The sequence below is a fragment of the Autumnicola aciditolerans genome (assembly GCF_041679265.1).
Classification (GTDB): Bacteria; Bacteroidota; Bacteroidia; order Flavobacteriales; family Flavobacteriaceae; genus Autumnicola.
Genome location: NZ_JBGFSM010000008.1, coordinates 188,977 through 246,647, shown reverse-complemented (window position 1 = coordinate 246,647; position 57,671 = coordinate 188,977). Strand labels below are relative to the sequence as shown.

Here is a 57,671-nt window from a genome sequence, read left to right as displayed (position 1 = left end):
AGGCTGCGCCCAAAAAATTATACTTCTAACGCAGATATTTTTCCACAGGATTAATGGGCAAATCGCGGTACCGCACCCCTGTGGCATCAAAAACCGCGTTGGCAACTGCAGCGGCAGTGGGGCCCTGTGCGGCTTCCCCGGCTCCCAAAGGTTTTTCGTTAACCCGGTCTATCACCTCCACTTCCACTTCAGGAATTTCTTCAAACCTGAAGATAGGATATTTATGCCAGTCCACACTGGTAATATGTTTTTTATCAAACCGCACTTCCTCACGCAAAGCCCAGCTGGCAGCCTGTACCATTCCACCCTCGGTCTGGTTCTTTAGCCCATCGGGATTTATGGTTTCCCCGGAATCAATTACTCCCCACATCTTTTTTACGCGAACAATCCCCTTCTCATTTACTTTTACATGGGCGGCAACGGCAAAATAGGAAGCCGAATTCTTATAACGTGAAAAGGCATATCCCAATCCTTCATCTTCTCCTGTGACCACATCCTGTGTATGTTCTTTTATTTTCCTGAGACAGGTAATTGCGCGCTCATCATCAAGATGATTTATACGAAATGCCACGGGATCTTTGCCGGCCTTATGGGCCAGCTCGTCCATAAAGGATTCTATGCCAAATATATTACCATAAGCGCCCAGGCCTCTTAAAGCCGATTTTCTTAGCGGACCCTGGAAAATATGGGATTGGGTTTGTAAAGCACCTATAGAGTAATAGGGCGTGGAATTTCGTACTGCGCCACCTTTGAAACCTACTCCGGGGACGCCGTGGCCTTTATCCAGAAAGCGGGCGGGCAACAAGGTTTCCGGCTGTCCATTGGGGCGCGTACTGTGCCCGTCTGACCAGAAATCGTATTTCCAGCCCTGAATTTTCCCGCCGGAATCCAGCCCGGCCTGTAGTTCCATGATCATAGCTGTTCCATAGGGTTCCCAGCAATGTTCATCGTTACGCATCCACTGCAGCCTTACATGCCGCCCGGGAAAGTTTACTGCCATAAGCGCGGCTTCAGCAGCAACATCATCTGCACCGTTATGACCATAACAGCCGGAACCCGGAACTCCTTTAACATGAATGGATTCTGCGGGCATCCCCAAAAGGGACGCCAAAGTCTCCCGAAGCGGATACACGCCCTGGCTATGCGTCCAGACACTGAGTTTATCATTATCAAAAAAAGCCACCGCGCAGGAAGGCCCGTTGGCGGCATGCATAATATATGGCTTATAATACGAGGCGCTATGCTGAATGGGCGCTTCTTTTATGGCATTTTCCCAGTCCCCTTTTTCTTCTTCAACCTCTACATCTGCATCCAGGGTTTTAAGGTATTCTTTTAAAGGTACATCGGCAGGCAGTAATTCATCATCGTCCCATTTCGCACGGTTATTCAGCTCCCAGCTTACTTTTATCGCCTGAAATTCTTCTTCCGCAATAACCCCAACAAAACTCCCAATACGAACCATTTTTAAAAATCCGGGGAAATCTTCCAGGCCTTCTTTATCTAAAGCGGCCAGTTTGGAAGTGTAAGAACCTGGCCTTATAATTCGCGCATGTACCATATTGGGAAACTCAAGATCCTGCACGTACTCATGCTGCGCCCTAACCATTGCGGAAATATCTTTTCTCAATACCGGCTGGCCTACATATTTTCGCCTGGTTTTTCCATAAATTTCTGAAGGATCGCCTATTTCTTCATTTATTTGTTTTCCTTCAAGCAAGTCATAAAGTGTCATTTTATTGTTGCCGGCAGTAATTTTCCCATCTTCCAGGCTTATTTCAGAAACAGGCAGCTCCCATTTTTCTGAAGCCATTTTAATTAGTTTTTCCCTTGCTGCTGCAGCCGCTCTCCTGATAGCCATCGCACTGGTTTCTATGGAATGGCTGCCCGCGGTGTAGCCTTCATTGGCTGTAACTCCGGTTTCAGCTAAATTTACCTGCACCAGGTCAGGATGCGTATTTAATTCTTCTGCAGCCATTTGCGCCACGGCAATTCTTATTCCCTGCCCAAGTTCCATTTTCCCGGTAAGCACCATTACACTCCCGTCCTCCAACACCCGCAACCAGGCATTTATCCTGTCTGGCTGCCCGGAATTCTCTGTCGCCGATTCACTGCCAGCCGCATTACCACCTCCTTCACCACTTTCTTCTTTAGGGTTCATACAGGATGTGCCTAATATGCTAAAGCCAATACTTACATAGCCTAATTGTTTTATAAATTCCCTACGATTAGTTCCCATAATTCCTTTTTATGAAGTTGAAGCTTTTTTCACCGCCCTTATTACCCGGGGATGAACCCCGCAGCGGCAAATATTCCTATATAACGCAGCCTGTATTTCTTCATCTGAAGGATTGGAGTTTTCCTGAAGAAGCCCTACTGAGGCCATTACCAGTCCATTTAGACAATAACCACATTGCGCGGCCTGTTCTTCTACAAATGCCTGCTGTACTTTATGCAGGTTGCCATTATCATCTGCCAGGCCTTCCAGGGTGGTAATTTCCATATCGGTAGCATTTTCTACGGCTTTTAGGCAGGAGGGGTTTGCTTTGCCGTCATAAAGTACCATACAGGCGCCACACTGCGATAATCCGCAGCCAAATTTAGGGCCTTTTAATCCCAGGTTATTTCTTAGCACGTAAAGTAAAGGAGTGGCCGGGTCTACATTAACCTCATGCTCTTTGCCGTTTACTTTTAAAATGATTTTCTTTTTCATAAAATTAGATTTGTTCTGCTTCGGCGGTATTTAATCCCATTGCTTTATCCAGGGTAATGGGCAGTTCCCGTACACGCCTTCCGGTGGCGTGATAAACCGCGTTTGCTATGGCAGCGGCCACTCCCACAAGTCCTATTTCACCTATTCCCTTTGCACCAACCGAACTTACAATATGATCTTCTTCTTCAACAAAAATAATATCGATATCGGGCATATCTGCGTTTACGGCAATATGGTATTCTGCCAGGTCATGATTTATAAAACGTCCAAAATTATGATCCATAAAACTATCTTCTTCCAGGGCCATAGAGATTCCCCAAACCACTCCGCCCAGAATTTGGCTATGCGCGGTTTTATGATTAAGGATTTTCCCACCATCTATTGCACTTACTATTTTTGTTACTTTTACCGTACCTAAATCTTCGTCTACCTTAACTTCAGCAAAAACAGCAGAGTGCGTATTGCGCCCGTACCTGCTTTGTTTTAACATATTGGGGATAAGCGCATACTTTTTCTTGATCTCATCCAGTTGCCTTTTTTTCATCACTTCGGAAATTTCGATATAAATTGAAGCATCTTTCCTGCTGGAAATTTTTCCGTCTGCAAACAGGACGTCTTCAATTTTGGCATCTTTAAAGGGGGAATTTTTAATTTTTCCGGCCTCTTTTAATAGTTTTTTAGCGACTTTCAGACATACCGATTTTACTGCTGATCCTACCGAAGCTGCCGTGGCAGATCCTCCTTCTATTAAGGCGAATGGCAGGGAGGAATCTCCAAGTTTAGCCGTTACATCTTCAAAGGGCAAGCCTAAAGTTTCGGCCGCAATCTGGGCCATAATCGTATAAGTCCCGGTTCCAATATCAGCCGTAGCGCTGCTTACCTCCAGTTTCCCGTCTGCGGTGAGAATTGCTTTTGCCCGGGCAGGCATTTGCAGCGCGTCCCAGATTCCCGTTGCCATTCCCCAGCCAACGAGCTGATGGCCCTCTTTCATAGATCCCGGTTCAGGATTGCGTTTTTCCCATCCAAATTTTTCTGCGCCCTGCTGGTAACATTCCCTAAGGGTTTTACTCGAAAAAGGCTTTCCCTTGCTCTTATCTTCTTCAGTATAATTTTTTAGCCGAAGTTCCAGCGGGTCCATTTTAAGCTTATAAGCCAGTTCATCCATGGCCGATTCCAACGCATAAACTCCGGTAGCCCCACCCGGAGCACGCATGTCCAGGGGTGTATACATATCCAGCGGCACCACGCGGTATTTCTCTTCAACATTTTCACATTTATATAATTTTGCCGACCAGTTTACCACATTCTCGATATATTTCTCGAACTGCGAAGTTTCTGAAAAAGCCGAATGATGTATGGCCTTTAAAGTGCCATCTGCCGAAGCGCCAATTTTCAGGTTCTGAATAGTAATAGGACGGTGGCCGAAAGAAAACATCTGGGGCCTCGTAAGTTCTACTTTTACTGATTTTTTTAGCTGGGTGGCCGCCAAAGTAGCCATAAACAACTGGTACTGCGGGCGCAATGCCGAGCCAAACGCACCTCCCACATAAGGTGAAAGTACCCTGATCTTCTTTTTTGAAATTCCAAAAACCATGGAGACATAATGCCTGCTGTTCAGGACCCCCTGGGTTTTATCATAAATGGTCAAATTACCGTCTTCCCCATAAATTACCGTGGAAGCGTGCATTTCCATAGGATTATGATGCTCGGCACCATGAAAATATTCCAGGTCTATTTTAACTTCGGCTTTTTCAAAAGCATCTTCAAAGTCCCCAACAGAGGTGGGATTTTCAAACCCAGCCCTAAGGCCTTTTCCTTTTTCGCTTTGGTCAAGGCTGTCAACAAGTTTGGTATTATGGCCATCTACATCGTAGCCTATGTCAATAAGATGGGACGCGTATTTTGCCAATTCAAGGGTTTCAGCAACTACCAGCGCCACAGGCTGCATGTTAAACTGGATTTTATCACTATGCAGCGGCCGGAAAGGATCTCCGGGAGGCGCATCCATATCTTTGTAGCTTAAGTCCATCCACGCAAGGCTGGGAGTGTTTTCGTGGGTAAATACTTCCACCACGCCATCAAGTTCCAGGGCTTTAGAGGCATCTATAACTTTAATTCTGCCTTTTGCTATCGCGCTGGAAACCACCACTCCATGCAATAAACCGGGTTCATGAAATTCCGCGGCATATTTGGCCTTTCCCGCTACTTTATCCCTTCCATCTACCCGGTTCTTTGGTTTTCCTATATAATCTGTTGCCATATTAGTCTATTTTAGCAGCCTGCATCAATGCCCGAACAATGGATCTTTTGGCCAGTTCAATTTTAAATTTGTTATACGTGTAGCCTTTAGCTTCTTTCAGGATTTCATCTGCTACTTTCTGAAAGTTCTCCATTGTTGCCGCTTTATTCTGAAGTAGCGCCTCGGCTTTTTTATCTCTCCAGGGTTTGTGTGCCACTCCTCCCAATGCGATCCTTGCTTCTTCAATTTTTTCATTATTCATCTGAAGCCCAACAGCTACTGAGACTAGAGCAAAAGCATAAGAAGCACGGTCGCGATTTTTGAGATAAGCAAAATTTTCAGCAAAACCTTCCGGCGGCAAGTCTATGGAAGTAATGATTTCGTCTGCCAACAAATTGGTGTCCTTTTCCGGTTCATCACCCGGCAGCCGGTGAAAATTGTCAAAAGGAATTGCTCTTTTGGCTTCCGGCCCTTCTACCTGTACTACAGCCCCCAGGGCGGCAAGCGCCACACACATATCTGAAGGATGCACGGCAATACATTTTTCACTTGCCCCTAAAATAGCATGCATGCGATTGTAGCCGTTTATTGCAGAACAGCCGCTTCCCGGTTCCCGCTTATTACACGGGGTGGTGGTATCGTAAAAATAGTAGCAGCGGGTGCGTTGTAATAAATTCCCACCATCTGTGGCTTTGTTCCTAAGCTGGGGGGAAGCCCCGGCCAGGATGGCGTGGGAAAGTATTGGATATTTTTTATGCACTTCTTCGTGATACGCAGTATCTGCATTGGTTACCAAAGCTCCCAGGCGCAGGCCTCCCTCCCCGGTTTCTTCAATTTTATTTAATCCCAGGCCGGTAATATCAATAATATTTCTGGGTTGCATCACATCAATTTTCATTAAATCCAGCAGATTAGTGCCGCCGGCAATGAATTTAGCCTGCTCATTTGTGGAAATGTCACTTACTGCCGAGTCTACATCTTCAGCTTTTATAAATTTGAATGGTCTCATTTGTTGTTCCTTTCCAGTGCTTCCTGCACCACTTTCGTTATGTTATTATAGGCCCCGCAACGGCAAATATTGCCACTCATTAAATCCCTTATTTCATCCAGCGTGCTGGCTTTACCCTCATTAATCAACCCAATGGCAGAGCAAATCTGGCCAGGCGTGCAATACCCGCACTGGAACGCGTCATGTTCCATAAAAGCCTCCTGCACAGGATGAAGCTGGTCTCCTTTGGCTATACCTTCAATAGTAGTGATTTCAGCACCATCATGCATTACTGCCAGGCTCAGGCAGGAATTGATTCTGGTGCCGTTCAGTAAGATCGTGCAGGCACCGCACTGGCCATGATCGCAGCCTTTTTTGGTGCCGGTAAGATGTAAATGTTCCCGCAGAAGATCTAAAATTGAAGTCCAGGCTTCAACTTCTAATTCCTGCTCCACACCATTGATGTTAAGCGAGATCTTTTTCTTTTCTATAGATAAAGGACCGTGCTGCCCCGGGCTGAAATTTTCTTTCATAATACTGCTTTTTAGGATTTTAAGTTCTTTCAGATCTAATTTCCATCTTCCCCGTAGAAGCCTGTCTATAAAAACCGACTGAAAGGCAATGCTTTAAAATTTACATTAAATAAGAACAACATGAAGAAGCACGGCCAAGTTTTAAAATATATTTAACAGGCAAAACAGCTTCGGCCGGTTCAGCTTAAAAAGCATGATATTGTTTCCTAATCATTCTTTTTGAAGTTTATTATCTCTAATTTTATCCGAAATTTTAAATTTTCACCTAATTGAAACCTGCTCCTTTGAAGTTATTTCCGGCTATAGTTTTAAAAAAAGTTATGTTAGCCTTTCTCATAGGATTCTTCTTCAGCTGTAACATAGAAAACAAAGCTGAATTGAGAATTGCCACCGCGGCCAATATGCAATTTGCCATGAAAGACCTGGTACAGGAGTTTATGCAAAAAACAGGTGTTCCCTGTGAAATAATAGTGAGTTCTTCTGGTAAATTAACGGCCCAGATAAAAGCAGGCGCACCTTATAATATTTTTGTGGCCGCTAATATGAAGTATCCAAACGATCTTTATAATTCCGGAATCGCAAAGCAAAAACCTGAAATTTATGCTTTTGGAAGCCTCGTTCTATGGACTTTGAAAGACAGTTTAACCCCTTCAGTAGAAATATTGCAGGACCAGAGGCTTAAACATATTGCGGTGGCGAATCCCAAAACAGCTCCATACGGTACAGCGGCGATTGCTTTTTTAAAAAACAAAGGCCTTTATAAAGAGGTGAAGCCAAAACTGGTATTTGGAGAAAGTATTTCTTCAGTAAACCAGTTTATATTTTCTGAATCTGCTGATATTGGTTTTACCGCACAATCTGTGGTTTTATCCCCAAAAATGAAAGGAAAAGGTGCGTGGATTAAGCTGGACCCAAAAAGTTATCCTTCAATTGAACAGGGAGTGGTACTACTTCCGCAGAAAGATGAAAAAAAAGCTAAAAATGCTGCGGAATTTTATAAATTCCTTTTTTCCCCTGAAGCGCAACAAATTCTTCAGGATTATGGTTACCAACCCGTAAAATGAACAAATTAAAAGGCGAAATATCGGCTATTGAAAGCAGCGGCAGTTTATCTATGCTGGACATTTTAGTAAAAGGAATACATTTAAAAGTGATTGTAGTGGAAACTCCTGAAACCGCTTCTTACCTGAAGACGGGAAAAAAGATGAACCTGCTTTTTAAAGAAACAGAGGTGGTTTTGTCTAAAAACCCGGCTCTTTCCATAAGCATAGAAAATAGTATAAAAGGTACTGTAACCGCAATTACAAAAGAAAAACTTTTAAGCAAGGTTGAATTAGCGAGCCCTCAGGGAAATATTTCAGCTGTTGTTTCTACAGAAAAGTTGGTGGAAATGCAGTTAAAGGAAAACGCTGAAGTTTTGGTAATGCTAAAGTCTAACGAAATAATGCTTTCAGAATAATGGAATGGGGCCCGCTACTTCTTACCTTAAAACTTGCGATTTTAAGCACCTTTTTTCTGGTTATCCTGGGAATTCCTTTAGCTTACTGGCTGGCTTATACCAAAACCAAAATAAAACCGGTGGCCGAAGCGGTGATAAGCATGCCGCTTATTCTACCGCCTACCGTACTGGGGTTTTACCTTCTTCTGGCTTTTGGAAATTCCGGTTTTTTAGGAAACTGGTTAAATGAGGTATTAGGTATACAACTCGCATTTTCTTTTACCGGGCTGGTGGTGGCTTCCGTAATTTACAGTCTGCCCTTTATGGTACAGCCCATACAGTCTGGATTTTCCAACCTGCCTGATAATTTAAGGGAAGCTTCCTACAGCCTGGGTAAATCCAAATTCACGACTTTTTCTAAAGTACTTTTACCCAATATTAAAACCTCTTTGCTTACCGGGATGGTGCTTACTTTTGCCCATACCATAGGGGAATTTGGTGTTGTTTTAATGATTGGCGGGAATATTCCCGGGGAAACCCGTGTGGCTTCCATAGCCATTTATGATGAAGTAGAAGCGCTAAATTATGCTTCCGCTAACCGGCTTTCACTGGTTCTTTTTGTTCTTTGTTTTGCAATTTTACTGCTTGTGTACCTCATCAATAACGGAAAAAGATTTTGGAGATGATTTTGTGTAAATTTCAGAAAAAACTAAAGGGTGCATCAGGAGAAATGCTGCTGGACGTGAAATTCAGTCTAAAGAAAGGCTCTTTTACCGTTATATACGGCGAATCCGGGGCGGGAAAAACAACTTTGTTACGAATGATGGCAGGATTAATTTCCCCTGATAAAGGAAACATGAAAGTTGATGAAAAGGTATGGCTGGATACTCCTCGTAAATTTGAACTGGAACCGCAAAAGCGGAATACAGGAATGGTTTTTCAGGACTACGCGTTGTTTCCCAATATGACGGTGGAAGAAAACCTGAAATTTGCATCGGGCAGTAAAAATAACAAATCCCACCTGGAAGAACTCATTTCCATAACCCAACTTAATGCCTTAAGAAACAGGAAGCCTTCTACCCTTTCCGGGGGACAGCAGCAACGGGTGGCGCTGGCAAGGGCGCTGGTAAGAAAACCTGGGATTCTTCTTTTGGACGAACCGCTTTCTGCCCTGGACCATAGCATTCGTGGGAAACTGCAGGATTACATTCTAAGAGTCCACAAAAAATTTAACCTTACTACCGTGCTCGTTAGCCATGAGCCGGGAGAGATTATTAAAATGGCAGATCATGTGTTGGTTCTTGAAAATGGTACGATTACCAAAGAAGATAAACCTACGGCTATTTTTACAAAAAACAAACTCAGCGGGAAATTCCAGTTTACCGGTGAAGTTCTGGAAGTAAAACCCGAAGGTGTGGTTACCATTTTGAGCATCCTGATAGGCAGAAATGTGATAAAAGTGATTTGTATGGAAGAGGAAGTAAAAACTATTAAGGCAGGCGACCAGGTATTAGTGGCCTCAAAGGCATTTAACCCCGTGGTGCAGAAAATCTGATGCATGTAGAATTCTCTGTTGTATGGTGAACTTTTTGTATATTTACGAAAATAGCTGCGGTATGAAAACGGTAAAACTTCAGGTACCGGACCATCTGGATTTAGAAGAATATGAATTCTTAATGATCCTGGCCTCAAAACTTTATGAAGATTCAAAACTTAGCCTTGGAGAAGCGGCTACAATGGTAGGAGTTTCTAAACCTACTTTTATTGAACTCCTGAATAAATATAAAATCTCTCTTTTCAGCAGGGCTATAGAAGATTTACATTCTGACATTTCTAATGCATAGAATTGTAATCCCTGATACCAGTACACTTATTGTTTTTTCCAAAATCGGCCGTTTAGAATTATTAAATTCTATTTATGGCAAACTTACCACCACGCCTCAAATTGCCGAAGAATTTAAAGAACCCCTACCAGAATGGATACTTATTCAAGAAGTTACAGATAAGAAAAATCTGGAAATTCTTCTAACCCAAATAGATCCTGGTGAAGCCAGCGCAATAGCCCTGGCAAAAGAAAGCAGCGATGTCCTTTTATTAATGGATGATTTAAAAGCAAGAAAACTGGCCAGGCAATTAAATTTAAAAATAACCGGCGCATTAGGTATTATCTATAAGGCAAAACAGCTTCAAAAAATCGACCGGGTTAAACCGGTAATCGAAGAAATATTTAAAACTAATTTTCACATCTCAGCCCATATTGTAGATGAGATTCTGAAATTAAATAATGAACTTTAGGTTTATCCGTAATTTGCCCATTCCAAATAATGTAATATGATCAATCAAAAGGAAGCTTTTCAAAAAGTAATGGAAACCGTAAAAGATTTTGGGAATGAAATAATCCCAATTCTTGAAGCTCCCGGAAGAATTTTAGCTGAAGATATTAAAGCCGACCGGGATTTTCCGCCTTTTGACCGTGTTACCAAAGATGGGTATGCTGTTAACTCCAAAGCGCTGAACGAAGGAATAATGACTTTTGAAATAGAAAGCCTTTGCCCTGCGGGTTCCCTTGGGGGAAAACTTGAAAATTACAAGAATTGTATAGAGGTAATGACTGGGGCAGTTTTACCTGAAGGAACAGACACCATCATTATGTATGAGCATACGCAGCTTAAGGATGGAAAAATGCATATTGAAGTGCCGCCTGAAAAGGGCCAGAATATTCATTCCAAAGGAGGTGATATTTGTGCCGGCGAGACCATTCTCAAGAAAAATAGAAGAATTACCGGCAAAGAAATGGGCGTCTTGGCCGCTGTGGGAAAAGCACGCGTTCTGGTGAAAAAATTGCCGAAAATATGCCTAATTTCCACCGGGGATGAACTGGTAAGTATCGAGGAACAGCCTTTGCCCCATCAAATAAGGAACTCCAACGGGATGAGCCTTTACGGCGCCCTTTCCTCGGAAAATATCTTTCCGGAATTTCTACATTTAAAAGATGAGAAGGAAGAAATAAGAAAGAAATTAAAAACTGCTTTAGAAGAAAATGATGTCCTGCTCTTAAGCGGAGGAGTTTCCAGAGGAAAATTTGACTTTCTCCCTGAAATTATGGAAGAACTTAAAGTGGAAAAGATCTTTCACAGGGTGGCCCAGCAGCCGGGAAAACCACTTTGGTTTGGAGTGCAAACTAAAATAAACACAGGTGTTTTTTCCTTTCCGGGAAATCCTGTGTCCACTTTTGTAAACTTTCATGTTTATTTTAAGCCATGGTTACAAAAATGCCTGAAGGAAAAAATTAGAGAACATAAGGTCCTTCTTAAAAACGAATTTGAAAATAAAGGAGATCTTACCAGGTTTTTACTGGTCACTATTACTCCAGAAGAAGGGAAACTTACAGCCAGCCTCATTGGTGGCAACGGTTCCGGTGACATGGTTAGCCTTACCCTGGCAGACGGGATAATAATTGTCCCGCCAAAAGAAGTGGTTTCAAAAGGAAAAGCTGTAACCTATATTTCTTTTTAAAATGAAAATTAAAAAAAATGGTAACCTCACGAAAATTTAAAGCTACCTCATAATTATACTTTCAATGTGTTGTATTTAGAAAATTTAATAGTTAAAATTTGCACTTCACAGGCATCCGTATTTTATCTTTAAAAATCAAATTTTTGATCCGTTTTAAATAATTCTGTCTTCTCCCTTAAAGTATACAGAAATGAAATTAATTCCCTTAACATTCTTGGTTCAAACATTGTTTGAACATAATTTTTCTTTCCGTTGTGATACAGCTCAATAGTTTTCACGGCTCCGTCACAACATAAAATTTCATTCGAAATATTTAAAGTTTCAATTTTTGATTTTATAATTAGGTCAATTAATTCTGAGAAGACCCTGTCATTCAATTTGCCATAGTAGTTTCCAGATTTGTCTTCATCAATCTGCATTCCCATTCCATCTTTATAATCCTGTGTTTTCAGCTCTATTTCTTTATTGGCCTTTATTTTAAGTTTAATCACGGGGCAAGATCCAAAGCATGAAGAAGCTGTAAAGATTAGTCTTTCAAAATTAAAATCGTCATTTCTTATAAAATTTTGATTTACAAACTTTATTGGCTTATCAGTATTAAAAAACTTTACTGAAGCTTTGGAAACTGGTGCTACCAATAATATTGAATCTGTAAGCTGCAATATTTTAAGGTTGTAGGGAATTATATGCAGTTTTTCATAATTCTCACTGGAAGAATAATATTTATCTTGAAAACTCAAAGTGTCATCTAAGATCTCAAGATAAAATTCTTCGTTTCTTAATGCCGCATTTGTAATGGTCTGTTTTTGGACCTCATCACTTGCTGATATGGCAATCATTTCATTTTTATTGGAAATCCAGTTGCCAACAAGATCTTTCTTTTGGCCAAATGCAAAGTTTGATATCGTTAGAAACAGGAATACGAGCTTTTTCAATAGAAATGGTCTTTTTAATTCTGAAATCTACTAACATCAAAAACAAGTGCAGGTAAAAAAAGATGATCTTTATTTTCTTTTAAATCGGCTGTATTTTGCCATCAAAAATTTCACGTAAAAAACCTGCAAGGTTTTTTAAAACTTGCAGGGATTAGGACAATCCATTCTTAAACTTCTACATCTCATTAATTTTAAAGCACCTTATCCAGAGTGATAGGCAGTTCCCTTACCCGTTTTCCGGTGGCGTTATAAACTGCATTGGAAATTGCAGAAGCTACTCCAACAATACCTATTTCACCTAAGCCTTTAGCACCTAACGGATTTACAATATCATCCTGTTCTTCCACAAAAATCACGTCTATTTCTTTTACATCGGCCTGCACGGCAACGTGATATTCGGCTAAATTGGCGTTCATAATCCGGCCGTTGCGGCTGTCCATCATTCCTTCTTCTTCCAGCGCCATGCCAATCCCCCAGGTAACGCCACCAATGATCTGGCTTTCTGCCGTTTTAGGATTTATAATTCTCCCTCCCGCAATGGCATTAACCACCCGGGGAACACTAATCATCCCGGTATCTTTATCTACATGCACCTCTACCATTACACAGGAATGCGTATAACAGGAATAATTGCTACGGCTGTCTTCCGGCTGCGAATTTACCTGTACTTCAAGAGATTTTTTTGCTGCAGCTTTAATAACTTCAGCGTAAGATATTGCCTTACCATTCCCCAGGCTTATTTCACCATTTCCGAATGTGGCATCTTCAAAAAGCTTGCTTTCAAAGAGCTGCGGATGCGTTTGTACAGCAAGTTCAAATATTTTTTGCTGCAGGGCCGTACATACCATTTTTACTGCAGATCCTACCGAAGAAGCCGTCCAGGAGCCTCCTTCTATAGGCGCATCAGGAAGAGTTGAATCTCCAAGCTTAAATTCGACATTTTCCATAGAAATACCCAGCATTTCTGCGGCAATCTGGGACATAATGGTATAAGTTCCTGTACCAATATCGGCTGTACCCGAACTTACCGTAAGCTTTCCTTCGGCAGTAAGGATTGCTTTTGCTGAAGATGCCTTTTGCATGGCTTCCCATACTCCCGAAGCCATTCCATAGCCAACCATCTGATTTCCCTGCTGATTACTTCCCGGCTCTGCTTTTCTTTTATGCCAGCCAAATTTTTCCGCTGCTCTTTGATAACAGGCTTTTAGCTCCTTGCTGGAAAAAGGCTTATCTTCATTCTGATCTTTTTCCGCATAGTTAATAATCCGCAACTCCAGCGGATCTATACCGGCTTCAATCGCCAGTTCATCCATGGCACATTCCAGCGCATACATTCCTGTACTTCCACCCGGAGCACGCATATCCAGCGGGGTATAAACATCTACCGGTACTAATTGATAATCCAGCTCTACATTTTCACACTGGTACATGAGTCCGGACCAGTCTACCACAGTTTCATTAAATTTCTCGAACCTGGAGGTTTCTGCAAATGCCGTATGCCTTATAGAGGTTAGTTTTCCATTTTTATCTGCGGAAAGTTTTAGCCGTTGCAGGCAGGCAGGCCTGTGACCAAAACTGAACATCTGCGTTCTCGTCATTACCACTTTTACCGGAAGTTTGAGCGCTTTGGAAGCCATGGCAGCAAAAAACAGCTGGTACTGCGGCCTTAAACCGGAACCAAAAGCCCCACCAATAAAAGGAGAAATTACCCTTACCTTTTCTTTATCAAGATTAAATACTCCTGAAATATACTTCTGGCTACTGCCTACCCCCTGAATTTTATCATAAACAGTGAAGCTTCCCTCCTCCTCGTTCCATGATGCAACCGAGGCAAAAGGTTCCATGGGATTATGGTATTCCCGCGGCTGATAATATTCAGCTTCAATCTTTACGGTTGAAGAATCATAAGCATCTGCAGCGTTTCCCCGGGGCTCCGGAGGTTCCGGGACATCTTCATGGGTGGCGTTATCAAGATTCTGGCGAATATCAACTTCGCAAACTTCTTCATTGTCATATTCAATTTCTACAAGCCCGGCAGCAAAAGCCGCGGTTTCAAAAGTATCGGCCACCACCAGCGCAATCGGCTGGCCATTATAAAGAATATCTTCGTTATATAAAGGCCGGAACGGGCTTCCCGGGGGGGCTAGCGGATCTGAATAATCGGAGTTTATTTTAACTTCTACTGGGACATTCTCATGAGTAAATATTTCCCGCACTCCTGGAACCTGAAGGGCTTTCTCTTTTTTTACAGCAGTTATTTTGCCTTTTGGTATCGTGCTGTTAATCACATACCCATGCACCAGGTCTGCCGGATTAAATTCGGCAATATACGGTGCCTGCCCGGTTACTTTTTTTATGCCATCAACCCTTCTGGTAGATTTTCCAATATAGTTTGTATCTGCTATCATTTTACTTTTCAATTGCTTCGGTTAGTGCTCTTACAATGGTCTTTTTAGCCAGTTCTATCTTAAAATCATTATCTCCATGGCCGGTAGCGCCTTCCATGAGTTCTTCCGCAAGAGATTCAAAATTCCTGGGGCTGGCTGGTTTTCCGTAGAAATTTTTCTCCACCTCCGGCTTTCTCCAGGGTTTATGGGCCACTCCTCCCAGAGCAACACGAATATCTTTTATATTGTCTCCTTCCAGTTCTACTGCGGCAGCTACAGAAACCAGCGCAAACGCATAAGAAGGCCTGTCGCGGACTTTTAAATAGGCATAATTTTCAGCAAAACCCTTTTGCGGCAGCTCTATTCCCGTTATCAATTCTCCTTTTTTAAGATTTGTTTCAATTTGCGGGGTATCACCCGGTAAGCGATGAAATTCAAGAATTGGAATTTTACGGTCCTCTTCCCTGCCGGCCACTTTAATCGTTGCATCCAGGGCGGCCAGTGCCACCGCCATATCTGAAGGATGGGTGGCAATACAATGCTCGCTTTCCCCTAAAATGGCATGGATACGGTTAAAACCTTCTAAAGCAGCACAACCGCTCCCGGGTTCGCGTTTATTACAGGGAGTGGAAGTATCATAAAAATAATAGCAGCGGGTTCGCTGCAAAAGATTGCCGCCATTTGTGGCCATGTTGCGCAGTTGCGCTGAAGCCGCAGAGAGCATGGCTTTAGATAACAAAGGATATCTTTTTGTAACCTCCTCATGATAAGCGGTATCTGCATTGGTAGCCGTAGCGCCCAAAAGCAATCCTCCATCTGCCGTAGCTTCAATTTTGGAAAGATCCAGACGGTTAATATCTATAAGATGATCTGGGTTTTCCACCCGGTACTTCATAAGGTCCAAAAGGTTTGTCCCTCCACCTATAAAATTTACCTTCTGCTCCTGGTTAAATGCCTTGTCAACTGCTGATTCTATGTTTTCTGCCCGACTAAAAGAAATATTGTTCATATTTAAAATTTTATAGTGAAGATGTTCCTTCGGTTCCTTTTTCCAGCATTTCTTCCACCGCTTTATAAATATTGGCATAGGCGCCGCACCGGCATATATTGCCGCTCATAAGGTCCCGTATTTCTTCAGGGTTGCTGCCTTTTTTCATATTCAGCAGGCCTACTGTAGAACAAATCTGGCCGGGGGTGCAATAGCCGCACTGGAAAGCGTCATGTTCAATAAAAGCCTCCTGTACGGGATGTAAATTATCACCGTTGGCAAGCCCTTCTATGGTAGTTATTTCTTTATCAGTTTGCATTGCAGCCAGTGTAAGGCATGAATTTATATGTTTCCCGTTTACAAGAACAGTACAGGCGCCGCACTGGCCATGGTCACAACCTTTTTTAGTGCCGGTTAACTGCAGGTGTTCACGAAGCGCATCAAGCAGCGTGGTCCACGGAGAAATTTGCAATGTTATGTCTCTTCCGTTAATATTAAGTTCTACGGAAGTCTTTTCAGGATGTTTTGATAATTCCATTTTTACAGGTTTGGTTAGTCTGAAGAAACCATCTAATCTAAAATTTGATGATTTAACTTCTGAAGTTAAGAATTATTCCTGCTTTGAAAATGGATTAGTAGTACCTTAATATTTTTTTATGATTCGTAGAATGAAAATGCTCTTATCATGAATTGTATAAAATCAGCCTTAATTTTTCTTTTTGCTCAGCTTTTTTACCAGCTCCTCTTTGTCCATTTTAGAGCGGCCGCTAATACCTTCCTTCCTGCCCATATCATAAAGCTCCTCTTTATTTTTTTCACGCAGCCCTTCCTTATTATCAGAATATTGTTTTTCACTGCCTTTGTTGCCTTTGCCTTTTACATGCTCCAGGATTTTTTCTTTTGAAAGTTTTTTGCTCTCCCTAATCAGCTTTTTTTGTGTATCGCTTTTTGTGGGGAGGCCTTCAGGCAGGATAAGTTCACGAAATTTATTCCCGTCTTCCATAAACAAGTGCCTCATATCCTGAAACTCCGGGTCATCCTGAAAATCGGCATAATAATATTTCCCTTTGGAAAGGCTGGATTGTTTCTTATGATCTTCATCTGAAAGTACGATCACATCTCCTTTTTGCCCTTCCACCAGGGCATAAAAATCTTTATCGTCTAGGTTCAAAATTTGATTGCCGTGTGTTGTCCTGAACAATTCATGTTTTCCCTCTTTTTTTAATTTTCCTCTCATCAACTAAGATTTTATTAAACTAATTCTAAAAAATACGGGGAGATTTCCGGGTTTTCCGGTACATATAAATTTTAAAAATTTCAGGAGCAGCGAAAATATTAGGTTTAAAAATTTTCACAACAATCGCCGGAACAGGAAAGGCTCTTACTCCTGGCATTTTCAAAAGCTTCTTTTCCTTCCTTCCACGCATACCAGGCGATTCCTAGGCTGCCTATTGCATCTATATAGGGAATTTGCCAAATTTGATAAACCAGGCTTGAAAACAGTAATATAAAAGACAAATAAAAACAGGTTTTAGTACATTTTGCATCTGAAATTATAGGATCACTATCCAACTTTTTTCCGACTTTCATTTTTTCAACATAAAGAAAATACATGGTGAGGATAGAGATTCCGGCCACAATAATTCCGGCAAGCGTAGTTTCTGGTTGAGAGCGGTTAAATATAGAAATCCCTGCTCCCACCAGGAGCCCAGCCACCAAAATATAAAAAGCGGTACCGGTAATCTTTAGGGCGGTTACTTCAAATTTGTCCCGCTCCATAATACTACTCCTTTTCATACGGTAAATCATGTGGGCTATTCCAATCCCGGAAATCACTTCCACAAAGCTGTCCAGGCCAAACCCGAAGAGTGCAAGCGTCTCGTCACTGGCTCCAAAAAAGGTGGAAATAACTCCTTCAGCTATATTGTAGGCAATAGTAATCGCGCTCAATACCATTGCATAATGCAGTGCCTTTTGAGGTTTTACCGGGGTGCCTGACGCTATTCTTCCCTGTTTTTCCATCATTCTTAAAGCTTTTTATTAATGCTCTTTTAAATCCTGATAAGGTTTATATTCTCTATCCCCAAATTCTTTTTCGATTTGAAGGGTGGTATGGCTTATCTCAAATTTATCATGCAATTGTTCCCGGATATTATAGATGAACTGGTCCTCATGCCCATCAGGAACCACAAGATGGGCAGAAAGTGCCGTCTCTGTGGTACTCATAGCCCAAATGTGCAAATCGTGGACTTCTTCTACCCCCTTGATATTTTCCAGGAAGTTCTGCACCTCATCAAAATCGATATTTTTAGGCACCGCATCAATCGCGATTTTTACAGAGTCCCTCAACAATCCCCAGGCACTGTATAATATTACAATTACAATTACCAGGCTTAATGCAGGATCAATCCAGGTTAAACCGGTATGCTTAATTGCCAGTCCGCCCAGCAGCACGCCTAAGGTCACTCCTGCGTCTGCAGCCATATGCAGGAATGCGCCACGTATGTTTAAATCGCCTTTCTGGCCTTTCCAAAACAGGAATGCCGTTGCCGTGTTTACCACCAGCCCAATAGCGGCCACGATCATCACCAGGTTTCCGGAAATCTCTGCCGGGCTCTGAAACTTGCGAACAGCATCCCAGGCGATGAGGCCTGCGGCTGCAATAATAATTAACCCATTGATCATGGAGGCCAGAATAGTTGTTTTCCGTAAGCCGTAGGTATATCTTTTAGATGGCCTTTTTGTGGCTATTTTAATTGCGGCCCAGGCTAAAATAAGGCTAAAGACATCGCTGGCATTATGCCCTGCATCTGCCAGCAGTGCAGAAGAATTTGCCAAAAATCCGTAATAAAGTTCTACCACCACGTAAATGGTGTTCAAGGCTATGCCTATTCCAAAAGCCTTTCCATGGTGCTGTGAACCGTGGGAATGATCGTGTGCCATAATTAATTAAATTAATCCATTCTTAATTCCATCTTTTTGTAGCGCTATAAACATTTTCTCCGTAAGCTATTGAAATTCAGGGGTATTCTGCTGCCCTTTTCTCCCAATTCTTTTCATTTATACAATACATTCTTCTATAATTGTAAAATATGGAACGAATCCGGCGTAATCCCCGGCAGCATTTAAAGGTGGTAAGATATAAACTGAAAGCTTGCACAGGAAGTGCATTTATTTTTAGCTGCAATTATCACATATTCCTTTTAATACCAGATTGGCATCTTCGGCAATATAGCCTTTGGGCAGGTTGATATGCGGAATTTTATGCTCGGTTAAACATACCGTCTCACCGCAACTGGTACAATAAAAATGAATATGAAGGTCCTGGTCTATTTCGCAATTGCAGCCTGGTTCGCACAAGGCATATTTCGGTGTACCAGTGCCGTCATCAATCTGGTGCGCAACCCCATTATCTTCAAAGGTCTTGATGGTCCTGTATAGGGTGGTGCGTTCTGCTTTTATAAAGGCATTTTCAATTTCCGTCAGGGCCACAGCGCGCTTCGTTTTTCTCATAAATTTATAAATGAGGATACGCATGGCTGTTGGGCGCACATTATGTTTGTTTAAAAGTGTTTCAATATCTTCCATTCAAAATAGCTCTGTTTTATTTTTCTTTAATGGCTCTGCAATACTGCTACGGAAAAACCTTTTACATGGTAAAGATAAATGATGTCCCGGAGCAGGTTTTTCTATTTTCAAGAAAAATTATTACCATTTTCCCTTTCGTTCAGATCAATGCCCGTGTTCAGCTTCCCCCTTTTTCATTTCTGAAATGAGATAATAGGCTTTGTTAAGTACCACTTTTTCGCCAGGAGGCAATGCTGTGAGCAATTTAATCTCTACCCAGCCATCATCTTCCTGCCCTGTTACTACTTTTACCGGGCTTAATGACCACATTTCCCCACCAGCCTCCGTCACTCTTTTAGCGGTGAAAATGTAGGGTTCTCCATCTTCGGTTATAACCGCTTCTTCGGGAAGTGCAAACACCTTTTCTTCAGATGAGGCTATTTTAGCCCTAAGGTACATCCCCGGCAAAAGTGTGCCCTGCTTGTTTTCTATTTCAGCGTGAACGTGCACTGCTCTGGGATTTTCTTCAAAAGTCTTGCCTATGGAATAAATTTTAGCGATTAGGCTGGTTTCGGGCAGCGATTCAATTTTTAACTCCACTTTTTGCCCTTCTTTTAGTTTGTTAACGTCTTTTTCATACACCATCAGGTCTGCATGAATATGTTCAACATTTACCACCTCAAACATTTCTGTTTGCTGCCGGACAAACTGGCCTACCTTGATATTTACTTTTTCCACATAGCCACCAATCGGACTAACCACGGGCACCTGATTATAAACATTGCCGTTCCTGAGGCGATCCAGATTCAAATTTAATAATTGAAGCTGTGATTCCAGCCCTTTTACCATTCCCTTTATACTGTTGTATTCAGATTCTGTTTCCTGAAATTTCCTTCCGGAAGTTACCTCTGCATCATACAGGCGTTGCTGGCGGTTATATTCTTTTTTCAGGAAGTTCATCCGGTGGTAAGCATTGGAATATTCGGTTTGCAGCCTGACGAGATCGGGATGGCTTAGATATCCCAGCACACTCCCTTTACTTACCTTTTCACCCTCAATAACCTTAATACTCGTAACATTCGCTCCAATAATTGCGGTAATGGCGGCCTCATTTTGAGGTGGCACTTCCAGCCGGCCATTGGCTTCTACAATGCCCGTAAGGCTTTTAACCGGCAGGCTATCCACCTTCAGTCCCATTGCATTAAATTTTTGGTGGGAAAGATGCAGTTTTTTATTCTCTAATCCTGCGTTTTCTGCTTCAGGTCTCCCCTGTTTTTCAGCCAATGCCGTTTCGTTTTGTTCTTCTTGCCCGGCATTCGATTTTTCCTTTTTACAGGAGTTTAAACTGAATACAACCAGGGCTGCGTAAAAACTTGTTTTTATATTGAAATCCATAGCTTTTGAATTTATTGTTTAGCGGAATTAAGGAAAAATTCCAGTTCGTATTTTGATTGCAGGTAATTGTTAAGTGCGTCCCAGGATTGGCTCTCTATAGCAATTGCATCGCGAACACTCTGAAGAAAGGTGGTATAATCTATCCCACCTTCTTTATAGGCAAAAACCGCCCCGTTCCGTTGTTCTTTAGCGAGGGGTAGCGCTTCCTGCTGATAGTACTGCCAGGATTCCAGCCATTTTAGATATTGCTGTTTTAAATCCTGATATTTAGAATTCACCTGAAGCTGCTTTTCCCTCAAATTCTGCTCGGCAATCTGGTTTTTAATTTTGGAAGATTGCAGCTGGCCGAGTTCTGGAGCAAAAAACAGCGGAATGGATATTCCCACCTGGAAATTAAAAAAACCATCCTGGCCGGCAATTTTTTGCCGGCCATACTGGGCGTTTAATTTTGGAAAAAATGCTTTGGTATTCAAATTCCGCCGGGCATTGGCCACCTCTTTTTGTTGCTGGTAATAAGTAATAGCCGGATGATTAGATAGGGATTCCTGCCGCTGCATTACAGGAGTATCTATTTTATCTACATCTGCCTCTGCAACCGTGTAAGGGCCGCCACTTGCCAGCCACAGGTTTAATTTCTGAAGATTGGCCATGTAATCCCGATAGACCTGCATCTTCTGAAGGCTTACCTGCCGGGCCTGGTTAACAGCAGCTAAATATTCAAGTTTTGAAGATGCTTCGGTTTCAAAACGTATTCTGGCAGCCCGTTCAAAATCGCTAAAGATAGAATCCAGTTTTACATACAACTGGTATTTTCTTCGGGAAGTATAAGCATTGCCCCAGGCCTTGCTCACTTCCCGCTCCACCTGAAGGGAAGTAAGATCCAGCACCGCTTTGCTCAACGCGACTTTTTGGTTTTGCAGCTTATTTTTGGCACCTATGCTAAAGACCTCTATATTCTGCTGTTGTATCCCTATGGTGGTATAAATACCTTCATTAGCTGTTCCATTGTCCGGAAGTTCTTCGCCGCCCGTAAAAATTTGGGTGGTCCCAAAATCCCAGGCAGTTTTTTCAAGGGCTTCCTGGCTCTTAATTTCCAGTTTGGCGGCTTTTATCCCGGGGTAACTGGCCTTAGCTTTTTGTACCGCCTGCCTTAAAGAAATAGGGGTAAAATCCTGGTCGACTTTAAGGCTGTCCTGCTCAATGAAATTTTGATGGAACTTATCCTGCGTTTGCGCATTTAAATTTGTAGGAAAAGCCATTGCCCCAATGCCCAGAGCAAGCGCAATAAATGCTGGATTGATGGTAAAATTATCCGAAATACCATTCTTGTTTTTTCCGGAATTTTCCACAATACTATACAAAATGGGAACTATTATAAGACTCAGCAAAGTCGCGGTTATCAGGCCTCCAATGACTACAGTTGCCAAAGGCCGCTGTACCGAAGCCCCTGCCCCGTGGGAAAGTGCCATTGGAAAAAAGCCCATTATCGCCGCCAGTGCCGTTAAAAAAATGGGGCGGATGCGTTCCTGCGTACCCATTAAAATTCGTTCCCGTATATCTGTAACCCCTTCTTCTTTCAGGGAATTCAATCTGCTAATAAGCACCAGGCCGTTTAAAACCGCCACTCCAAACAGGACGATAAACCCAACCCCGGCTGAAATACTAAAAGGCATCCCGCGAAGGGCAAGGGCAAAAATTCCGCCAATAGCGGCTAAAGGGACCGCCATGTAGATCATTACTGACTGTAAAATTGAACCCAATGCAAAATAGAGCAACAGGAAGATTAGTGCCAGGGCGATAGGTACCACAATGGTTAATCGCTCTTTTGCCCGTTGCAGGTTCTCAAAGGCACCACCATATTCAATGTGATAGCCGGGAGGCAGGTCTAATTCCGCATCTAATTTCGCCTGAATATCATTAACCATGGACTCCACATCACGCCCACGTACATTAACCCCCACGTAAATTCTACGTGAAGTGTTGTCTCTTGAAATTTGCATAGGGCCTGGCTGGTAACTTATTTCAGCCACCTCTTTAACAGGAATCTGGTTTCCCCCAGGTAAATCTATCAAGAGATTTTTAAGGTCCCTGATATCCCGGCGATGTTCCTTATCTAATCTTACCACCATATCAAAGCGTTTTTCGCCTTCAAAAATGACCCCTGCGGTACCTCCGGCAAACGCGGTGCTTATATACCGGTTGAGTTTCTGAATATTAAGGCCATATTGGGCCACCTTTCTCCGGTTAAAGCGCACCGTCATCTGCGGCAATCCAGAAGTGGCCTCTAAATTCACATCGCCGGCACCGGGGATTGTCTTTATAATATTAGCCATTTTGGCCGCTTTTTGGGAAAGTACATCCAGATCTTCACCATAAAGTTTAATAGCCACATCTTCCCGCACGCCCGTTAGCAATTCATTAAAACGGAGTTCAACAGGCTGGCTGAAGACGAAATTGACCCCGGGAACAACCGCTAACTCTTCTTTTATTTTTTCAATTAATTTCTCTTTTGTTTCTGCGGAAGTCCAATTCTCCTTGTTCTTGTCTAGTATGATATAAGTATCGGCAATATCCATTGGCATGGGATCTGTCGGGATATCGGCCACGCCAATCCTGGCTACCATAGTTTTTACTTCAGGGAAATTATCCAGCACGATATTTTCTATTTCTTTTGAAGTCTCAATAGACTCACTTAACGAACTTCCCGGCCTTAACAGTGCCTGCATAGCAATATCACCTTCATCAATACTGGGAATAAATTCACCTCCCATTTTGCTGAATGTAAATCCCGCGCCTACCAGCAAAATAACTGCGACAATCAATATGATCATGCGGTGGCTCAGGGATTTCAGGAGAACCGGCCGGTAGCCGTTATTAATCCGGTTCATCATCCCATTGCTGAAACCGGAAATCTTCCCTTCAACTTTATGAAACCAGTTCCTCTTGTTGCTAACCGGCTTCATGGTAAGCGAAGTGATCATCGGTACATAAGTAAGACATAAAATTATTGCCCCCAGAACCGCAAAACCAAAGGTAAAGGCCATTGGCCGAAACATTTTTCCTTCAATCCCTGTCAAAAACAGAATAGGAGTAAAAACAATCAGGATGATAATCTGTCCAAAAAACGCCGAATTCATCACCGTACTGCTCGCCTCGTAAACTACCTTATCCATTTGCGGCTGATCAAATTTCTTTTTTCCCGCTTTTATCCGTTTCTCGATTTCGTGAACGGTGCCTTCAACAATAATCACCGCACCATCTACAATTATCCCAAAATCTATCGCGCCCAGGGACATTAAATTGGCCCATACCCCAAAGGCTTTCATCAAAATAAAAGCGAATAACAGCGAAAGTGGGATAAGCGACGCCGTAACCAGCCCGCCACGAAAACTCCCCAGGAGCAGCACCAGGACGAAAATCACAATAAGCGCACCTTCAATTAAATTTTTCTCTATAGTCGCCGTAGTTCTGCCAATAAGTTCGCTTCTATCTAAAAAAGGAACAATCTTCAAACCTTCCGGCAGTGATTTTTGCACTTCTTTTATGCGCTCCCTCACCGTATTGACCACGGAATTTGGATTGTCACCCCGAAGCATTAATACCATTCCTCCCACAGCCTCATGGCCATCCTGGGTAAAAGCCCCGTAACGCACCTGGTTTCCAAAATCCACTTTTTCAGCTACGTCTTTAATCAGCACAGGGAGCCCGTTTTCATTTTTTATCACAATTTGTCTAATATCATCCAGCGAACGCGCCAGGCCTTCCCCACGAATAAAATTGGCCATCTTATTTTTTTCGATGTAAGCGCCGCCCGTATTCACGTTGTTTTCCTGAAGGGCATCAAAAACCTCCGTCATGGTGACCTCCATCGCGTTGAGCCTGGCGGGATCTATAGCAATTTCATACTGCTTAATCTTTCCTCCAAAGGCATTAACTTCCACCACGCCTTCAGTAAGGGCCAGTTGCCGTTTTACGATCCAGTCCTGGATGGTCCGTAATTCCGTAGGGGAATATTTATCTTCGTAGCCTTTCTCAGGTTTCAAGGTGTATTGATAGATTTCCCCAAGACCAGTGGTAATAGGTCCCATTGCAGGGCTACCAAACTGTTCCGGAATTTCAGCTTTTACTTCGTTAAGTTTTTCAGAGATTAATTGCCGGGGCAGGTAGGTGCCCATCTCGTCTTTAAATACAATGGTTACCACCGAAAGCCCAAAGCGGGAAACAGAGCGAATTTCGGTCACGCCCGGGAGGTTAGCCATGGCCAGCTCCACGGGGTAGGTTACAAATTGCTCGATATCTTCAGTAGCCAAATTGGGAGATTGGGTAATTACCTGTACCTGGTTATTAGTAATATCGGGCTGTGCCCCCAGATTGATGGTAGCCATTGAATAAAGGCCCACACCAACAAGGGCAAGTACTAACAGTCCCACAACAAGCTTGTTCTGTATAGAAAAAGCTATGATCTTGTTAATCATAGAAAGAAAAAATTTAATTCAGTTTTTAATAATAGAAATGAGGTCAAAAATGGATTTGACCTTTAAGAATTGGATATAACTATCTATCCTGCTGAATTAAATCCTGGGAGGGTCTAAAAGGGAATGTAAAGACTCTTCGCCAATATCATCAAAATGAAGAAAGCCTGTTGAAGCTATTTGCGCACTAACCGGCCTGAAATTAACCGCACCAAAATCCACTATATGAACATGGCAGCAATGACAGGTACAAAAAGGAGGGCAAAGGTCTGAAGCAGTATGATTATGGTCTAACCCTGAAACCGATATCAATTCGGTTTGGGAGTTATGGGAAACAACATCACTAGCAACATCTGTACATGGAAACATGTTAAGTGCTAACACGTAAATGGCAAATATGTGTACTAATAATTTCACGCCACAAAGATAATAAAATTGCAATGCACAGGCTGTGCAAAAAACCAATGCCTGTTATGGCATAAAATAGTTTCTGAATAATAATGGTAAGAAACATAACCTACTGCTTTGGAAAAACGTTAGAAATAATTTCTGAAAAAATCAATTTCCAGCAATTAAATTTTAACTTTGAATCAAATGCACGGGGTGCCGTAAAAAGCTGAGAAATACCCGAAACCTGATATGGATAATGCCAACGTAGGGATGCAGTATTAAAATATTTCCATTTTAAACTCCATTCTGTCTGGTAAAAATCAGGTCGCAGAATGGATTTTTTGTTTAAAATAATTAAAATGGAAATAGAAAAAAAGGATTTTCAGTTACTTCCAAAAACACAGCAAAACTGGCAGGAAAGGCCGGAATGGTTTTTTAACCGTGAACATACCGATACTTACGAACAATGGTACGAAGGAAGGTACAAAAGAGCTGAAGTCTGGCAGAAAAAAGTCATGGAGCAACTGGTATCCAAAGATACCAGGGTAAAAACACTTCTGGAATTTGGATGTGGCACCACCCGCTTTACCAGGTGGTGGAAAGAAATAGGAATCGAAGCTACCGGCGGCGACATATCCCCGTTGATGCTCTCACAGGCCATTAATCTTTTTGACGGGGATCTGGTGATGGCAGATTCCCATAATATGCCTTTTAAAGACAACACCTTCGATTCCCTTGCTTTTATCACCACTTTTGAATATTACAAAGACCCGGTAAAAGTTGTCAGGGAAGCAGCCAGAGTCGGCCGTTATGGTATCGCTATGGGCATGATGAACAGGAATTCTCCCAAAGTTGCCCGGAGGAGGATCCAGGAAATATTCGGAAAGAACCCGTTTTACCTTACCGCTACTTTTTATACGCCAAAAAAGCTTACCGCTATTATTAATGAAGCTTTGCAGGGCCGTGAATATGCTATTGAATGGTCCTGCACCGGACTTCCAAAATGGTTTCCCGTACAACAATGGAGCCTGCCTTACGGGGATTTCTTCGGACTTTATGTGAAATTTAATGATGTGGACCAATGAGCAAGGATACCGGTAAAATTGAAAATGATATTTTTGAAGACGTGATTTTCCATAACTGCGGATTTCCTCGCAGGGAAGTGAGTGTTGGTCCCGGCTTTGGCGTAGATGTTTCGTTGGTAGATTTGCAAAACGGAATGGCCATGGCTTCAACCAGTGACCCGCTTTCGCTTATCCCTTCTTTGGGATTGCGGGAATCGGCATGGCTATCGGTTCATCTTATGGCCAATGATATGGCTACCACAGGATTCGCACCCATGTATGCACAGTTTGTGCTGAACCTTCCGGGAAATTTTCCGCAGGAAGATTTTAAAATCTACTGGGAATACATTCACAAATTCTGCAAAGAAATTGGAACCGCGATCACCGGCGGCCATACGGGTTTTATTGAAGGCCAGAATTCCACTATTGCCGGCGGGGGGACTTTTACAACAATAGCTCCTAAAAAAGATATTCTGGTATCAAAAAACGCCACGCCCGGAGATGTGATTTTAGTCACAAAAACATGTGCGATTTCTTCCTCTTCCATTCTTGGGATGAGTTTTCCTGAAACGGTGAAAAACAAGCTGGGCAAAGAAGTTTTTGAAGACAGCTGCAGTATGTTTTACCAGACCACTTCTTTAAAAGATGCCCTTGCAGCCGCAGGAAAAGAACAAAAAAACAAGGACATTACTGCCATGCACGATGTTACCGAAGGCGGCGTGCTGGGAGCGATCTACGAACTTTCCAAAGCCTGTGGACATGGCGCCAGGATTGAAAACCATTTGCTGCCCATAGGCCATACGCAACAGGAGATATGCAAACTGTTTTCTATAGACCCGCGATACAGCATTGGTGCCGGCGCTATGCTTATTACCTGTAAAAAAGGAACTGAAAAAGAGGTTATAGAAAGGCTTAGAAAAGAAGAGGTTGCCTGTACCGCCGTGGGTGAAGTAACCACCAAAGAAGAGGGAATTAAACTTGTTGAAAATGGCGAAAGCAAAGATTTATCCTATTTTGAAAAGGACCCTTACTGGGCGGCATTTTTTAAAGCCTATAATGAAAAATGGAAGTAGCACCATGAATCGAAAAAAGCAAATATCAGGGGGAATTTACCTGGTGATAGACCCGGCAGTAAAAGAAGAGGAATTATTTTTTAAGCTGAAAATTATTCTGAGCCAGGAAATCGCCGCGGTGCAAATCTGGGATAATTTTTCATCTTCTGAAGAAGAGCAGCTTAGAATAGTAAATCAGGTTGTAAATATCTGTCATTCGAAAAACGTTCCTGTACTGCTGAATAACAACTGGAAACTATTGGAGAAATCTAAGGCCGATGGCGTTCATTTTGATGAAGTTCCTGAAGATTTTGAAATTGTCAGAAAAAATTCAGAAGAAAATGCGCTTTTTGGGCTTACCTGTAATAACGATCTATCGGTAATAGAATGGGCCGAAAAGCATGAGCTCGATTATATTTCCTTTTGCTCCATGTTCCCGTCGCAAACCAGCAACAGTTGTGAAATTGTGACCCATGAGAGCGTTAAAAAAGCAAGGGAGATCACAAAAATGCCCATTTTCCTGGCTGGAGGAATTCAAGATTCTAATGTTGCAGCATTAAAGGACCTGGATTTTGACGGCATAGCCGTGGTTTCAGGAATTATGAGCGCTAAAGATCCCGGTGCCGCCACTAAAAATTATTTAACCGAATTAAACAAGCTGAAAAATGAAATTTGCAACCATAAATAAACTTTGCTGCCCTTTTGATAAAGAAGAAATAAAACTCACCAGTATTTCTAAAGATCTAGAAGAAAATGTAATTGAAGGTTTCCTTACCTGTACAAAATGTAAAAGAATTTATCCCATTATAAAGGGAATTCCCATTATGAACCCGGATGAGTACCGTGAATATAAACTGGAACAGCCTATACTTGAAAAATGGCAAAAACACATGCCGGGGAAAAAAATTGAAAATTTCAGACTGGTGGAGGATGAGAATTTAAGTATCCAGGAAAAGAGTTAAAGAGTTAATGAGTTAAAGCTAAATATGGATAAGAAGGGAATTGAAAATGCCTTTTCTAATTCTAAGTTTCACCCTTCCGTCAAAATCAGCCTTAGCTGATTTTGACACCTTCCCTTGAAAGGGAAGGAGCTGTTCTTAATTTCAAGTAAAAAAGCAGAAATTGAGAAGGAATTATCTACCGTTTTAATAATTTAACCCACAACACACAACCTACAACAAGCTTAGAAACCAACATTATTTCTGCCTTTTTCTTTCATTTAAATACTTATGATCTGTTAAATCAAGGATCATTGGCGTAATGCTGGTTTTTCCATTTCTTATGGCCCAGCGATCTGTTCCCTTTTCCACATTTTCAATCTGTACCACGGTAAACCAATAATGCTGCCGCCCCATTGGATCCTTATTTGCGATTACCTTACCGTCATAATGCCTAACCGATTGATTTGTCCAGATTACTTCACCTTCAGGAGAACGTGGGAAATTGATATTTAGCAATTTACGTTCATCTTCATGAACCACTTCTTTAAGGGCTTCAGCAACAAAAGGCTCCAGGGCTTCAAAGTCTGGCTCCTCCTCTCCTACTGAAACGCTAAGGGCAATTCCGCGGATATCAAAAAGAACCGCCTGTCGAGCCGCTGAAAGCGTTCCTGAATGCCAGGCCGAATTTCCCAAATTTGCCCCAATATTTATCCCGGAAAGGACCAGGTCTATATTTTCAAATAAGTGGGTGCCCAGGGCCACACAATCGGCCGGAGTTCCACTTACCCGGTAAGCCTCCATGCCTTCAAATTGAATAGGCGATTTTTTATAAGTAAATGGTTTCCCGGAGGTAATGGCCTGCCCCATGGAGGACTGCTCCACATCTGGCGCCATTACTATCACTTCTCCATACTTTGCGGCAACTTTTGCGAGGCAGGCAAGCCCCGGGCTGTAAATCCCGTCATCGTTGGTAACTAGTATTTTCATAATTTCAGTTTTGGTTGCATCTCCTGGTTTAAAATACAAAATTCAGCTTTTCCAGAGGTTTAATTTTTTAAAAACCAGCCGATTTTATGTTTCCTGTAACATCAGCCTAACAAATGTTCTTAATGCCAAATTAGGCCCTTCAGTAAAAATCATAAGATATCGTTAATCCAATTTTACGGAGAATAAATGTGATTAACTTAGTATGAAACAAGAGCATTATGAAGACCATCCAAATAGTGCACAATCCTACCGCAGGAAATGGCCGGCATACCAAAGAGGAACTCATTGATATTGTAACCGCTTCCGGTTATAAAGCCGAGTATATCTCTACCAATTACCTGTTCTGGAAAAAGCATTTTAATGCTGCAGGGGCCGAAGCAATTTTAGTGGCGGGAGGAGATGGTACCGTTAGAAAACTGGCTAAAAACCTTCTAAATAAAAAAGAACGGGCCAGGCCGCTGCCCATACACCTTATCCCGCTGGGTACCGCAAATAACATTTCCAAGGTTCTCAACATTGCCCAGCATAAAGAATCCCATAAAATTGACCTGGACCGCAATCCTTCCCGTTTTAGCTATGGAAAAATAAAAAGCCTGGGGAATAAGGATTTCTTTCTGGAAAGTTTTGGCTTTGGAATTTTCCCGAAACTAATTGCGGAGATGAAAAAAAGAAAAACTCCCGATGACCCGGAAGAAAAATTAAATAAAACCCTGGAAGTACTGCTGGAAATTGTAAAAAGCTACAAGCCAAAAAAAGCAAAAATTGAAACAGACGGAGCAACCATAAAAGGATCCTTTCTCCTGGTGGAACTCATGAATGTTAAGCTTATTGGTCCTAATTTTCTCCTGGCCCCATCAGCTGTGCCCTCGGATAAACATTTTGACCTGGTTTTAATCCCTGAAGAAAAAAGGAAGGAACTGGAAAGCCATATTGGGAACTTGATAAAAGATAAAGCTCAGGAGCAGGACCTGGAAAAGCTGGTAACCATTATTCCCGTTCAAAAAGCAAAGATGAAATGGAGCGGCTCCCATATTCATATAGACGATAACCTGAAAAGAAATTACTTCAGGAAAAACTTCAAAATAAAACTAGCCGAGGATTATCTTGAATTCTTCACCGATATCTGATTTTTTTTACTCCGGATGAATGAAATTCTCTATTTCTTCATCTGAAATTTCCGGATTGGCACCTTCTTTAGCCGCTACCAACGCTCCAAGGGCGCAGGCATAATTAAGCGCCTCCTGCTCTTTTTTCCCCTGCAGCAGTTTTGCTATAAGAGTGGCCAGAAAGGAATCTCCTGCACCCACCGTATCCTTTACCTTAATTTTGAAACCGCTGTTGTAAAATAAATTCCCGTTATTCATAAATACCGCGCCATAACTTCCTTTAGTTACACAAATAGAAGAAGCCAGAAACTTTTCAGCAATAAAATTTAAATTCTGCTCCAGGGAATTATATTTTGAGCCTAAAAGGGCGGCAATTTCAAATAGTTCCTCATCATTAAATTTAATGAAATCTGCCAGCTGCATCAGTTTCAGCAGAATTTCTTTTCTGTAGTGAGGTGGCCTGAGGTTGATATCCAGAATTTTATATTTTGCTAATGGCAGTAGAGCGAACAAGGTACTTCTGCTTACCTCATCACGGCACACCAGGCTGCCAAAAATAAAAGCATCTGCTTCCTTTACCGATTGCTTCATTTCTTTGGAAATATTTATTTTATCCCAGGCAGATGGATAGTTGATCTCATAAGATGCCGAACCGGAAGGAGACAAACTTACCTGCACAATTCCGGTAGAAAGATTTTCATCTTCTGAAACATGTTTGGTGTCAACATTATTGTTTTTGAGATAGGTAAGCAATTTCTGCCCTCTTTCATCTTTTCCAATTTTGCTAAGCATTTTGGTATGAATTCCGAAGCTACTTAAGCGGGAAGCTACATTTAGAGGTGCCCCGCCAATTCGTTCTTCATCCGGAAAAACATCCCACAGGATTTCACCAAAACAAACTGCTTTTTTTGTATTCATTTATCCTCTTAATTTTAAACCTGATATTGTTTCAGTTTTCTGTATATCCTGACTAGTTTTGTGTTCCCATTATTGGCCACGGAATTTTATTTTCTCTTTCCCCAGGGATAATTCTTCGCTTAGTTCCTCCAGTGTTTTTCCTTTGGTCTCTGGCATCATAAAGATCACAAATAAAAGCTGTAGTACCATCATAAACGCGAAAAAGGCAAAAACATAGCCCGGGCCTACAGAAGTAAAAAGCACAGGAATAACCGATGGTACCAGAGCTGCGAGTACCCAGTGAGTGGAAGAACCAAAGGCCTGTCCTGAGGCACGTAAATGGTTCGGGAAAATCTCAGAAATAAAAACCCATATTACCGCACCCTGGCCAATGGCATGGGCAGCTATAAAAATAAATAGAAAAACCGGCACCCACAGTCCGCCCCACTGTAGAAAAAAGGCCGTCGCCACGAGAGAAAGGGAGATTATATAACCAATGGAACCAATAAACATAAGTTGTTTCCTTCCTAAACGGTCAATTAAGAACACCCCAAATAAGGTAAATATAAGGTTTACCACTCCTACACCTATACTGCTTAAAAGCGCAGTACTTTGTCCCAGCCCTGCAGCTTCAAATATTCGAGGTGCATAATACAAAAATGCATTTATTCCGGATAATTGATTAAAAAAGGCTATGAGGAAGGCAAGAATTAAAGGCAGGCGGTATTTTGAGTTAAAAATGCTCTCCCGTGTATCCTCGCGCTCTGACTGCTTTTCAATTTCGAGCAGTTTCAATTGAATATCCTCTTCAGGATAAATAGTTTTCAATACTTTTTCAGCTTCCGGAATTCTGGATTTAGAAATTAACCACCTGGGACTTTTTGGAATAAAAATAACAAAAACAATATAAATAAGTGCAGGCACAGCTTCTACCCCCACCATCCACCTCCAGGGTTCTTCCCCGGTATTTCTAAGCAGGTAATTAGATAGAAATGCCACCAGGATACCTAATACAATATTAAATTGATAGAGGGACACCAGGCGGCCCCTTTTATGCGGAGGAGCAATCTCAGATACATAGGCCGGTGCAGCAATAGTAGAGGCGCCCACACCCAGGCCGCCTATAAATCTAAATACGGCAAAAGTGAAGGGATCATTTACCAGGGCAGATCCCAAGGCAGATACAAAATATAATATCCCAATAATGATGAGGGTATTTTTTCTTCCGAAGATGTTAGTGGGAAAACCTCCAAAAACCGCTCCCACCACTGTCCCCCACAAGGCCATAGCCATTACCACTGAACCATGAAACGCATCTGAAGTGTGCCACAGTTCCTGGAGTTGCTTGTCTGCTCCCGAAATTACCACGGTATCAAAGCCAAAAAGAAATCCTGCCAATGCAGCACTTATTGACCAGGCAAAAATTTTATTCATACAATTTAATTTATACCACTAATCTAGGCTTAATATAAGGGATCATCAAATTTTAATTTCTCTCTTTAAAACTATTGTCTCTATAAGCAACTACTCCTAGAGGTTTATCTTCAACCAGTAATACTTACATATTTATTAAAAAAAAAGAATAATATTCACCATTTCAATAATAATCAACAAGCGACTAAAAATGTTTTATATTGCATATAAATCTTTTGTAAATGCAGTTAAATCATTATATAGACCATACTAATTTAAAAGCCTTTGCCACACCATACGATATCACAAAACTTTGTGCCGAAGCTAAAGAACATAAGTTTTTTGCCATTTGCGTAAATGGATGTTATGTAAAAACTGCTAAAAAAGAATTACAAAATTCCGCAGTAAAAATAGCAGCCGTTATAGGCTTTCCACTTGGGGCTATGGATACCCAATCCAAAGTTTTTGAAGCCAAGCATTGTGTTGCCAATGGTGCTGATGAAATTGATATGGTTATAAACATTGGGCAGCTTAAGGATGGTAATCTGAAATATGTAAAAAATGAAATTTCTGAAATAAAAAATATCATTGGCGCAAAAATCCTGAAGGTGATTATCGAAACCTGTTATTTAACTGAAGAGGAAAAGATTTCTGCCTGCCGGTGTGCGCTGGATGCGAATGCAGATTATGTTAAGACCTCTACAGGATTTGGTAGCGGAGGAGCTACTTTTGAAGATGTAAAACTGATGAAATCTATAGTTGGAGAACAACTTGAGGTAAAAGCTTCAGGAGGCATTAAAGATGCTGAAACAGCAAAAAAATATATAGAGCTTGGTGCAAGCAGGCTTGGCACTTCGTCAGGAATTTCCATAACCGCAAAACTTTAAAATGAGCATACATATTGAAGCCCAAAAAGGTGAAATTGCAGAAACCGTTTTATTACCGGGCGACCCGTTAAGGGCAAAATGGATCGCAGATCACTTTCTGGATAATCCCGTTCAGTACAATAACATTAGGGGAATGCTTGGTTTTACCGGCAGCTATCATGGTAAAAAGGTTTCAGTACAGGGTACGGGCATGGGCATTCCTTCAACCCTTATTTACTGCCATGAACTTATTAACCATTATGGGGTAAAAAACATGGTTCGGGTAGGCTCGGCTGGATCTTACCTTGAAAAGGTTAAAATTAATGATATTGTTATTGCCATGGCTGCTTCCTCTACTTCCGGGATCAATGCCGCTCGGTTTCCCGGAGCGAACTTTGCACCTACCGCGAATTTCAAACTTTTCACCAAAGCAGCTAATTTTGCCATTCAGGAAAATATTCCTATACATTCGGGAAATATTCTATCTTCTGATATCTTTTATGAAGATGACACAGAAGATTATAAAAAATGGGCAAAATTCGGTATTCTTTGTGTGGAAATGGAAACTGCCGGTTTGTACACTATTGCCGCACAACATGATGTCTCTGCCCTTTCCCTGCTCACCATCTCTGATTCGCTGGTAACCAGGGAAAGTCTTTCTTCAGAAGAAAGGCAAAAATCATTTTCAAACATGATTAAAATTGCCCTGAGTGTTTTGTAAGGCTGTTTACTACATCGTTTCTTCGAAGATGTTTTCATGAACGGCATTTTGCTTCAGTAAATCGTAATGCCCTTTTAAAGATTGCCACAGGGTCTGTTGCCGGTACGGCAGGTTATTGGCAAGTGCAAAATCTTTAATAGATTTAGTAATTTCAGGATAATATACATGATGTACATTAGGGAAAAGATGATGGGCTATGTGATAATTAAAGCTGCCCATAAAAAACCTTACAAAAAAGTTGTCATTAGACACATCATTAGTGCATTTTAACTGATGCTCAAACCAGTTATAAGGCATCTGCCCACTTTCATCTGCCTGAGGAAAATCACTATGGATATTTGCATGGGGAGAAAGAAGTACCAGCAGCGACAGCAGGCTGGCAGTTAATATCATAAGGCAGAAGCCCAATAGGATACTGCCCCACCTTACCCCCAATACCATCTTTGGAAGCAGAAGCAGGTAAAAAAAGAAAAAGCCTTTAAACAGAAAAAGTTTAACAAACTCTTTTTTAGGAATCTTCACTATTTTCCTTACAATGGCATGATCACTAAAAAAGTCCTTAAAATCTCTAATTACTAACCAGTTGAATAAATAGAATGGGTACATGAAGGGTAAATAGATATGCTGGTAAGCATGCATTTTCCGGGCTTCAGCATGAGGAAAAACCCTTACCATTGGACTTTGCTCAAAATCACTGTCCCAATTCATAATATTAGGATAGGCATGATGAAGCTGCAAATGACGAATTTTCCAGATATAGCTGTTGGCTCCCAGCAGATCAAAAAAGTAAACATAGATTTTATTCATCCATTTAGCAGAGGTAAAAATTACTTCATGCACGGCATCGTGTACGAGGTTTAAAAAATTAAGCACTAAAAATATTCCCAGCAGGAAATAAGAAAGATAAAATACACCAGGTGTATTTCCATAAGAAAGTAGCAGGGCATAAACTGAAAAATACAGCAAGGGAAAAAGAAAAGCCTTTAATTTAATCTCAAACCTTTTGCTTTTCTCCAGCATTTTTACTTTATCAAATACAGTTTTTCTTAAAGCTGAAAATTTTATGTTGGTATTCTTTTGGTATTGAGGCGGGCGGAGACTAAGATTTTCCATTATACGCAATTTTGAAGTTCTAAAATCAAGAATGGAGTTTCACTTCGAAATTAAAAGATGCCACGAAAACCTGCAAAGAATTAGCATTAGATTAAGATAGTCTAATTTTTAAATGGTTGAGGCTACCTGTAGAATAAAAAAAAATTCAACTACCTCAATTTATAAAACCAGGCGTATCCCCTCCACTGCTGTAGCAGCTATCAGCTTTAAATGGGCAGTGAATAAATGAAGCCTCACAAAAAATAACATTTCATTTCCAATGGGGTTACCTCTGAGTATTTTAGAGTCCTTCAATAAGAGGTTTTGCTTTCTCTCCAAAGTTCATCAAAGAGCACATTCAAAATCTTTTAATAGCTTTTATAGAGACCAGAGACTATATAAACGGGGTGTATCCGAAAAACCACAAGAGTAGGAATTAAAATTCTTTAGTTATGACAAATATTAAACTTTACTTTGGATTGTTATTAGTTTTATTTTCCTTCTCTTCGTGTTCTGTAAGGTTAGTAGATTTTACCGCTATAAGTTCTAAAAATGCCATTTAGGTATTGACAGGTCCCAGGGAATCAAAACAGAAGGTGAAAAATCCTATGTTTTCGGGATTGGTTTCAACATAAAAGACGCCATGGATATTGCCCTGGAAAACGCCGGTCCCGAGTATGATATCCTTATGGATGGAGTGGTAAGATATGCCAGTTATGTATTTGTAACGGTAATAAACGTGGAAGGAAAAGCCTATAATTCTACAGAAATGCGCACAGCAATGGGAGCATTGGAGTATGACGAATGGTTAAGCTATCATGAGACCTACTCTAAACATGTCAAAAAGCAAGCTTTTAATTGATTACAACCTACAAGTGATGTTATCTGCAGTTTTCTTAAGTAGCATCTGGGCTAGATTAAATTAAATATAAAGATTCCTCTGAAGATGCTTCAGGGGAATTTTATGAATTACATTACCTACCATTATTTTATAATTGCCAAGATTGCCTTTCTAATTTGCTGCTTACCTCTAATCTTCTTTTAGTAACACTTCAATAGCATTTTAGCAATTAAATCATAGAAAATGATCTGCTCCTGTCTCTTTCTTCTGAAGAGTTTCCGGATTTTTAAAAGCCCTTCAACAATTGCAACCCACAGATTATTAGTTGAATATAATTTACTAATAGTTGTGCCATAACCTTTATTTTTCGTTTTTTTTGTTAACTTAGATCATATCCCCAAACACTTCTCCTAATTTATTATTAATAATTATATAGGTATGAAGAGTTTGATTGCCTTATTATTAATCACATGCTGGAATTTCTATTCCTTTTCGCAGCATAAGGAAATAGATTCCCTTGGCATCCTACTAAATAATACCAGTGAAGATTCTGTAAAAGCAACTATTTTAAATGAGCTGTCTTATTTGAATTATACCAGCAATCCTGAGAAAGGTATAGAAACTGCCAGGCAAGCCATAGGTATTGCAAGAAAATTAAATATACCAAAATTGCTTGGGCAGGCATATACCTGTTTGGGACATAACTACAGTTCTCTTGGTAATTCTGAAAAAGCTAACAAAAGCTACAATAAAGCCCTTACCATTCTTGAAAGCGCTAAAGATTCTACCGGTGTTATAAAGATCAAATTTGCAAAAGGCCTTCTTTATTTTAGCCATGCCCGTTATGCCGAATCTACAAGAAATTACAAAGAAGTGTACCAATTTTTTAAGCAAAAAGGAGATTCTGCAACCATGGCAAGGGTATTAGGCAGCATCGCTATTAATAATATGTACCGGGGAGCATATTCTGAAGCACTTTCTATAAATTTTAAAGCACTAGATATATACCAACATATAGGTATGGAAAATAGCTTAAACAGCGCTTTTATATTATCTAACATTGGCATACTTTATAATCACCTGGAAAAATATCCTAAATCCCTAAAATACCAACAGAAAGCCATTGGAATATATAAAAGGGAGCATTACTTTTTAGGGGTTGCTAATTCCCTGCTTAGCATTGGTAATATCTATGATAGTACAAATGAGTCACAAAAAGCTATTGACAGCTATGAGAAAGCTTATGCTATTGGAAAAAATATTGGGAATAAAAAAGTAACTGCAGCCAGTATGACTAATTTGGGCATTGCCTATAAAAGGATGCACAAAGATGCCAAGGCGCTTAAATTTCTGTTACTTACCGATTCTATTTACAGGGAACTGCAAGATCCACACAACCTTGCCATTGTATGCAATGAGGTAGGAGAAATATATTTGCACAGAAATGCTCAGCAAAATAATGATCTGAGGGCAGGCAAAAGGTATTTTGAATATGCTCTGGAATTTGCAAATAAATCCCAATATTTAAAGCAGAAAATAGTGGCTTTAGATAATCTTGCAAGAGTTTATGAGATAAAGGGCAATTTTAAGGAAGCCCTGGAGAGAAAATCAAAGGCGATGGCCCTTAAAGACAGCTTATTTTCTTCAGAAAAAACAGAAGAAATTGCACAACTGGAAGCGCAGTATAGATTAGAGGAACAAAAAGCGATTCTAAAAGCTGAAAATCAAAAAAAACGTGCTATCGCCCAAGCGGAAATTAAAAGACAAAAATTATATAAAAATATTTCTATTCTGGGCGGCAGTGGTATAATCCTTTTCGCAGTTATTGGCTTTATGTTATATACCAAAAAGCGGGATGCAGTTTACCAAGCGATCCAGGCTGAGTACCAAACCAAAGTTGCCGATGTAGAGCTTAAAGCCCTGCGATCACAATTGAATCCGCATTTTATTTTTAATGCCCTCAACTCTATAAATGATTATATCTCTCATCATAAAATTGAAGATGCCAACCACTATCTCACCAAATTTGCCAGGCTAATGCGGCTTATCCTGGAATATTCAGCAAAAAAAGAAATTACAATAAAAGAAGATTTGGAAGCACTGGAGCTGTATCTTCAACTGGAAAAATTAAGATTAAATAATAAATTCTCCTATTTTTTCTACATAGAGAAGAGCATACATTTAGAACATACTTTTATTCCACCGTTACTTCTCCAGCCATTTATTGAAAATGCCATCTGGCATGGTTTGTCCGGAAAGAAGGGACCAGGGCTTATAGGTATTAAGATCTTAGATAAAAAGAACCACCTCCTGTTCACCATTGAAGATAATGGGGTAGGCAGGAAATTTAACGAAAATCAACGTAAAAAAGGAACTAGCTCAGTAGGGATAGAACTCACCCGCAACCGTATTGAAATCATCAATAATTTTAATAAAACCAAAGGGAGTGTGAGGCTCATTGATCTTGATGAAGGCCTTCGCGTAGAAATTGAGGTTCCTCAAAAATACTATGATGATGATTAACGCAGTTATTTTAGATGATGAACAACATTGTGTGAATCTCCTGGAAAATTTAATAAACTCTTCAGGAGAAATTATATTATTGGCTTCCTATACCAACGCTGAACAGGCATTGAAAGAAATGCAAAATAATAGCCCGGATGTACTTTTTCTAGACATACAGCTGGGGAACCAAAGTGGTTTTGATTTTCTTCAGAAGATAAATAAAGTAGACTTTGAAATAATTTTTACCACCGCTTTTTCTGAATATGCAATCCAGGCTTTTAGATTAAGCGCCGTAGATTATCTTCTAAAACCTATTGATGAAAAAGATTTTCATGATGCCATTGTTAAGCTCAAAAAAAGAAGGAACCAGAGTGCAATTTCCCAACAGCTTGATATATTGTTTCATAACCTTGAGGAAAATACGTCTTCAAAAAAAATTCATGTATCCACCCAGGATAGTATCTTGTTTATAGATTTGGAAGACATTCTTTACTGCCAGGCAGATATTAACTATACCTACTTGCACGTATTTAAAAATGCAAAATATACGGTTTCAAAAAGCCTGAAACATTTTGAAAAATTATTAATACCTTTCAATTTTGCCAGAATTCATAATTCATATATTGTAAATCTCAACCATGTGGTAAAATATACAAAAGGAAAAGGAGGATATGTTACCTTAAAAAATAATACTGTTTTACCGGTTTCCACCCGGCGGAAAGAAGATTTTTTAAACAGGTTGAGATAATGTTATCTAAAACTCAAATATTTAAAATCAATAAAACCAATAATTTTAATATGGAGAACTATAAAGCCAGTGAAAATCGTTATGAAAATATGGAATACCGCCGCTGCGGAGATAGCGGAATAATGCTTCCGCTCATTTCAATTGGCCTGTGGCATAACTTTGGAGATCATGATGATTTTGATAATGCCAGACAAATCCTTCGCACCGCTTTTGACAACGGGATTACCCATTTTGACCTTGCCAATAATTACGGACCACCTTATGGTTCGGCTGAGAAAAATTTTGGGAAAATCTTCAAAGAAGATTTTAAAGCCTACCGGGATGAATTGATAATTTCTACAAAAGCAGGATGGGATATGTGGCCAGGGCCTTATGGTAATTTTGGGTCAAGAAAGTACCTCATTGCCAGCCTGGACCAGTCTCTGCAAAGGATGGGGTTGGATTATGTGGATATCTTTTATCATCACCGGCCAGATCCAGATACTCCTCTTGAAGAAACTATGGGAGCGCTGGACCAGATTGTAAGGGATGGAAAAGCTTTATACGTGGGAATTTCTCAATATTCTGCCAAAGAAACTTCAAAAGCTGCTGAAATTCTCAGGGAACAAAGAACACCTTTTTTAATACATCAGCCGCGCTATAACATGATGGACCGATGGGTGGAAGACGGTCTCCTGAATACTTTAGAACATGAAGGTGTGGGCAGCATCGTTTTTTCTCCTTTAGAACAGGGAATTCTCACCTCTAAATATCTGGATGGCATTCCTGAAGATTCCCGCGCCGCTACTGAAGGCAGCTACTTAAGTAAATCACAAATTACACCGGAAGTAGTAGAACAAGTTCAGAAACTTAATAAGATTGCCCAGTCTCGTGGCCAGAGTCTTGCACAAATGGCCGTAGCATGGTTATTAAAAGATAAACGGGTAACCTCGGTGCTGGTAGGGGTAAGCAAGGTTTCACAGCTGGAAGATAATATTGGAGCTTTAGATAATATTGAATTTAGCAAAAGCGAACTGGAAGAAATAGATAAGATCCTGAAGAAGAAATAAATTTAATTTTTAACCAGATGAAAAGAGCTGCGGAGGATTTTTCGCAGCTCTTTTTAATATTTTATGATATCACAAGGGTATAAAAACCTTCAGTTTCATGTCACTTCTTCCCGTTGAGATAACAAACTGTTTTCTTAAGTAACCGGATATTAGCCAATAAATACCTCCAGTAGCTCACAATCTTTAGCCTGGATATGCACTTTTTCGATGTTTGCAGGAATTAATATGGTTTGCCCCTGCTGGATAGGTTCCACGTTCCCTCTGGTGGCAATTTCAGCTCTGCCGCTTACGCACATATAGATCACAAAAGAATCTGTATTGGTATAATCTTTATTCACTTTACCGCTTACCGGGAGATAATTTGTGGTAAAATACTGGCATCTTGCAATATTGGTAGACTCATTAGCTTTTTTGTCGTAGGTTAATTTAAAATCATTTTTCTTTTCGAAGTCTATAGCGTCTATAGCCAGCGCAGTGTGCAACTCCCTGGAATTGCCATCAGCATCTACACGGTCCCAATCATAAATGCGATAGGTAATATCTGAAGTTTGTTGAATTTCTGCCAAAAGCACCCCCGCTCCTATGGCATGAACTTTCCCGGTATTGATAAAAAAACTATCTCCTTTTTTCACCTCCTCAAAATTAAGGAGCTTCGTGATTTCATTGGCCTCAAGTGCATCGAGATATTCCTCCCTGGTAATGGTTTCTTTAAAACCTACATTTATTTTAGCATTTTCATCTGCCTGCATAATGTACCACATTTCCGTTTTTCCAAAAGAATTATGGCGCTTCTTGGCAAGCCTGTCATTTGGATGAAGTTGTACAGAAAGTTCAGTACTGGCATCGATAAATTTTATAAGAAGAGGAAAATCATCTCCAAACTGCTTGTAGATCTTCTCCCCAAGAAACTTTCCTTTATGCTCTTCAATAAGTTTTTTTAAAGAAGTGCCTCGTAATTCGCCATTTTCAACTACAGAAACATTATCGGCAACACCCGATATTTCCCAACTTTCCCCCAGATTTTCAATTATTGAGTGCTTGTTTAAAATATCTTTAAGCTTATTTCCTCCCCAAATCTTTTCTTTCAGGATAGGGGTAAATTTCAACGGATAATCAGGCATTTTCATGTTTTATTCTTTTTTGGACCTTCAAATATAGTTCTTAATATCAATAGTTGAAAATCATTATTTTTCTAGTAGGTAAAGGTTCCTGTAAAGTCTGCTTTTATGAGTGGTAGAAACAGGATTCATATCAAAACTCTCCACTTTCTTCAGGTGATAATCCTTAAATTCATCCTGAAGCATCCCCTCCATCCCCTCTTGGGCAAGAAGATAAAAAGAAGGTTCTACAGGCGGCGGATCTTCTTCATGTAAAACAGGAATAGGCTCTCCATACTCCCATATAATTTCCGGAGTAAAACTCCTGAACTCATAGAGTTTTAAGTTTTTTTCCTTTAGCAGAGGCTTTACATTAACGATACTTTTATAATCTTTATTTGTATTAATATACTTAGCCATTGGAAGGCCAAACCAGATAAGACTAATAATAAATCCAATGCTGAGATAAAACACATTTTCTATTTTTCGCTTGCGCAAACCATTTAAAATAGCCAAACCTAAAACGAAAAGGGAGATGGCTGAAAGCGCGAACCATAACGGAAATTGTGCGATTTCATTACCAAAATAAAAAAATCCTGCTATAGGAAACAAAATGCCTATTAAAGCAACAAGGCAAAAATTAAAATAAACAATCCAGGTCTCTCTTAAGGGCATGTTTAACCTGAAATTTCTAAATAAATATTCCAAGTAAAAAGCAGTATTAAGTGCAAGCGGAATAAAGACAGGCAATAAATACCTTACCTTTTTTTCCGGAATAAAAGATAATAAGATCACAGCAGCCAGGGTCCAGATAAGGGCAAATTTGTAGACTTTCTTGTTAAATACCCTTTTCTTAAGATAAGGGTATATTAAACCAATAAAGGCAGGAAGAAGCCAGAGGCCGGTATGTACAAAAAAGCTCCAGTAGTAATAAAATGGACGTACATTATAATCCAGCCACCGGCCGGTTTCCTTTTCGGTGATTTTTGCCACTGCATGGGTATCAAACAGGTAAACGTACAAGTTCCACCAGCCGGAAGTAATGATCGCCAGTATTATTAAAATCAATAATGGTTTCCATTTTTTACCAAGCTCTTTAAACCTGAAAACACTGCCATATGCAATTAGAAAAGGAAATAACAAGGCGTAATGAGAGACCGGCCCTTTACTTAAAAAGGAACATCCTATAAATATGGCAGAAAAAATAGCATTTTTATAAGTATTTTCTTCTGAAGTAAAAAAAAGATATAAAAAATAGATGGCCGGTAACATAAAAGCGTGGGCAAAAATATCCCATTGCCCGTTACGTCCCGAAAAAATAATATAAAATGAAGTCATTAAAATAAGCGAAGCTATCCAGGCAAACTTTTTTTTACCGGTTACATTGATAACCAGAAAGTAGAAAAAGAGAACCAGTATTAAAGTGGCCACTGCGGCGGGCAGGCGTAGCGCAAAAAGATTTTCCATTCCAAAAAGGGACATGGAAACAGCGGTAAGCCATGTGGGCAGCGGGGGCTTCTCGTAACGTGGTTCCCCATTCATGGTGGTAAAAATCCAGTTCCCATCATTAAGCATTTCCCTGGCCGTAATAAAATTCCTGGCTTCCATTATATTTATATAAATAGCATCCAGGTTTATAAAAAATATTGCCAAGCAAATTGCAATGAGCGGGAAAATGTAATTACGTTGAAGTTTCATTTTTAATAATAATTACTGCGAACTTACGCAAATACGTTAAAATGAAAATAAGCCCGTCCAATTTTTTACAATTTTCAAAATTGTATAGAAACGGCAAATATTCTGTTCGGCTTATTTATACCTATAATGTCCTAAATATTGGGTACCAATATCACTAGCTAACAAACTTCTGATTATTTATCTAAATCAATAATAATGTTTGCAAGAGAGTCAACAGTGTAATTTGATCGAGTATTTAAACCATTTCAAAGATTTTATAAAAAAGAGGAGCAAAAATAGCTGCAATATCCTTTATATTTACAATGCCCATCTACTTTATATCCTTGTACCTGCTTAGCTAAAGGCAATCCAATGTCCCCCATGCTTCAGGAAACGACACATTATATTGAAACCACAGAAGAAGAATACAGCAAGATAGCTTCTGTAAAATTACTGGTAGATGAAATCTACGCAAAGGGAAGTTTTTTTCAGCTTTCTCTTAAAACCTTAGAATTGATGAGACGCTTTAACCTGATGTTCGACAGGGTTATAAAAGAGGAGGATCAAACTCCCACGCTTGTCAATCAGCTGGTTATAACTTCCCAACATCTGGATCAGCAATTGCTCCGGGAATTTTAAAGCGACCTAAAAGTCGCTTTTTTTGTGGAGGCCTAAAAGAACAAAAATTAAGAGATTTACTCAAGCTTTATATTTTTTAAAAAAAGCATTGTTTTAAATATAAAGAGGTTTATATTTGCAACCGCAAAACGGTCGCGTAGCTCAGCTGGATAGAGCACCTGCCTTCTAAGCAGGCGGTCCCAGGTTCGAATCCTGGCGCGATCACCGGAGCTAAATAATAAACCGTCTAAGCAATCTTTAGACGGTTTTTGTTTTTAAATCATGTGTTATAGCGCTTCTTTAAAATTCATATCACTCCCATTTTCAGATAAATAACCCCCAATTTCTTACAAAAGTTCTATTTTTTTCTTTCATAATCTTCCCTTTTTGGCTTCAACTCATCATATTAACTATTTTTTCTTCCTTTTACAGCCAAAACCTTAAAATGCTCAAATTTCATAAAAAAAAATCCTAATTTAACCCTAATTAGTAACAAATTTAGGAGCAGTTAATGAAAACGGATAAGAACTTATTAAACAGTTTTGAGGGTTATAGGATCTTTCATTTTATGTGGTGCTTTTTCATATTAGTACATCATAGCATTACAGCAGGTGACTGGACAAAAATTGGAAATCATTTTCTACAATCCGGAAATTATTTCTTTTTATTTCTTTGCATCCTGTTACCATTTGTGATTATTTTATCTGTGTTAACCCCTCGCAAACCCTTAATCTTTGCCGCGGGTTTATTAATATGGAGCAGCATTAAGTTTGGGAACATGCCCTTTATTCCAAATCATATTATGCTTGCTCTTATTGTTAACCTCTGTATTATTTCGGGGATAGTATATACTCACATCACAAAAAAAACGAAAAACGTTCACGAACATATAAGTAGGATGTACGGTTTTGTAGCTCCGGTGCTTCGATGGATAGTTATAATTTTATATTTCTTTACGGTATTCCATAAGCTTAACTATAGCTATTTTGATCCAACGGTTAGCTGCGGAGTCACTTTATATGGTGAAATTACAAAAATACTCCCCTTTTTACCTAATAATGAACTAATTGGATGGATCACTATCTACGGGACGTTAATCATAGAAACTTTAATTCCTGTACTCCTTCTCATCCCCGGATATAGACTCTATGCTATTATTACCGGCCTCGCTTTTCATTTCCTACTGGCTATACACCCAAACCTGATGATCTTTAGTTTTACAACAGAAATTTATGCGTTATATACCGTATTTCTCCCCGTGGAAACCGTTCAGAAAATTTATACAACAATAACAAACATCTTTGGAAAACTGAAGTTCCAGAACCGTAAAAATAAGATTAAGCTAAGCATTTCGCTAATAGTGCCAGCAGTTGCTTTAGCATTCTGGATCTACAGGTTTAATCCTGTACCTGCAGTACCTCCCAATTATTTACAATTTATCATTTTCGCACTATACGCCTGGTGTGGTTTTATAATCAGTCTTAGCCTTAGCTACCTCCTTAAATTTAAGGTTGAAGACAGGATGTACGTCCGGCAGTTACTATATATGCCTGGTCCGGCCTTTATTTTTTTCATTTTTCTAACCATTTTTAATGGTATAACCCCTTATCTCGGCTTAAAAACCGCTACTAATTTCTCTATGTTTTCTAACCTGAAAGTAGCTGGAGAAAAATCAAATCATTTAATTATTTCTCAAATCTTTCCGCTTTTACCTTACAATAGTGATTTTGTTGAAATTAAAGATTCCAACTATCCCCCTTTTAGCCAGATAAAAGAAAAACATGAATTAGTAACTTTCTTCGAAATTGAAAGAGAGGTACAAAATTTTGATTCTGAAGAATCTAAAAACCTTACCTATTATTATCAAAAAAAAAATTACAGCGTAGAATTACCTAAAGACAAGCACCTACCACAATTCAACAGAATATCCTGGATGGAAAAGAAATTTCTGGTTTACAGGGATATTCCAAAAGATGGACCCTGCCCCTGCCAATGGTAAGAGTTTGTAGTTCAAAGGGTTTGACTAAAGAACTTAAAATTTGATTTTTACAGTTAACCATGTTAGATATTTTAAAACCTAACAAATTTATCCAAGCCCCATTTGTATAAAATTAGTTTGAATTAAAACTGGAAAATATTCTTCCAGTGAAGAAAAAGATGAGGTATGTTAAGATTAGTAAAAGAAAGAATTTTATGGGTAGATTCTATTAAGGCTGTAGGTATGTTCCTGGTATTCTATGATCATATTGTTGAACGTGTGGCTGCCGAAGGTGGTACCGTGGCATTTCAACAATTAAAATTTGATCATTCTTTCCTGATGCCTATGTTCTTCATTATTTCAGGATTTTTCTTTAAACCTCCGGAGAATTTCTATAAAAATTTCAAAATCCTTTTCCTAAGAAGACTACTACCCGTTTTTGTTTTTGGCCTCCTCTTTATACCGCTCTGGATTATTTACTATTATCTCCAATTTGGATTTATTGACTGGTACCAAACCCTGGTGAAAATGCTTTATTATTTAAAGGGGAGTCCGCAGTTAAATCTCATCACCTGGTTCCTGGTATGCCTTTTTACCTGTGAGGTGATGGCCTCTTTAATAATTCCAAAAATTAAATCCCGAAGCAGGAGCTTATTCTGGGGAATTCTAATACTTACATTGGGATTATTAATATGCCGTTATCATCTTTCTGTTGCTAAGCTAACCGGCATTACCTTGAACACCTGGTACATTCATGAAGCCATAGTAGCTATGGGTTTTTATTTTACTGGATTTGCTGCCTTTCCTTTTATAAAAAAATTAGCAGCCACGAAAAAGTGGATGGTATACCTGTTACTACCGGTATTTTTCTGTATTACGTATTTTACTTTTAATCTCAATTCTCCCTCAGATAATTTCACCGTGCTTATGGTGCTTTCGCAACATGGAGAGATTATGCCCTTCCTTATAACTGCATTTGCAGGAGCATTTTTCCTGATATCCCTATGTATTATACTCCCTTTTAATAGGCTATTTGAATATATTGGTAAAAATACCCTGTATCTTTTAGGCTTAAATGGAATCTTCCATCACTTTATTAATGGTGAACTTATAAAACTCTATATTCCAGCAGATAATTGGGTAGCAACAACTCTTTATTGCACGGCGATTGTACTGCTAAGCTTCCTTTTATGCGCTCCTTTAATTGCTTTACTGGATAAGAACATTCCACAGCTTTTTGGAAAAACATCTAAAGAAGGACCACTTTTACCTAATCTTGAAAACCTTAAATGGAGAAAAGAGGTTAGGAAACCCAATAGTATTTATGTTAAAAAACAGCATTAGCTATGCTGCTCAGGCCCTGCGTTACATTTTTATTGTTTGTCTTTATAAGGCTTGCTTAATGCAATAAGTAGAAGTTCCGTGACAAATCCCAACCGTAAATAAAAAAGCTCCGCGGGAAAAATCTGCGGAGCTTTTTGCTATTTCAAAAATTTCAGAAAATTATTTTCCTTCCATTTTATCTTTAAGTGCCTGAAGATCTGCATTCACATCACCAATAGTGGTATTTGAACTGTTCTGCGCGGCAGCTTTCTTGGCAGCCTGCTTAACAATTTTCTGCTCTTCCTCTCTGTGAACAGCAGCGTGAGACGCTACCACTCTCTTGAATTCTTTGTTGAATTCAATGATCTGGAATTCTGCAGATTCGCCTTTCTTCAGTTTATTTCCATCTTCTTTCTCAAGATGTCTCTGTGGAACAAATGCGGTAATATCTTCATTAAAGTCGATAGTTGCACCTTTGTCTACGATTTCAGAAATTTCAGCAGTATGAGTAGTTCCTACAGCGAATTCTTCTTCGTATTTATCCCAAGGGTTGCTTTCAATTTGTTTGTGACCTAAACTTAATTTACGCCCTTCAACATCAAGTTCCAATACAACCACTTCAAGAGTATCACCCACATTAGTAAATTCTGATGGGTGCTTGATTTTCTTGGTCCATGAAAGATCAGAGATATAAATCAATCCGTCGATTCCTTCTTCCAGCTCTACAAACACACCAAAGTTGGTGAAGTTACGTACGATACCTGAATGTCTTGAACCAACAGGATATTTAGAAGTAATATCTGTCCATGGGTCTGGAGTCAATTGCTTGATACCAAGGGACATTTTACGGTCTTCCCTGTCTAAAGTAAGGATTTGCGCTTCAACCTCATCACCAACGTTTACAAAATCCTGAGCAGATCGTAAGTGCGTGCTCCATGACATTTCAGAAACGTGGATAAGTCCTTCCACACCTTCAGCAACTTCTATAAATGCACCATAATCTGCGATTACAACTACTTTACCTTTTACTTTATCTCCAACTTTAAGCTCATTATCAAGCGCTTCCCAAGGATGCTGGCTCAACTGCTTAAGACCTAACTGGATTCTTGTCTTAGCTTCATCAAAGTCAAGAATTACCACGTTAAGTTTCTGGTCCAGCTCAACAATCTCGTTTGGATGGTTGATTCTTGACCAAGAAAGATCGGTAATGTGAACAAGCCCGTCAACGCCTCCAAGGTCAACAAATACCCCGTAAGAAGTAATGTTTTTAACAGTACCTTCAAGTACCTGACCTTTTTCAAGCTGACCAATGATCTCTTTCTTCTGCTCTTCAATATCGGCTTCGATAAGCGCTTTATGAGAAACCACAACGTTTTTGAATTCGTGGTTGATTTTCACCACCTTAAATTCCATTGTTTTACCAACATAAGCATCGTAGTCGCGAATTGGCTTAACGTCTATCTGAGAACCTGGCAAGAACGCCTCGATTCCAAATACGTCTACAATCATACCACCTTTGGTACGACATTTTACAAATCCATTGACAATTAGACCTTCGTCATGTGCTTTATTTACACGCTCCCAGGCTTTGATAACACGGGCTTTTCGGTGAGAAAGGATTAATTGTCCTGTAGCGTCTTCACGAACATCAATTAAAACTTCAACCGCATCTCCTTCTTTAAGGTCTGGGTTGTAACGGAATTCATTTAAAGAAATAACTCCTTCACTTTTCGCGTTGATATCTATAATGGCATCACGATCTGTAATGTTAATTACAGTTCCCGTAACAACTTCATCATTTAAAGTATCTACGAAATTCTCTTCTACAAGTTTCTCGAATTCTTCCAGCTTCTGGTCATCAATCGGGTCTATTCCCTCTTCATAATTGTGCCAGTTGAATTCTTTTAAAAACTTCTCAGGATCCTGCTGCTGCTCTACAACCTCTGGTTGCGAATCTGTCGCCATTCCTGCTACTTCCTGAACTTCAGGTGCATTAGACTCCTGAGTTTCTTGATTTTTTGTTTCTTCAGCCATTGCTGATAATAATATTTGTATCCTGTGTTTCTTCGGAAGAAATTGTGCAATTTAAAAACACAGAAGTGATTTTAGTATTTGATTTTCAGCCCTTTTTGTTCTTCCGGATAATTGCCAAAAAGGAGTGCAAAAATACAACTTAAATTTTGAATATCAAACCTAATAACAGCTACTTTAAGAGATATTTTCAGCATCAGGTTTTTTGAAGATGAAATGAAAAAACAATATGAGTAACGAATAGCTAAAGCCAATGCCGGAAACTCCTTTCCATCCATACATTTCCCATGCATAGGCACCTGAAATTGTTCCTGCAGCCCCGCCCATAAAATATCCCACCATGTAGATGGTATTAATCCGGTTTCTTGCCTCTGGATGTTTAGAAAAAATTATGTTTTGATTGGTAATATGCAAAGACTGCAGCCCCATATCCAGAAGCAAAACCCCGGCTATAAGTCCCACAAGAGAACTGCCGGAAAAGCCAAACAGAACCCAGGAACAAATCATTATTACGCTGGCAATGGTTATGAGTTTATTCCGGTTAAGCCTGTCGCTTAATTTGCCGGCCCATGTTGCTGCAAGTGCGCCGCCTATTCCCAACAACCCAAAACTTCCTGCCATGCCGCTGCCATAATTAAAGGAATCTTCCATTAGAAACACAAGGGTAGTTCAAAAAGCACTGAACCCGGCAAAACCCAATCCGCCACGAAGTGCAGCCAGCCTTACTGAGCTTTCTGTTTTAAAATAGTGTGCGAGGGATTTCATAAGCTTCAGATAGGTTCCTTTAAAATCAGGTTGCAATTCCGGCAGTTTCCACTTCAGTAATACTCCGTATACAAGCATTAATGCAGTGGCAATCACATACATAATACGCCAGCCAAAATATTCACCTATCATTCCACTTAAAAACCGGCTACCCAAAATACCTATTAGTAAGCCGCTCATCACTACTCCTATTGCCCTTCCTTTTTCTTTGTCGCGTGCTAATTGAGCTGCCATAGGAACAAAAAGTTGCGGGACAACAGACGAAAAGCCAATAAAAAAACTGGCAATTCCCAGGATAAGCAAAGAAGGAGCCACAGCCGCAGTGAGCAAAGAAGCAATAATCGCTATAAAATCTATAAGAATCATTTTCTTGCGGGGAAATTTATCTCCCAGTGGGATGATAAATAGCAAACCTAATGCATAGCCTAGTTGAGTAAATAATGGGATATTGCTCACCTCCGACTCTGAAACCCGGAAGGTCGCGGCAATTAAATTGAGTAATGGCTGATTATAATAATTGTTGGCAACCACTAAACCTGCGCCGGCTGCCATTAAATAAAGCACTGGTTTGGAGAGTTTTTTACTACCCATATAAAGGACTAAGCTTGGGCCATGGCTATTTTTTCCCTGGCAAGTTTCACTATTTTATCAAATTGTTCTTCCAGGCTCATCCTGGAATTATCAATTTCTATAGCGTCTTTTGCCATTATTAGAGGTGAGTCTTCACGGGTAGAATCCATATAGTCTCTTTCCTTTACATTCTTGAGAACTTCATCAAATTCTACTTTCTCTCCACGCTCACAAAGTTCCTTATATCTTCTTTCTGCGCGGGTTTGGGTGGAAGCTGTCATAAATAATTTTAAATCGGCATCAGGGAAAACCACGGTTCCAATATCACGGCCATCCATAACCACTCCTTTATCTTTTCCCATTTCCTGCTGTTGTTTTACCAACATCTCCCTCACCTTAGAAATTGTGGCCACTTTACTTACGTTATTGGAGACCTCCATCAGGCGGATTTCCTTTTCCACATTTTCTTTATTAAGATAGATTTCTCCATAGCCCAGCTTTTCATCAAAGACAAACTTTAAATTTATAAAAGGCAAATGCCTTAGAATAGCCTCTTCATCAAAATTGGTCTCTGTCACAAAAAGACGGCGCATCACATAAAGCGTAACGGCCCGGTACATCGCCCCGGTATCTACATATATATAACCCAGCTCTCTGGCTAATTGTTTTGCTATTGTACTTTTTCCTGTTGAAGAAAAACCGTCTATGGCAATGGTAATTTTCCTGCTCATATATTTAAAAGTATTATTAATCCACAAAAATAAAGAAATATAAGACGAAGCGAATTATTCCTGAAGAAAAGAAGGGTTAAAAGCTTTTCACAAAGTTTTAGCAGCATCAAACCTACTACTTGTAAAGGTTCGGGATTTCATTAATATTCATTCAAAAAAAGAGGCTGCCAAATTGCAACCTCTTTTCTTTAAAAATTTCATTATATGCTAGAAAGATGTTACACCATATTTCTGAGCTTCTGCTTTGGCTTCTGGCGCCCATTTGGTAAGATTTTCGATCCTGGTTTCATTAGAAGGGTGGGTGCTAAGAAATTCCGGCGGGGCCTGGCCTCCGCTCTGCGCCTGCATCCTTCTCCATAAATCTGCAGCTTCATCTGGATCGTACCCGGCTATTGCCATGAGAGTAAGGCCAATCCTGTCTGCTTCAGCTTCGTGGCTACGGCTAAACGGCAACATAACTCCTACCTGTGTTCCCAATCCATAAGCCTGTGCAAAAATTTGCTGTGTCTGAGCACTTTTTCCGCTTAAAGCTACAGAACCGGCAACCGCTCCTAATTGTTGTAGTTGTGCAGCACTCATCCTTTGCGCACCATGATCTGCCAGGGCGTGGGCAATTTCGTGGGCCATTACTACTGCAAGTCCTGTTTTATCCTGGGTAATATCCAAAATCCCGGTATACACCACTACTTTACCTCCGGGCATTGCAAAGGCGTTTACCTGGTCATCCTTTACAAGATTAAATTCCCATTCAAAATCCTGCATAAAACCCTGGTATCCATTAGCATTTAAATACCTTTCAGCCGCGGTGACAATTTCCTGCCCAACATTTTTAACCATTTGTGATGCCTGGGTGTTGCGAACTACCTGAGCAGAATCTAAAAAATTGTTGTATTGTTCAAAAGATGCCGGAAATAACTGATCGTTAGAAACAAAATTAAGATTTTTCTCCCCTGTAAAAGGATTTGTTTTACAAGCCACTATCATGAGCAGCATTGCGCTTATTGCTATAAGTGTTTTTTTGATTCGCATAATTATGGGTTTATTTTTGTTAAAATTACAAAAGCAGTCTCTTCCTCCTGAATGGTTTAAGTAGGATTTAACAAAATTGGCATATCCAACAATAATACCAGAAAATTTCCATAAAGAATGTAGCGCTTTAAGGCGGCGAATATTTGCTACCTTCGCTCATTATTAATATCTATGGCTAAAAAAAATAAAGAAACCACTCCCGTACAACGCCTTCTCGTTCCCGGGTACATTCTTTTAATCAGTAAAACTCTTACTAAAATTAATCCCTTTCTGGCCAGCCGCTTTGCGGCCAGACTTTTCCTCTCGCCTTTTAAATACAAGTTGCCGGAAAGGGAAAAGAAAATGGATGCACAATCGCTGCAAACAAAACTCACCATTCCATCCATAGACCGGGAAATTGTGGTTTATGAATATGGGAAATCGGTTAAAAAGATCTTGCTGGTACATGGCTGGAGCGGGCGGGGAACGCAGCTTTCCAAAATTGCAGACGCCCTGATTTCTAAAGGCTACGGCACTATTAGTTTTGATGCTCCGGCACATGGCAAAGCGCCTGGAAAAAGGAGCATGATGCCACATTTTGTTGCGGCCATTCACCAACTAGATAAAACTCATGGTCCATTTGAAGCAGTTATTGGGCATTCCCTGGGCGGAATGGCCAGCCTGCGGGCAGTAAAGGAAGGGCTAAAAACCAAAAAACTTGTAGTGATTGGAACTGCGGACAGTATCACCCATATTACCAGGGAATTTGCCGCAAATATGAAAATGAATGAAGAAGTTGCCCGCAGGATGAAAACCTATCTGGATACCCGGCTGGGGCAGGATATGAATACCTATTCCGGAGCGATCTCTGCGGAAGGGATAACCACTCCCACTTTTGTTATTCATGATAAAACCGATGTGGATGTCTCTGTAAATTGTGCTTACAAAATACACAAAACCCTGGAAAACAGCAAAATTTTAATCACAGAAGGCCTTGGCCACCGCAGGATTTTGGGAGATCCAGAGGTAATTAACAGAATCACAACGTTCATCGCGGTATAATCTTTGTACTTTTAAAAACAAAAAGCAGGAAGTGGCACATTGCCTGGCCCTGACAGCCATCATAAAAGGCAAAAATTAAATTTTGCAGCCATTTCTTCAATATTAAAAGAAAAACTACATGAAAAAGATCATATTTCTACTGTTAGCAACAATAATGATGAGTTGTAACGGAAACGCACAGAAGAATAAAACTTCTCAAAACTTTGAAGTAAGTAAAACTGAAAAAGAGTGGAAACAGGACCTAACAGATGCCGAATTTCAGGTATTGAGAAAGGCTGCAACAGAACCTGCTTTTTCAAGCGATTTAAACAAGATTAAAGAACCCGGTACATTTATTTGCGCTGCCTGCGGAAATGAACTTTATAAAACCGAAAATAAATTTATGAGCGGTACCGGCTGGCCGAGTTTTGACCGTCCCATAGAAGGTGCTGTAGAATTAGGCCGTGATACCAAACTGGGATACACCAGGGACGAAGTGCATTGCGCAAGATGTGGCGGCCACCTGGGCCATGTGTTTGATGATGGCCCACGAGAAACTACCGGCAAAAGATATTGTATGAATGGAGTGGCCATGGACTTTGTACCGGCTAACCAATAAAAAGTAAAAGATGAAAAAATACGCTATAGAAAAATCTGAAGGAGAATGGAAAAAGCAGCTTTCCGATGAACAATACCGGGTGCTGCGTGAAAAAGGAACAGAAGCGCCCCATAGCGGTAAATACAACCTTCATTTTGAAGAAGGAGAATACCGTTGTGCCGCCTGTCACACCAAGCTTTTTGAAAGTGATGCGAAATTTGAAAGCGGCTGCGGCTGGCCAAGTTTTGATCAGGCTATTGAAGGAAAGGTGGAATATGTGCAGGACAAAAGCTTTGGGATGATTAGAACTGAAATCCTTTGCGCTACCTGTGGCAGCCATTTGGGGCATGTTTTTGACGATGGCCCTACGGAAACAGGACAACGGTATTGCGTAAATTCCGCCAGTATAGAATTTGATAAATAAATTAACACCTAAAATTATGAGAAAAATATTTTCACTTTTGTTTATGACTACATTCTTATTTGTTTCATGTTCTGATGATGGGGAAGTGGGGCCACAAGGGCCACAGGGACCTCCCGGCCCAGCCGGTGAAGCTATAGTTGGAAACGTTATAGATCTTGAGACGTATGATTTTAATGAAGATAATGATTATACCTTGTTTTTAGATTTCGATGATGCCGGCGTAGAAGTATTTGAATCTGATGCGGTATTGGTTTATATGAGTGTTGGAGAGTATGAAGATGAAAACGGTGAACCATATTATGCGTTCAGGCAGTTGCCGCAAACATATTATACAGACAATGGAGAGGAAATTCAGTATAACTTTGATTATACTTTTTTCGATATCAATATCTTTTTAGACAGTTCTATTCCGTATGAAAATTTTGATACTATTGATGACTCTTATACCGATGATCTTTTTTTCAGGATCATTATAGTACCTGCAGATTTTGCAGAAAATACCAATGTTAATTTATCCGATTATAATGCAGTAGTCAATAAACTGAATATTGATTCTTCAAAAATCAAAAAGATTTCTGCCAGCAAAAAATAAAAGGAAACTTCCATTATTCTAAAAGCCTATCTTTATGCGGGTAGGCTTTTTTTTATATCTTCACCACCGTAAACAATAACACTTCTCCTATGAAGAAACTACTACCATTTCTTATTTTTTCTTTAGGTATCACCCTCTTTTCATGTTCTACTGAAGGCCCTCCGGGAGCAGAAGGAGAGCCAGGTCCCACGGGGCCTCAAGGCGAACAGGGCGAACCAGGACCACAGGGCGAACCAGGGGAAAGTGTTACCGGGACTGTAATAGATTTAGAGCCCGTCACTTTTAATGAAGACAACTACTATTCCACCTTTTTAGCTTTTAGCGAAGTAAATATGGAACTTGCTGCCACAGATGCTGTTTTTGTTTACACAAAAACGGGTGAAAATGGCCAGGACGAAAACGGGGAAACCATTAATGCCTGGAGGTTACTTCCCCAAACCTATTTTGCGGCAAATAATGTTGTGGTACAGTATAATTATGATTACACCTTGCAGGATGTAAATATTTTTCTGGACAGCAATTTAGCCTATTCTAACTTCAATACCCTTGATGGCAGCTGGACAGAGGGCCTGCTCTTTCGCATTTTAGTAGTCCCTTCCTCTTTAGTTGAAACCGGAATAGACATAAGTAATTATAATCAGGCGATAAAAAATATTACTGTATTAAAAACGGCCTCTACACCTAATTTGTAAAATGAGGGCAAAGGATAATACTGGTAAAATACAGCCGAAGGCATTTTTGCTGCATTCCTCTGGCTTAAAGCAGCTGTTTAATCCTTTTTGTTTAAGCATTAATTCCTTAAATTCGCAACTTCTAAACCCTCACAAAAATTACTAAAAATGAGTAAATATGATGTCATAGTTTTAGGCAGTGGCCCGGGAGGTTACGTAACCGCAATTCGCTCTTCGCAATTGGGTTTTAAAACAGCTATTATAGAAAAAGAAAGCCTTGGTGGTGTTTGCCTTAACTGGGGTTGTATCCCAACAAAGGCACTTCTTAAAAGTGCTGAAGTTTTTGATTATCTAAAACATGCCGAAGATTACGGATTAACTTTGGAAAAGGCAGATAAAGATTTTAATGCCGTGGTAAAAAGAAGCCGTGATGTGGCAAACGGGATGAGCAAGGGCGTGCAGTTCCTTATGAAAAAAAACAAAATTGATGTTATTGAGGGCTACGGAAAACTGAAAAAAGGCAAAAAAGTTGCCGTAACCGGAAAAGACGATAAAACCAAAGATTACGAAGCAGACCATATTATTGTTGCCACAGGGGCACGCTCCCGCGAATTGCCAAACCTAAAGCAGGATGGCAAAAAAGTGATTGGCTACCGTGAAGCAATGACTTTGGAAAAACAGCCAAAGTCGATGATAGTTGTTGGCTCCGGAGCTATTGGGGTGGAGTTTGCCCATTTCTATAACTCTATGGGCACCGAGGTTACCATCGTGGAATTTCTTCCAAACCTTGTTCCACTGGAAGATGAAGAAGTTTCCAAGCAGTTTGAAAGAAGCGTGAAAAAAGCAGGAATTAAGGTAATGACAAATTCTTCAGTGGAAAGTGTGGATACTTCAGGAAAAACCGTAAAAGCTAAAGTAAAAACCAAAAAAGGGGAAGAAACCCTTGAGGCCGACATTGTGCTTTCTGCAGTTGGAATTAAAACCAATATCGAAAATATAGGCCTCGAAGAACTCAACATTAAAACCGAAAAGGATAAGATTATAGTAGACGACTTCTATAAAACCAATGCAGATGGTATTTATGCCATTGGAGACGTGGTTCATGGCCCTGCTCTTGCCCATGTAGCTTCTGCGGAAGGTATTATTTGTGTTGAAAAAATAAAGGGCATGAAAGTTCAGCCGCTGGACTACGGAAATATTCCCGGTTGTACCTATGCCACTCCTGAAATCGCTTCTGTGGGAATGACTGAAAAACAGGCCAAAGAAGCAGGTTATGAAATCAAGGTGGGAAAATTCCCGTTTTCAGCCTCAGGAAAAGCAAAAGCCGCAGGAAAATCTGATGGTTTTGTAAAAGTAATTTTTGATGCCAAATATGGGGAATGGTTAGGTTGCCACATGATTGGTGCCGGCGTCACCGATATGATCGCGGAAGCAGTTCTTGGCCGGAAACTGGAAACCACAGGACATGAAGTTCTTAAAGCTGTCCACCCTCACCCTACCATGAGTGAGGCGGTGATGGAAGCCGTAGCCGCAGCTTATGATGAAGTAATTCATATCTAAATAGATGTTAGACGTTAGACGTTAGACGTTAGAAAAATAGTATATCCCGGGAAACTCAAGTTAGTTTTCCGGGATTTTTTATTGCTCCCCTTCTTAAAAAGGAGGGGTGGCCGAAGGCGGGGTGGTTATTTCCAGTTCGGATTTTAT

54 protein-coding genes, 1 tRNA gene and 1 riboswitch are annotated in these 57,671 nt (G+C 40.2%); of the genes, 28 read left to right on the top strand and 27 right to left on the bottom strand.

Annotated elements, in window-relative coordinates; genetic code table 11:
- Positions 1 to 25 precede the first annotated feature (25 nt).
- From AB8M93_RS11035 to AB8M93_RS11015, 5 genes are read right to left on the bottom strand one after another with little or no spacing between them, the layout of a single operon-like run.
- A complete protein-coding gene (locus AB8M93_RS11035; RefSeq protein ID WP_373057641.1) occupies positions 26 to 2,236 on the bottom strand; it encodes a xanthine dehydrogenase family protein molybdopterin-binding subunit in 2,211 nt (736 codons plus the stop codon).
- Positions 2,237 to 2,245: 9 nt separating this feature from the next.
- Positions 2,246 to 2,710 carry a (2Fe-2S)-binding protein gene (locus tag AB8M93_RS11030; protein WP_373057640.1) on the bottom strand — a complete coding sequence of 155 codons (465 nt, stop codon included), beginning with the start codon at positions 2,708 to 2,710 and terminating at the stop codon, positions 2,246 to 2,248.
- Positions 2,711 to 2,714: 4 nt separating this feature from the next.
- Entirely contained in the window at positions 2,715 to 4,970 is a 2,256-nt protein-coding gene (locus tag AB8M93_RS11025; protein ID WP_373057639.1) for a xanthine dehydrogenase family protein molybdopterin-binding subunit, read from the bottom strand.
- Position 4,971: 1 nt separating this feature from the next.
- Positions 4,972 to 5,958 (bottom strand): FAD binding domain-containing protein, encoded by a 987-nt coding sequence (locus AB8M93_RS11020; protein ID WP_373057638.1) that lies wholly within the window; start codon positions 5,956 to 5,958, stop codon positions 4,972 to 4,974.
- Positions 5,955 to 6,470, bottom strand: a complete 516-nt coding sequence (locus AB8M93_RS11015) for a (2Fe-2S)-binding protein (RefSeq protein WP_373057637.1) — start codon at positions 6,468 to 6,470, stop codon at positions 5,955 to 5,957. The genes AB8M93_RS11020 and AB8M93_RS11015 overlap by 4 nt, the downstream gene beginning before the upstream one ends.
- A 320-nt stretch (positions 6,471 to 6,790) precedes the next feature.
- Here AB8M93_RS11015 and modA point away from each other — a divergent pair, with 320 nt between their 5' ends.
- The 7 genes from modA to AB8M93_RS10980 all read left to right on the top strand — a co-directional run bounded on the left by modA (position 6,791) and on the right by AB8M93_RS10980 (position 11,424).
- Positions 6,791 to 7,534, top strand: a complete 744-nt coding sequence (gene modA, locus AB8M93_RS11010) for a molybdate ABC transporter substrate-binding protein (protein WP_373057636.1) — start codon at positions 6,791 to 6,793, stop codon at positions 7,532 to 7,534.
- The gene (locus AB8M93_RS11005; protein ID WP_373057635.1) at positions 7,531 to 7,929 is read left to right on the top strand and encodes a TOBE domain-containing protein; all 399 of its coding nucleotides are present in this window, start codon (positions 7,531 to 7,533) and stop codon (positions 7,927 to 7,929) included. The genes modA and AB8M93_RS11005 overlap by 4 nt, the downstream gene beginning before the upstream one ends.
- A complete protein-coding gene (gene modB, locus AB8M93_RS11000; protein WP_373057634.1) occupies positions 7,929 to 8,594 on the top strand; it encodes a molybdate ABC transporter permease subunit in 666 nt (221 codons plus the stop codon). The genes AB8M93_RS11005 and modB overlap by 1 nt, the downstream gene beginning before the upstream one ends.
- A complete protein-coding gene (locus AB8M93_RS10995) occupies positions 8,591 to 9,463 on the top strand; it encodes an ABC transporter ATP-binding protein (protein ID WP_373057633.1) in 873 nt (290 codons plus the stop codon). The genes modB and AB8M93_RS10995 overlap by 4 nt, the downstream gene beginning before the upstream one ends.
- 61 nt (positions 9,464 to 9,524) lie before the next feature.
- Positions 9,525 to 9,752: a UPF0175 family protein gene (locus tag AB8M93_RS10990; RefSeq protein WP_373057632.1), complete on the top strand. Its 228-nt coding sequence runs from the start codon at positions 9,525 to 9,527 to the stop codon at positions 9,750 to 9,752.
- Positions 9,745 to 10,203 (top strand): PIN domain-containing protein, encoded by a 459-nt coding sequence (locus AB8M93_RS10985; protein ID WP_373057631.1) that lies wholly within the window; start codon positions 9,745 to 9,747, stop codon positions 10,201 to 10,203. The genes AB8M93_RS10990 and AB8M93_RS10985 overlap by 8 nt, the downstream gene beginning before the upstream one ends.
- A 36-nt stretch (positions 10,204 to 10,239) precedes the next feature.
- Positions 10,240 to 11,424: a molybdopterin molybdotransferase MoeA gene (locus AB8M93_RS10980; RefSeq protein ID WP_373057630.1), complete on the top strand. Its 1,185-nt coding sequence runs from the start codon at positions 10,240 to 10,242 to the stop codon at positions 11,422 to 11,424.
- A 128-nt stretch (positions 11,425 to 11,552) separates the two neighbouring features.
- Here the strand turns inward: AB8M93_RS10980 and AB8M93_RS10975 are convergent, their stop codons facing one another.
- The 11 genes from AB8M93_RS10975 to AB8M93_RS10925 form a co-directional block, all read right to left on the bottom strand.
- A complete protein-coding gene (locus tag AB8M93_RS10975) occupies positions 11,553 to 12,359 on the bottom strand; it encodes a DUF6438 domain-containing protein (protein ID WP_373057629.1) in 807 nt (268 codons plus the stop codon).
- Positions 12,360 to 12,550: 191 nt separating this feature from the next.
- The gene (locus AB8M93_RS10970; RefSeq protein WP_373057628.1) at positions 12,551 to 14,767 is read right to left on the bottom strand and encodes a xanthine dehydrogenase family protein molybdopterin-binding subunit; all 2,217 of its coding nucleotides are present in this window, start codon (positions 14,765 to 14,767) and stop codon (positions 12,551 to 12,553) included.
- A 1-nt stretch (position 14,768) separates the two neighbouring features.
- Positions 14,769 to 15,755, bottom strand: a complete 987-nt coding sequence (locus AB8M93_RS10965; protein WP_373057627.1) for an FAD binding domain-containing protein — start codon at positions 15,753 to 15,755, stop codon at positions 14,769 to 14,771.
- 10 nt (positions 15,756 to 15,765) lie between these two features.
- Positions 15,766 to 16,272, bottom strand: coding sequence for a (2Fe-2S)-binding protein (locus tag AB8M93_RS10960; RefSeq protein WP_373057626.1), 507 nt, complete (start codon positions 16,270 to 16,272; stop codon positions 15,766 to 15,768).
- Between the two features lie 168 nt (positions 16,273 to 16,440).
- Entirely contained in the window at positions 16,441 to 16,971 is a 531-nt protein-coding gene (locus AB8M93_RS10955) for a hypothetical protein (protein WP_373057625.1), read from the bottom strand.
- A 104-nt stretch (positions 16,972 to 17,075) separates the two neighbouring features.
- Complete coding sequence (locus AB8M93_RS10950; protein ID WP_373057624.1) at positions 17,076 to 17,759, bottom strand: cation efflux transmembrane domain-containing protein; 684 nt, start codon at positions 17,757 to 17,759, stop codon at positions 17,076 to 17,078.
- A gap of 15 nt (positions 17,760 to 17,774) precedes the next feature.
- On the bottom strand, positions 17,775 to 18,677 hold the full coding sequence (locus tag AB8M93_RS10945; RefSeq protein WP_373057623.1) for a cation diffusion facilitator family transporter: 903 nt from the start codon (positions 18,675 to 18,677) through the stop codon (positions 17,775 to 17,777).
- A gap of 234 nt (positions 18,678 to 18,911) precedes the next feature.
- Positions 18,912 to 19,322, bottom strand: coding sequence for a Fur family transcriptional regulator (locus AB8M93_RS10940; protein ID WP_373057622.1), 411 nt, complete (start codon positions 19,320 to 19,322; stop codon positions 18,912 to 18,914).
- Between the two features lie 144 nt (positions 19,323 to 19,466).
- Complete coding sequence (locus AB8M93_RS10935; RefSeq protein WP_373057621.1) at positions 19,467 to 20,696, bottom strand: efflux RND transporter periplasmic adaptor subunit; 1,230 nt, start codon at positions 20,694 to 20,696, stop codon at positions 19,467 to 19,469.
- 11 nt (positions 20,697 to 20,707) lie between these two features.
- Positions 20,708 to 25,171 (bottom strand): CusA/CzcA family heavy metal efflux RND transporter, encoded by a 4,464-nt coding sequence (locus AB8M93_RS10930; protein WP_373057620.1) that lies wholly within the window; start codon positions 25,169 to 25,171, stop codon positions 20,708 to 20,710.
- A 96-nt stretch (positions 25,172 to 25,267) separates the two neighbouring features.
- Positions 25,268 to 25,585 carry a DUF6660 family protein gene (locus AB8M93_RS10925; RefSeq protein ID WP_373057619.1) on the bottom strand — a complete coding sequence of 106 codons (318 nt, stop codon included), beginning with the start codon at positions 25,583 to 25,585 and terminating at the stop codon, positions 25,268 to 25,270.
- A 172-nt stretch (positions 25,586 to 25,757) separates the two neighbouring features.
- Positions 25,758 to 25,846: riboswitch (TPP riboswitch) on the top strand.
- A 71-nt stretch (positions 25,847 to 25,917) separates the two neighbouring features.
- On the opposite strand from AB8M93_RS10925, the gene AB8M93_RS10920 reads away from it, so the two are divergent.
- From AB8M93_RS10920 to AB8M93_RS10905, 4 genes are read left to right on the top strand one after another with little or no spacing between them, the layout of a single operon-like run.
- Positions 25,918 to 26,643 (top strand): class I SAM-dependent methyltransferase, encoded by a 726-nt coding sequence (locus AB8M93_RS10920; protein ID WP_373057618.1) that lies wholly within the window; start codon positions 25,918 to 25,920, stop codon positions 26,641 to 26,643.
- Positions 26,640 to 27,695, top strand: a complete 1,056-nt coding sequence (locus tag AB8M93_RS10915) for an AIR synthase family protein (protein WP_373057617.1) — start codon at positions 26,640 to 26,642, stop codon at positions 27,693 to 27,695. The genes AB8M93_RS10920 and AB8M93_RS10915 overlap by 4 nt, the downstream gene beginning before the upstream one ends.
- Before the next feature lie 4 nt (positions 27,696 to 27,699).
- Positions 27,700 to 28,362, top strand: coding sequence for a thiamine phosphate synthase (locus tag AB8M93_RS10910; protein WP_373057616.1), 663 nt, complete (start codon positions 27,700 to 27,702; stop codon positions 28,360 to 28,362).
- Entirely contained in the window at positions 28,340 to 28,636 is a 297-nt protein-coding gene (locus tag AB8M93_RS10905) for a Trm112 family protein (RefSeq protein WP_373057615.1), read from the top strand. The genes AB8M93_RS10910 and AB8M93_RS10905 overlap by 23 nt, the downstream gene beginning before the upstream one ends.
- A gap of 234 nt (positions 28,637 to 28,870) precedes the next feature.
- On the opposite strand, the gene surE is transcribed toward AB8M93_RS10905, so the two are convergent.
- Positions 28,871 to 29,602, bottom strand: coding sequence for a 5'/3'-nucleotidase SurE (surE, locus tag AB8M93_RS10900; protein WP_373057614.1), 732 nt, complete (start codon positions 29,600 to 29,602; stop codon positions 28,871 to 28,873).
- A gap of 218 nt (positions 29,603 to 29,820) precedes the next feature.
- Between surE and AB8M93_RS10895 the strand changes: the two genes are divergently transcribed.
- Positions 29,821 to 30,729, top strand: a complete 909-nt coding sequence (locus tag AB8M93_RS10895; protein WP_373057613.1) for a diacylglycerol/lipid kinase family protein — start codon at positions 29,821 to 29,823, stop codon at positions 30,727 to 30,729.
- 6 nt (positions 30,730 to 30,735) lie between these two features.
- Here AB8M93_RS10895 and AB8M93_RS10890 read toward each other — a convergent pair whose 3' ends face one another.
- Together AB8M93_RS10890 and AB8M93_RS10885 are read right to left on the bottom strand one after the other, a co-directional pair.
- Positions 30,736 to 31,626, bottom strand: a complete 891-nt coding sequence (locus AB8M93_RS10890) for a carbohydrate kinase family protein (RefSeq protein WP_373057612.1) — start codon at positions 31,624 to 31,626, stop codon at positions 30,736 to 30,738.
- A 69-nt stretch (positions 31,627 to 31,695) separates the two neighbouring features.
- Complete coding sequence (locus AB8M93_RS10885) at positions 31,696 to 33,039, bottom strand: sugar porter family MFS transporter (protein ID WP_373057611.1); 1,344 nt, start codon at positions 33,037 to 33,039, stop codon at positions 31,696 to 31,698.
- 221 nt (positions 33,040 to 33,260) lie between these two features.
- Here AB8M93_RS10885 and deoC point away from each other — a divergent pair, with 221 nt between their 5' ends.
- Positions 33,261 to 33,905, top strand: coding sequence for a deoxyribose-phosphate aldolase (deoC, locus tag AB8M93_RS10880; protein WP_373057610.1), 645 nt, complete (start codon positions 33,261 to 33,263; stop codon positions 33,903 to 33,905).
- Position 33,906: 1 nt separating this feature from the next.
- The gene (deoD, locus tag AB8M93_RS10875; RefSeq protein WP_373057609.1) at positions 33,907 to 34,605 is read left to right on the top strand and encodes a purine-nucleoside phosphorylase; all 699 of its coding nucleotides are present in this window, start codon (positions 33,907 to 33,909) and stop codon (positions 34,603 to 34,605) included.
- 9 nt (positions 34,606 to 34,614) lie between these two features.
- On the opposite strand, the gene AB8M93_RS10870 is transcribed toward deoD, so the two are convergent.
- A complete protein-coding gene (locus AB8M93_RS10870) occupies positions 34,615 to 35,718 on the bottom strand; it encodes a fatty acid desaturase family protein (protein ID WP_373057608.1) in 1,104 nt (367 codons plus the stop codon).
- A 622-nt stretch (positions 35,719 to 36,340) separates the two neighbouring features.
- On the opposite strand from AB8M93_RS10870, the gene AB8M93_RS10865 reads away from it, so the two are divergent.
- The 4 genes from AB8M93_RS10865 (at position 36,341) to mgrA (ending at position 40,840) form a co-directional block, all read left to right on the top strand.
- Entirely contained in the window at positions 36,341 to 36,559 is a 219-nt protein-coding gene (locus AB8M93_RS10865) for a hypothetical protein (protein ID WP_373057607.1), read from the top strand.
- A 417-nt stretch (positions 36,560 to 36,976) separates the two neighbouring features.
- Complete coding sequence (locus tag AB8M93_RS10860) at positions 36,977 to 39,061, top strand: tetratricopeptide repeat-containing sensor histidine kinase (RefSeq protein ID WP_373057606.1); 2,085 nt, start codon at positions 36,977 to 36,979, stop codon at positions 39,059 to 39,061.
- Positions 39,048 to 39,791: a LytR/AlgR family response regulator transcription factor gene (locus AB8M93_RS10855; RefSeq protein ID WP_373057605.1), complete on the top strand. Its 744-nt coding sequence runs from the start codon at positions 39,048 to 39,050 to the stop codon at positions 39,789 to 39,791. The genes AB8M93_RS10860 and AB8M93_RS10855 overlap by 14 nt, the downstream gene beginning before the upstream one ends.
- Positions 39,792 to 39,841: 50 nt before the next feature.
- Positions 39,842 to 40,840, top strand: coding sequence for an L-glyceraldehyde 3-phosphate reductase (mgrA, locus tag AB8M93_RS10850; protein WP_373057604.1), 999 nt, complete (start codon positions 39,842 to 39,844; stop codon positions 40,838 to 40,840).
- Positions 40,841 to 40,989: 149 nt separating this feature from the next.
- Here the strand turns inward: mgrA and AB8M93_RS10845 are convergent, their stop codons facing one another.
- Both AB8M93_RS10845 and AB8M93_RS10840 read right to left on the bottom strand, forming a co-directional pair.
- Positions 40,990 to 41,961, bottom strand: coding sequence for a type I phosphomannose isomerase catalytic subunit (locus tag AB8M93_RS10845; RefSeq protein WP_373057651.1), 972 nt, complete (start codon positions 41,959 to 41,961; stop codon positions 40,990 to 40,992).
- A gap of 63 nt (positions 41,962 to 42,024) precedes the next feature.
- Entirely contained in the window at positions 42,025 to 43,635 is a 1,611-nt protein-coding gene (locus tag AB8M93_RS10840; protein ID WP_373057603.1) for an ArnT family glycosyltransferase, read from the bottom strand.
- A gap of 351 nt (positions 43,636 to 43,986) precedes the next feature.
- Here AB8M93_RS10840 and AB8M93_RS10835 point away from each other — a divergent pair, with 351 nt between their 5' ends.
- The 4 genes from AB8M93_RS10835 (at position 43,987) to AB8M93_RS10820 (ending at position 47,554) form a co-directional block, all read left to right on the top strand.
- The gene (locus AB8M93_RS10835; protein WP_373057602.1) at positions 43,987 to 44,253 is read left to right on the top strand and encodes a hypothetical protein; all 267 of its coding nucleotides are present in this window, start codon (positions 43,987 to 43,989) and stop codon (positions 44,251 to 44,253) included.
- A 130-nt stretch (positions 44,254 to 44,383) separates the two neighbouring features.
- Positions 44,384 to 44,457: transfer RNA gene (locus tag AB8M93_RS10830), tRNA-Arg, on the top strand.
- Between the two features lie 286 nt (positions 44,458 to 44,743).
- A complete protein-coding gene (locus AB8M93_RS10825; RefSeq protein WP_373057601.1) occupies positions 44,744 to 46,231 on the top strand; it encodes an HTTM domain-containing protein in 1,488 nt (495 codons plus the stop codon).
- Between the two features lie 165 nt (positions 46,232 to 46,396).
- Positions 46,397 to 47,554 carry an acyltransferase family protein gene (locus AB8M93_RS10820; protein WP_373057600.1) on the top strand — a complete coding sequence of 386 codons (1,158 nt, stop codon included), beginning with the start codon at positions 46,397 to 46,399 and terminating at the stop codon, positions 47,552 to 47,554.
- 159 nt (positions 47,555 to 47,713) lie between these two features.
- Here the strand turns inward: AB8M93_RS10820 and rpsA are convergent, their stop codons facing one another.
- The 5 genes from rpsA to AB8M93_RS10795 all read right to left on the bottom strand — a co-directional run bounded on the left by rpsA (position 47,714) and on the right by AB8M93_RS10795 (position 52,659).
- Complete coding sequence (gene rpsA, locus AB8M93_RS10815) at positions 47,714 to 49,567, bottom strand: 30S ribosomal protein S1 (RefSeq protein WP_373057599.1); 1,854 nt, start codon at positions 49,565 to 49,567, stop codon at positions 47,714 to 47,716.
- Positions 49,568 to 49,741: 174 nt separating this feature from the next.
- Complete coding sequence (locus AB8M93_RS10810; RefSeq protein ID WP_373057598.1) at positions 49,742 to 50,215, bottom strand: MFS transporter; 474 nt, start codon at positions 50,213 to 50,215, stop codon at positions 49,742 to 49,744.
- Between the two features lie 18 nt (positions 50,216 to 50,233).
- Complete coding sequence (locus AB8M93_RS10805) at positions 50,234 to 50,920, bottom strand: MFS transporter (protein ID WP_373057597.1); 687 nt, start codon at positions 50,918 to 50,920, stop codon at positions 50,234 to 50,236.
- A gap of 8 nt (positions 50,921 to 50,928) precedes the next feature.
- A complete protein-coding gene (gene cmk, locus AB8M93_RS10800) occupies positions 50,929 to 51,630 on the bottom strand; it encodes a (d)CMP kinase (protein WP_373057596.1) in 702 nt (233 codons plus the stop codon).
- 207 nt (positions 51,631 to 51,837) lie between these two features.
- Positions 51,838 to 52,659, bottom strand: a complete 822-nt coding sequence (locus tag AB8M93_RS10795; RefSeq protein ID WP_373057595.1) for a M48 family metallopeptidase — start codon at positions 52,657 to 52,659, stop codon at positions 51,838 to 51,840.
- A 171-nt stretch (positions 52,660 to 52,830) separates the two neighbouring features.
- Here AB8M93_RS10795 and AB8M93_RS10790 point away from each other — a divergent pair, with 171 nt between their 5' ends.
- The 6 genes from AB8M93_RS10790 to lpdA all read left to right on the top strand — a co-directional run bounded on the left by AB8M93_RS10790 (position 52,831) and on the right by lpdA (position 57,524).
- The gene (locus AB8M93_RS10790; RefSeq protein WP_373057594.1) at positions 52,831 to 53,700 is read left to right on the top strand and encodes an alpha/beta fold hydrolase; all 870 of its coding nucleotides are present in this window, start codon (positions 52,831 to 52,833) and stop codon (positions 53,698 to 53,700) included.
- Positions 53,701 to 53,818: 118 nt separating this feature from the next.
- The gene (msrB, locus tag AB8M93_RS10785) at positions 53,819 to 54,298 is read left to right on the top strand and encodes a peptide-methionine (R)-S-oxide reductase MsrB (RefSeq protein WP_373057593.1); all 480 of its coding nucleotides are present in this window, start codon (positions 53,819 to 53,821) and stop codon (positions 54,296 to 54,298) included.
- A gap of 10 nt (positions 54,299 to 54,308) precedes the next feature.
- Positions 54,309 to 54,701: a peptide-methionine (R)-S-oxide reductase MsrB gene (gene msrB, locus AB8M93_RS10780; RefSeq protein WP_373057592.1), complete on the top strand. Its 393-nt coding sequence runs from the start codon at positions 54,309 to 54,311 to the stop codon at positions 54,699 to 54,701.
- A gap of 16 nt (positions 54,702 to 54,717) precedes the next feature.
- Positions 54,718 to 55,293, top strand: coding sequence for a collagen-like protein (locus AB8M93_RS10775; RefSeq protein WP_373057591.1), 576 nt, complete (start codon positions 54,718 to 54,720; stop codon positions 55,291 to 55,293).
- Positions 55,294 to 55,382: 89 nt separating this feature from the next.
- The gene (locus AB8M93_RS10770; protein WP_373057590.1) at positions 55,383 to 55,985 is read left to right on the top strand and encodes a collagen-like triple helix repeat-containing protein; all 603 of its coding nucleotides are present in this window, start codon (positions 55,383 to 55,385) and stop codon (positions 55,983 to 55,985) included.
- Positions 55,986 to 56,132: 147 nt separating this feature from the next.
- The gene (gene lpdA / locus AB8M93_RS10765) at positions 56,133 to 57,524 is read left to right on the top strand and encodes a dihydrolipoyl dehydrogenase (protein WP_373057589.1); all 1,392 of its coding nucleotides are present in this window, start codon (positions 56,133 to 56,135) and stop codon (positions 57,522 to 57,524) included.
- Positions 57,525 to 57,671: the final 147 nt, after the last annotated feature.

Coding starts and splice junctions, on each gene's coding strand:
- AB8M93_RS11005 (WP_373057635.1), top strand. CDS start 7,531: ATGAACAAATTAAAAGGCGAAATATCGGCTATTGAAAGCAGCGGCAGT.
- AB8M93_RS10960 (WP_373057626.1), bottom strand. CDS start 16,272: ATGGAATTATCAAAACATCCTGAAAAGACTTCCGTAGAACTTAATATT.
- AB8M93_RS10845 (WP_373057651.1), bottom strand. CDS start 41,961: ATGCCTGATTATCCGTTGAAATTTACCCCTATCCTGAAAGAAAAGATT.
- AB8M93_RS10825 (WP_373057601.1), top strand. CDS start 44,744: ATGAAAACGGATAAGAACTTATTAAACAGTTTTGAGGGTTATAGGATC.
- AB8M93_RS10905 (WP_373057615.1), top strand. CDS start 28,340: ATGAAATTTGCAACCATAAATAAACTTTGCTGCCCTTTTGATAAAGAA.
- AB8M93_RS10870 (WP_373057608.1), bottom strand. CDS start 35,718: ATGGAAAATCTTAGTCTCCGCCCGCCTCAATACCAAAAGAATACCAAC.
- AB8M93_RS11015 (WP_373057637.1), bottom strand. CDS start 6,470: ATGAAAGAAAATTTCAGCCCGGGGCAGCACGGTCCTTTATCTATAGAA.
- AB8M93_RS10940 (WP_373057622.1), bottom strand. CDS start 19,322: ATGGAAGATATTGAAACACTTTTAAACAAACATAATGTGCGCCCAACA.
- AB8M93_RS10910 (WP_373057616.1), top strand. CDS start 27,700: ATGAATCGAAAAAAGCAAATATCAGGGGGAATTTACCTGGTGATAGAC.
- AB8M93_RS10810 (WP_373057598.1), bottom strand. CDS start 50,215: ATGGAAGATTCCTTTAATTATGGCAGCGGCATGGCAGGAAGTTTTGGG.
- AB8M93_RS10890 (WP_373057612.1), bottom strand. CDS start 31,626: ATGAATACAAAAAAAGCAGTTTGTTTTGGTGAAATCCTGTGGGATGTT.
- rpsA (WP_373057599.1), bottom strand. CDS start 49,567: ATGGCTGAAGAAACAAAAAATCAAGAAACTCAGGAGTCTAATGCACCT.
- msrB (WP_373057592.1), top strand. CDS start 54,309: ATGAAAAAATACGCTATAGAAAAATCTGAAGGAGAATGGAAAAAGCAG.
- modA (WP_373057636.1), top strand. CDS start 6,791: ATGTTAGCCTTTCTCATAGGATTCTTCTTCAGCTGTAACATAGAAAAC.
- mgrA (WP_373057604.1), top strand. CDS start 39,842: ATGGAGAACTATAAAGCCAGTGAAAATCGTTATGAAAATATGGAATAC.
- deoC (WP_373057610.1), top strand. CDS start 33,261: ATGCAGTTAAATCATTATATAGACCATACTAATTTAAAAGCCTTTGCC.
- AB8M93_RS10790 (WP_373057594.1), top strand. CDS start 52,831: ATGGCTAAAAAAAATAAAGAAACCACTCCCGTACAACGCCTTCTCGTT.
- AB8M93_RS10950 (WP_373057624.1), bottom strand. CDS start 17,759: ATGATGGAAAAACAGGGAAGAATAGCGTCAGGCACCCCGGTAAAACCT.
- AB8M93_RS10985 (WP_373057631.1), top strand. CDS start 9,745: ATGCATAGAATTGTAATCCCTGATACCAGTACACTTATTGTTTTTTCC.
- AB8M93_RS10820 (WP_373057600.1), top strand. CDS start 46,397: ATGTTAAGATTAGTAAAAGAAAGAATTTTATGGGTAGATTCTATTAAG.
- AB8M93_RS10775 (WP_373057591.1), top strand. CDS start 54,718: ATGAGAAAAATATTTTCACTTTTGTTTATGACTACATTCTTATTTGTT.
- AB8M93_RS10840 (WP_373057603.1), bottom strand. CDS start 43,635: ATGAAACTTCAACGTAATTACATTTTCCCGCTCATTGCAATTTGCTTG.
- AB8M93_RS11030 (WP_373057640.1), bottom strand. CDS start 2,710: ATGAAAAAGAAAATCATTTTAAAAGTAAACGGCAAAGAGCATGAGGTT.
- surE (WP_373057614.1), bottom strand. CDS start 29,602: ATGAAAATACTAGTTACCAACGATGACGGGATTTACAGCCCGGGGCTT.
- AB8M93_RS10990 (WP_373057632.1), top strand. CDS start 9,525: ATGAAAACGGTAAAACTTCAGGTACCGGACCATCTGGATTTAGAAGAA.
- AB8M93_RS10855 (WP_373057605.1), top strand. CDS start 39,048: ATGATGATGATTAACGCAGTTATTTTAGATGATGAACAACATTGTGTG.
- AB8M93_RS10980 (WP_373057630.1), top strand. CDS start 10,240: ATGATCAATCAAAAGGAAGCTTTTCAAAAAGTAATGGAAACCGTAAAA.
- cmk (WP_373057596.1), bottom strand. CDS start 51,630: ATGAGCAGGAAAATTACCATTGCCATAGACGGTTTTTCTTCAACAGGA.
- AB8M93_RS10835 (WP_373057602.1), top strand. CDS start 43,987: ATGTCCCCCATGCTTCAGGAAACGACACATTATATTGAAACCACAGAA.
- AB8M93_RS10995 (WP_373057633.1), top strand. CDS start 8,591: ATGATTTTGTGTAAATTTCAGAAAAAACTAAAGGGTGCATCAGGAGAA.
- AB8M93_RS11035 (WP_373057641.1), bottom strand. CDS start 2,236: ATGGGAACTAATCGTAGGGAATTTATAAAACAATTAGGCTATGTAAGT.
- AB8M93_RS10970 (WP_373057628.1), bottom strand. CDS start 14,767: ATGATAGCAGATACAAACTATATTGGAAAATCTACCAGAAGGGTTGAT.
- AB8M93_RS10795 (WP_373057595.1), bottom strand. CDS start 52,659: ATGCGAATCAAAAAAACACTTATAGCAATAAGCGCAATGCTGCTCATG.
- deoD (WP_373057609.1), top strand. CDS start 33,907: ATGAGCATACATATTGAAGCCCAAAAAGGTGAAATTGCAGAAACCGTT.
- AB8M93_RS10895 (WP_373057613.1), top strand. CDS start 29,821: ATGAAGACCATCCAAATAGTGCACAATCCTACCGCAGGAAATGGCCGG.
- AB8M93_RS10770 (WP_373057590.1), top strand. CDS start 55,383: ATGAAGAAACTACTACCATTTCTTATTTTTTCTTTAGGTATCACCCTC.
- AB8M93_RS10955 (WP_373057625.1), bottom strand. CDS start 16,971: ATGAGAGGAAAATTAAAAAAAGAGGGAAAACATGAATTGTTCAGGACA.
- AB8M93_RS11025 (WP_373057639.1), bottom strand. CDS start 4,970: ATGGCAACAGATTATATAGGAAAACCAAAGAACCGGGTAGATGGAAGG.
- modB (WP_373057634.1), top strand. CDS start 7,929: ATGGAATGGGGCCCGCTACTTCTTACCTTAAAACTTGCGATTTTAAGC.
- AB8M93_RS10935 (WP_373057621.1), bottom strand. CDS start 20,696: ATGGATTTCAATATAAAAACAAGTTTTTACGCAGCCCTGGTTGTATTC.
- AB8M93_RS10805 (WP_373057597.1), bottom strand. CDS start 50,920: ATGGGTAGTAAAAAACTCTCCAAACCAGTGCTTTATTTAATGGCAGCC.
- AB8M93_RS10945 (WP_373057623.1), bottom strand. CDS start 18,677: ATGGCACACGATCATTCCCACGGTTCACAGCACCATGGAAAGGCTTTT.
- AB8M93_RS10885 (WP_373057611.1), bottom strand. CDS start 33,039: ATGAATAAAATTTTTGCCTGGTCAATAAGTGCTGCATTGGCAGGATTT.
- AB8M93_RS10930 (WP_373057620.1), bottom strand. CDS start 25,171: ATGATTAACAAGATCATAGCTTTTTCTATACAGAACAAGCTTGTTGTG.
- AB8M93_RS10920 (WP_373057618.1), top strand. CDS start 25,918: ATGGAAATAGAAAAAAAGGATTTTCAGTTACTTCCAAAAACACAGCAA.
- AB8M93_RS10860 (WP_373057606.1), top strand. CDS start 36,977: ATGAAGAGTTTGATTGCCTTATTATTAATCACATGCTGGAATTTCTAT.
- msrB (WP_373057593.1), top strand. CDS start 53,819: ATGAAAAAGATCATATTTCTACTGTTAGCAACAATAATGATGAGTTGT.
- AB8M93_RS10865 (WP_373057607.1), top strand. CDS start 36,341: ATGGATATTGCCCTGGAAAACGCCGGTCCCGAGTATGATATCCTTATG.
- lpdA (WP_373057589.1), top strand. CDS start 56,133: ATGAGTAAATATGATGTCATAGTTTTAGGCAGTGGCCCGGGAGGTTAC.
- AB8M93_RS10965 (WP_373057627.1), bottom strand. CDS start 15,755: ATGAACAATATTTCTTTTAGTCGGGCAGAAAACATAGAATCAGCAGTT.
- AB8M93_RS10915 (WP_373057617.1), top strand. CDS start 26,640: ATGAGCAAGGATACCGGTAAAATTGAAAATGATATTTTTGAAGACGTG.
- AB8M93_RS11020 (WP_373057638.1), bottom strand. CDS start 5,958: ATGAGACCATTCAAATTTATAAAAGCTGAAGATGTAGACTCGGCAGTA.